Raw genomic sequence first — 57,237 nt, forward strand, 5'->3', positions numbered from 1 at the left:
GTCCGGGGCCCGCACCGTCAGAAGGACGGGCCCGGACACCGGCCGGCCGATCCTGGAAGGAGACGTGAGCACGCGATGACGGCACCCCTCTCCTCCCCCGATCCCACCGACGGCACCGACCCCACCTTCGGCACCGACCGCACCGACGGCCTCGACCACACCGGCGCCCTCGACCGCGCCGACGGCCCGAGCGGCCCGCCCGGGGCGCACCCCTCGGTCGACGAGCTGGCCGACCTCGCCGAGGGCCTGGTCGAGCCCGCGGCCGCCGCCGAGGCGCTCCACGCCCACCTGGCCGGCTGCGCCGAGTGCCGCGAGACCGCCGAGGCGCTCACCGAGGTGCAGGCCCTGCTCGGCGCCGTCGAGCCGCCGGCCATGCCCGAGGACGTCGCCGCCCGGCTGGACGCCGCGCTGGCCGCGGCCGCCGCCGAGCCGCCGCCGGTGCCCGCCGAGGGCCCCGACGCCCCGCAGGAGGCCGCCGCGCCGGCCGACCGGTCCGTCGCCCCGACCGGGCCCTCCCGGCCCGTTCCTGCCCCGTTCCCGGCGTCCACCCGCCCGCCGGGCCGCCCCACCGCCGCCTCGACGTCCACCGGGCCGGGGCGGCCCCGCACCCGCCGGCGCCGCTTCGCACTGCTGGTCGGCGCGGCCGCCGTGCTGCTCGGGGCGGGCCTCGGCGGCTCCCTGCTGTTCTCCTCGGCCGACCAGCGGGCCTCGGACACCGCGGCCGTCTCGGCCGGCACCCCCGCCGCCGGGGTCATGCCGGGCGGCACCCCCCGGAGCGCCAAGGCCGAGACCGGCGCCGGCCCCGGCAACGGCGGCAGCAGCACCGGCGGCACCGTCTACCGGGACGACCAGCTGGCGGCCCAGGTCCAGCAGCTGCTGGCCCGCACCGGCGCCACCCCCGACGGCCCCGCCAAGCCCTCCCGGCCGTCCGGCGCGGCCTCCGAGGCGCCGCCCACCGACGGGCAGCAGGGCATCGCCGGCGAGCACGGCGCCACGACCTGCCCGCCGCCCGCCGACGGACGCCTGCTCGCCACCGACACCGGCAGCTACGGCGGCGCCCCGGTCGAGGTCCTGGTGTACGCCGCGCCGGGGCAGCCCGGGCAGCTGGACGTGTACCTCCGCGCGGCCGGCTGCGGCCCGGTCCTGCTGCAGCGCACCGTCCCGGCCCGCTGACCCGTGCCCCGCGCACCGGCCCCCGCTCACCGTCCGGCGGTTCCCGTACGATCCACGACCGGGACGGTCCGACGCTCCCACACTGCGGGCACCTGGTACGGATCCGCCTGGGAATGCGAGAGACTGGTCAGTCGTTGTCCCGGGCGGCGGAGCAGGACCGCCCTCCCCGCACCCAACGCGGGTCGCGATGCGAACCAGGAGATGCAGTGAGCGACGTCCGTAACGTGATCATCATCGGTTCCGGCCCGGCCGGCTACACGGCTGCGCTCTACACCGCCCGTGCCTCCCTCAAGCCGCTGGTCTTCGAGGGCGCCGTCACCGCCGGTGGCGCGCTGATGAACACCACCGAGGTGGAGAACTTCCCCGGCTTCCGGGACGGCATCATGGGCCCCGAGCTGATGGACAACATGCGGGCCCAGGCCGAGCGGTTCGGCGCCGAGCTGATCCCGGACGACATCGTCGCGGTCGACCTCACCGGTGACATCAAGACCGTCACCGACTCCGAGGGCAACGTGCACAAGGCCCGCGCCGTGATCGTCACCACCGGCTCGCAGCACCGCAAGCTGGGCCTGCCGAACGAGGACAAGCTCTCCGGGCGCGGCGTCTCCTGGTGCGCCACCTGCGACGGCTTCTTCTTCCGCGACCAGGACATCGCGGTGGTCGGCGGCGGTGACACCGCGCTGGAGGAGGCCACCTTCCTCTCGCGCTTCGCCCGCAGCGTCACCATCGTCCACCGCCGGGACACCCTGCGCGCCTCCAAGGCGATGCAGGAACGCGCCTTCGCCGACGAGAAGATCCGCTTCGAGTGGAACAGCGCGATCGAGGCGATCCACGGCGACCCGAAGCTGAGCGGCGTCACCCTGCGCGACACCGTCACCGGCGAGACCCGCGAGCTGCCGGTCACCGGCCTCTTCATCGCCATCGGCCACGACCCGCGCACCGAGCTGTTCAAGGGCCAGCTGGAGCTCGACGCCGAGGGCTACCTGAAGGTCGAGGCCCCCTCGACCCGGACCAACATCCCGGGCGTCTTCGGCGCCGGCGACGTCGTCGACCACACCTACCGCCAGGCCATCACGGCCGCGGGCACCGGCTGCTCGGCCGCACTGGACGCCGAGCGCTACCTGGCCGCGCTGGCCGACCTGGAGGCCCAGGCCGCCACCGTCGCGGTCTGACCTCCGCGGCACCAGCTCATCCCCCGCGGGGGTGTTCCACGTGGAACACCCCCGTTCCCGCCGGGTGAGAAACAGAACGGGCCCGCCCGTTGTTCTCTCCTGGCAGCAGCCCCCCTCCGTTTGACCCCGAGGAGTCCCCGTGGCCGGCGCCACCACCACCGTCACCGACGCGACGTTCAAGGCCGATGTCCTGGAGAGCGACAAGCCCGTTCTGGTCGACTTCTGGGCCACCTGGTGCGGCCCGTGCCGCCAGGTCGCCCCGATCCTCGACGAGATCGCGGCCGAGCACGCCGACAAGCTGACCGTCGCCAAGCTCGACGTCGACGCCAACCAGCAGACCGCTGCGGCGTACAACGTGATCTCCATCCCGACCCTGATCGTCTACAAGGGTGGCGAGCCGGTGAAGTCGATCACCGGTGCCCGTCCGAAGGCCGCGCTGCTGCGCGAGCTGGCCGAGTTCATCTAGGTCCGGCCCGACCGCGACGCCACGAGGGCGGGGCTCCCCACCGGGAGCCCCGCCCTCGTCGTCCCCGGCCCGCGTCCTCCCCAGCCCTCGCTCCCCAGCCCTCGGCCTCCCCGGCCCGCGTCCTCCCCGCCCTCGTCGCCCCGCAGGCGATCAGCGGGCTCAGAACGGCCGCAGCGCCGGCTCCTTGCGCGCCCCGCCGAGCAGCCGCTCCAGCGCCCCCTCCACGTCGCCGCGCCAGGAGAGCGTGGTCCGGGCCTCCAGGCGCAACCGCGGGTAGCGGGGGTGCGGCCGGACCGTCTTGAAGCCCACCGCCAACAGGTGGTCGGCGGGCAGGACGCAGCTCGGCTGCCGGCCGACCGCGCCGAACGCCTCGATCGCCTTCACCCCGCGCCCCACCAGGTCCTTGGCAACCGTCTGCACCAGGACCCGGCCCAGCCCCTGCCGCTGGTAGCCGGGCAGCACGCGGCTGATCATCAGCTGAACGGCATCCGGGGAGACCGGACTGGTCGGGAAGGACTGCGACCGCGGGACGTAGGCGGGCGGCGCGTACAGCACGAACCCGGCCGGGTTGTCGTCCACGTAGACGATCCGGCCGCAGGAGCCCCACTCCAGCAGCACCGCCGAGATCCACCCCTCCTTCTCCGATTCCGGCTTCCCGGACTCGACCGCCGCCCGCCCGCTGACCGGGTCCAGCTCCCAGAACACGCAGGAGCGGCAGGTCGTCGGCAGATCCGCGAGGTTGTCCAGCGTCAGCGGAGCGATCCGCCGTCCCATGCCCCGCACCTCCTCGTCCTCTCCACAGCGAGCATTCCCCCAGAACGACGACGGGTGCATGTTCCACGTGAAACAGCGGTCACGTGAGACATGCACCCGTCGGGTCACATCGGCCTGATCAGCCCTGCGAGAGCCGCAGCCCGTCCTCGCCCGGAGCAAGGCTGTCCAGGATCCGGTTGAGGTCCTCCACCGAGCCGAACTCCAGCACGACCTTGCCCTTGCCCAGCTTGCCGCCGCGCTGCGAGACCTCCACCTTGACCCGGGTCTCGAAACGGTCCGAGAGCCGGTTCGCCAGGTCGTTGAAAGCCGGGGAGAGCAGCTTGCCCGCCTTCGGCGCCGGGCGCTTCGCCTTCTGCTCGGCACCCATCAGCCGGACGATCTCCTCGGTGGTGCGCACCGAGAGACCCTCCGCGATGATCCGCTTCGCCAGCTCCTCCTGGCGCTCCGCGTCCGGGACGACCACCAGCGCCTTGGCGTGGCCGGCGGTCAGCGTCCCGGCGGCCACCCGGCGCTGGACCGTCGGCGCGAGCTTCAGCAGCCGCAGGGTGTTGGTCACGTGCGGGCGCGAGCGGCCGATCCGGTCCGCCAGCTCGTCGTGCGTGCAGGAGAAGTCCCGCAGCAGCTGGTCGTAGGCGGCGGCCTCCTCCAGCGGGTTCAGCTCCGCCCGGTGCAGGTTCTCCAGGAGGGCGTCCAGCAGCAGCTTGTCGTCCTCGGTGGCCCGGACGATCGCCGGGATCTGCTCCAGCCCTGCCTCGCGGGAGGCCCGCCAGCGGCGCTCGCCCATGATGAGCTCGAAGCGCTCCGACCCGACCTGGCGCACCACGACCGGCTGGAGCAGGCCGACCTCCTTGATGGAGGCGACCAGCTCGGCCAGCTTGTCCTCGTCGAACACCTCGCGCGGCTGGCGCGGGTTGGGCGTGATCGCGTCCAGCGGCAGCTCGGCGAACCGCGCGCCGGCCACCTCGGCCAGCTCCGGCCCGGCCGCCCCGGACCGCGACCGGTCGGCCTGCTCGCGCAGGCTCTCCGCGGCCGCCTTGGCCGCCACCGTGCCGCGGCCGGTCGGCATCACCGGCACCGCGGCCGGCGAGACCGTCCCGGTCGCCATCACCGGGGCCGGTGCGGGCGAGGCCGCCGCGGGCTGCGCCGCTGCCCCGCCGGCCGCCGGCGTGGCGGCCGGGATCAGCGCCCCGAGCCCTCGTCCGAGACCCCTGCGACCACTCACCGATTGCCCTCCGTCGTACCGTGCTGTGCCACCGGGGCGACCTGCCCCGTACCGCTGCTGTCCCGCTGCTGCCCCACCAACGAGCCGTTGGGCCCGGCGGACACCGCCCGCATCGCCAGCTCCCGGGCGGCCTCCAGGTAGGAGAGCGCGCCGGTCGAGCCCGGGTCGTAGGTGAGCACGGTCTGCCCGTAGCTGGGCGCCTCCGAGATCCGGACCGAGCGCGGGATCGCGGTGCTCAGCACCTCCTGCTGGAAGTGCGTCCGGACCTCCTCGGCGACCTGGGCGGCCAGCCGGGTGCGGGCGTCGTACATGGTGAGCAGGATGGTCGAGACGTGCAGCGCGGGGTTGAGGTGCGCCCGGACCAGCTCGACGTTGCGCAGCAGCTGGCCGAGGCCCTCCAGCGCGTAGTACTCGCACTGGATCGGGATCAGCACCTCCTGGCCGGCGACCAGGGCGTTGACGGTGAGCAGGCCCAGCGAGGGCGGGCAGTCGATCAGGATGTAGTCCAGCGGCTGCTCGTACGCGGCGATGGCGCGCTGGAGCCGGCTCTCCCGGGCGACCAGCGAGACGAGCTCGATCTCCGCGCCGGCCAGGTCGATGGTGGCGGGGACGCAGAACAGTCCCTCGACCTCCACCACCGGCTGCACCACGTCGGCGAGCGGCTTGCCCTCCACCAGGACGTCGTAGATCGACGGCACCTCGGCGTGGTGATCGATGCCGAGCGCGGTGGAGGCGTTGCCCTGCGGGTCGAGGTCGACCACCAGGACGCGCAGTCCGTGCATGGCGAGCGAGGCGGCCAGGTTGACGGTGGTGGTGGTCTTGCCCACCCCGCCCTTCTGGTTGGCGACCACGATCACCCGGGTGGCGGCGGGCCGGGGCAGCCCTTCTCCCGCTCGGCCGATCGCCTGGACCGCAGCCTGGGCAGCACGCGCGATGGGCGTGTCATCGATCTGGTCGATGGTCTCCGAGTCCTGCATGGGGGTCAGTGTTTCACGTGGAACCGGAGCGGCAACAGTCGCCGCCCGGAAGAGACCCAGCCCACGGCGGAGCCGAAGATCCAAACTGTCCGAGAGGAGGGAGCGACGTTTCACGTGAAACACCATGCCCGCTATGTCGGAAATCTGACGGTGCGACACTCCGGTGAATCCGGGTCGCCCTGCCGTCCGCCCGCCCGTCACCGGAAAACGCCACGGGCGGGTGGCCCTCCGGATTCGGAGCACCACCCGCCCGTGGCGAGCGTCACCGGTGGATCAGCGGCCGCGCCGCCGCCCGCCCCGCCCGCGCTCGCCGCCGCGCACGGCGCCGGCACCGGCACCGGCGTTGCGACCGGCCCGGGCCGCCTTGGCCCGCCGGGTGGCCGCCTTCACCCCGCCGGGGCTCTCCCCCGCCTTGACCTGGACCACCCGGGTCGAGGTCTCCAGGGTGCCCTCGCCGACCGAGATCACCGTCCACTCGACGGCGCCCAGCTTCGCCAGCCCCGCCCGCGACTCCGCCAGCTCCTGCTCGGCGCTGTCCCCCTTGAGCGCCAGCATCTGGCCGTGCGGGCGGAGCAGCGGCAGGCCCCAGCCCGCCAGCCGGTCCAGCGGGGCCACCGCGCGCGCCGTCACCACGTCCACCGCGAGCTTGCCGACCATCTCCTCGGCCCGGCCGCGCAGCACCGTGACGTTCTCCAGCCCGAGCTCGCGGACGACCTCCTCCAGGAAGGTGGTCCGGCGCAGCAGCGGCTCCAGCAGCGTCACCGAGACGTCCGGGCGGGCCAGCGCGACCGGGATGCCGGGCAGGCCGGCTCCGGAGCCGACGTCGCACAGCGTGGAGCCGGGCGGCAGCAGCTCGGCCAGCACCGCGCAGTTCAGCACGTGGCGGTCCCAGAGCCGGGGCACCTCGCGGGGGCCGATCAGCCCGCGCTGGACGCCCGCGGTGGCCAGCAGCTCGGTGTAGCGGACCGCGGCGTCGAAGCGGTCGCCGAAGACCTCCCGGGCCACGGCCGGGGCTTCGGCCAGCCCCTCGGCGGCCGCACCGGCCGCACCGGCCGCGCCTTCAGCGGCCGAACCGCCGGCACCCGCCACCGGCCCGCCGGCAGCCGCGCTCTCCGTGTCCATCTCGACCTCTCCGCTCCCCGGATCCACCGACCCGCTTCTCCGCACCGTTTCACGTGGAACATCTCTCGCCGGGCCGCAACGCCCTGCGAAGGGACGACGACCCCGCCCGCACGAGGCGGACGGGGTCGAGTCCTCTGTGGCTCACCGGCCGCCGGAGCGACCGGGCATCGACTTCTGCTGGCTCAGGCCGGCAGCACGACCACGCACCGCTGGGGCTCCTCGCCCTCCGACTCGCTGCGCAGGCCGGCCGCGGCCACCGCGTCGTGGACGACCTTCCGCTCGAACGGCGTCATCGGCCGCAGCTTGACCTGCTCCCCGGTGCTCTTCGCCTGCTCGGCGGCCTTGGCGCCGAGTGCGGCCAGCTCGGAGCGCTTGCGGGCCCGGAAGCCGGCAATGTCCAGCATGAGGCGGCTGCGCTCGCCGGTCTCCCGGTGGACAGCCAACCGGGTCAGCTCCTGCAGGGCCTCCAGCACCTCGCCGTCCTGGCCGACCAGGCGCTGCAGCGCGCGGTCGTTGCCGTCGCTGACGATGGACACCAGGGCGCGGTCGCCCTCCACGTCCATGTCGATGTCACCGTCGAGGTCGGCGATGTCGAGCAGACCCTCCAGGTAGTCCGCCGCGATGTCGCCCTCCTGCTCCAGACGGGCGATGAGGCTCTCGTCGGCGCTGGCAGCGGCCTCGACCTCGACGGCGGAGGTGGTGCCTTCCGTCACTGATGGACTCCTTCGGGGATGGGCCCGGGTGGTGGGCCGGGAACGAGGTTCGGGGGGCCGCTGGGCGGGGGCCGGTCGGTCAGGACTTCTTCTTCGGCCGATGGCCGCCCTGTCCACCGCGCCGCGGCTGCTGCCTGCCGCCCTGCCGGGCCGGGCCCGACTTCGCACCGCCGGGCCGGCTCGCGGCCGGCTTGGCGCTGCCGGACTCGGCCGGGACGGCCTCGGTCTTCGCGCTCTCCCCGGCCGGGGCCGCGTCGTCCTTGGTCAGGCTGGCCGTCTGGCTGCCGCCGGCGTGCTGGCGCTGGGCCTTGGTCTGCTTGCGCGGCTGCTGGCGGCGCACCTGCACCGCGTCCTCGACCACGGCCGCCGCGGACGTGGTGGCCGCCTTCTTCGGGGGCAGGATGCCCCACAGCGCGCCCTTGATCACCGTGCCGTCCGGGTTGAGCCGGCCCGCCTTCTTGAGGCGCTCCTGGCGCTCGTCCCAGGCCTTGCTGCCCGGAGTCGGGTTGTTGCGGATGACGATCAGCTGCTGGCCCATCGACCAGACGTTGGTGGTCAGCCAGTAGACCAGCACACCGACGGGGAAGTTGATGCCCATCACGGCGAACATGATCGGGAAGACGTACATCAGCATCTTCTGCTGCTGCATGAACGGCGTCTTGACCGTGAGGTCCACGTTCTTGGTCATCAGCTGGCGCTGCGTGATGAACTGCGACAGCGACATCAGGATGATCATCACGGCGACGACGATCTTGACGCTGATCTCGGAGCTGCCCACGAAGGTCGCCGAGAGCGGGGCGCCGAAGATGTGGGCCTGCTGCGCGCTGTCCAGCGTGGCGCCGTCGATGACGCCGATGGGCTGGCCCTTGGCGACCTTGGCCAGCACGCCGTAGAGGGCGGTGAAGAACGGCGCCTGCACGAGGATGGGAAGGCAGCTGGAGAACGGGTTGGTACCCGCCTCCTTGTACAGCTTCATCATCTCTTCGGACTGGCGCTGCTTGTCGTTCTTGTAGCGCTCCTGGATGGCCTTCATCTTCGGCTGGATCGCCTGCATGGCCCGGGTCGCCTTGATCTGCTTCACGAAGAGCGGGATCAGGCAGATCCGGATCACGACCACCATGGAGGCGATGGCCAGACCCCAGGCCCAGCCACCGTTCGGGTCGAAGACGTGGCTGTACAGCGAGTGGAACTGGACGATGATCCAGGACACCGCTGTGTACAGGGGATTCAGGAAGGAGAAGGTCACCGGTCAGGCTCCTTGGACATTGAGATCGGCCCCACGGGACCAATGGTCGCCGGGCCCTCGGGGTCCGGACCGGCGGGGGGCGTGGTCACCGGCTGCCCGGCGGCGGACCGGCTGCTCAGCAGGTCACGCAGTCGGCGGTGCCACACCGGGTGCTTGCGCGGCGGGACGTGATCGACCCCGCCGGGCGTCCACGGATTGCAGCGCAGGATGCGCCACACGGTCAGGCCACCGCCCTTGACCGCCCCGTGCACCTTCACGGCCTCGAAGCCGTAGTGCGAGCAGGAGGGGTAGTAACGGCACACCGGACCGAGCAGTGGGCTGATGGTCCACTGGTACACCCTGATCAGACCCATCAGCAGGTACTTCATCGCCCTGCTCCCGTCGGCGCCGTCACGGCGGGCTCCGCCTTCAGCAGCCGCTTGAGCGCCGCGTCCAGGTCGCGTTCGAGGTCCTGGTACGAGGCGGACGCGGCCTGGGGCAGCGCACGCACCACTATCAGGCTACCGGCGGGCAGCCTGGACAGACGATCACGGACGAGGTGGCGGAGCCGGCGCTTGACCAGGTTGCGGACGACCGCAGGGCCGACGGCCTTGCTCACGACGAAACCCGCACGCGCCGAAGGAGTCCCCTCGGCGACGTGCGGGCGGGAGTCGCTGGTCCGGTCGGCCTGCCCCTTCGGGTCACCGTCTCTGCTGAGATGGACGACCAGTAGGGGCCGGCCGGCCCGGCGACCGCGTTTCACCGCGGTCGCGAAGTCCTGGCGCCGCCGCAGCCGATTCTCGGAGGGCAGCACAACAGACTCTGGCGCGGATCAGGCGGACAGGCTGGCGCGGCCCTTGCCACGGCGGGCGGCCAGGATGGCGCGGCCGGCGCGGGTACGCATACGCAGCCGGAAGCCGTGGGTCTTCGCGCGACGACGGTTGTTCGGCTGGAAGGTGCGCTTGCTCACTCGGGGGCTCCTGAGGTGAATCGTAGGATGACGGGGTGTCGCTTGGCCGTCACCGTGCGTCCGCGTGATCTCCCCTGATACGGAAATCCGGCCCATCACCCCAGTTCGGCTGGGGTTGAGGCAATCCACGGCGCCCGTGCTGCGCGCCTTATGGAGCGGGTGGACCCGCGGACATGCGGCAGCGGCCATCGACAACTCGACCTGGTTACGGTACGCGGGACGGGCCGCGAGGGTCAAACCAGCCGTTCACGCCGGGCGGGGCGCACCGGCCCGCGCACCCGCCCGCCGGGCCCGTCGCCCACAGCCTGTGGACAACGACTTGATCCGGCTCTGTTCGCTGACTACCGTTGCAGGACTTGTCTGGTTTGTTCTGCGTCCCGGACCACCGATCCACAGTCTCTTGATCCACCACCCCCTGCTGGAGCCGCGGGGAACCGAGAAAGCGTGCACCAGTGGCTGATGTCAACAGCGACCTCGTCCCGGTCTGGGCGAGGGTCGTCGAGCGGCTGGTCAGCGACCCGGACGTCGGGGAGATGGACAAGCAGTGGGTGCAGCGCACCCAGCCGATGTGGATGATGCACGACACCGCCCTGCTGGCGACCCCGAACGAGCGGGCCAAGCAGGTGCTGGAGGGCCGGCTGCTGCCCCAACTGACCGAGGCGCTCAGCCGCGAGCTCAGCCGTCCGGTCCGGATCGCCGTGATGGTCGACGCCAACGCCGTCCCCACCGCCCCCGCGCCGGCCCCGGCCGAGCCGCCCGCCGCCGAGCCGTGGACGCGCGCCGAGGGCGGCGGCGACTACGGCCGCCAGCCGCACCCGGGCCACCAGGGCCAGGGCCACCCGAACCACCAGGCGTACGAGCCGCCCTACGAGGCCGCGTACGAGCGCGACCAGTACGGCACCGGCGGGTACGAGGAGCGACCGCCCTACGGCGGTGGCCACCCGGCGCCCTACGGCGGGCCGGCCCAGCCCCCGTCCTGGGAGGACCACCAGGGCTACCCGGAGCCGTCCGCCGGCTACCCGGAGCCCGAGCAGCCGCCGCGCCCGGCCCCCCGGCCGGTCCCCGGTCCGCCGGCGACCACCCAGGGCGACCTGTTCGGCGGCGCCTACGGCCCCGGCCCGGGCGAGCACCCCCGCACCGGCACCGGCCGCCGCTCCCCCGCGGCCCGCCCGGCCGGCCGCGCCGCGGAGAAGGCGCCCGCCGAGCGCGCCACCGACCGCCCGGCCGTACCCGGCGTCCCCGCTCCGCCCGGCGCCCCCCCGGCCGGCGGCTCGCGCAAGGACGAGCCGGCCGCCCGGCTGAACCCCAAGTACCTCTTCGACACCTTCGTCATCGGTGCGAGCAACCGCTTCGCGCACGCGGCGGCGGTGGCGGTCGCCGAGGCCCCGGCCAAGGCGTACAACCCGCTCTTCATCTACGGCGAGTCCGGGCTGGGCAAGACCCACCTGCTGCACGCCATCGGCCACTACTCGCGCAGCCTCTTCCCGGGCACCCGGGTGCGCTACGTGTCCTCCGAGGAGTTCACCAACGAGTTCATCAACTCGATCCGGGACGGCAAGGCGGACGCGTTCCGCAAGCGCTACCGGGACATGGACATCCTGCTCGTGGACGACGTGCAGTTCCTCGCGAGCAAGGAGTCCACGCAGGAGGAGTTCTTCCACACCTTCAACACCCTGCACAACGCCAACAAGCAGATCGTCCTGTCGTCCGACCGGCCGCCCAAGCTGCTGACCACGCTGGAGGACCGGCTCCGCAACCGCTTCGAGTGGGGGCTGATCACCGACGTCACCCCGCCGGAGCTGGAGACCCGGATCGCGATCCTGCGCAAGAAGGCGATCCAGGAGCAACTGAACGCCCCCGCGGACGTGTTGGAGTTCATCGCCTCCCGGATCACCCGCAACATCCGGGAGTTGGAGGGCGCCCTGATCCGGGTCACCGCCTTCGCCAACCTCAACCGGGCGCCGGTGGACCTGGAGCTGGCCGGCATCGTCCTCAAGGACCTGATCCCGGGCGGGGACGAGGACGCCGGGCCGGAGATCACCGCGCAGGTCATCATGCAGCAGACCGCCGCGTACTTCGGGCTGGGTGTGGACGACCTCTGCGGATCCTCGCGCAGCCGGGTGCTGGTGACGGCCCGCCAGATCGCCATGTACCTCTGCCGGGAGCTCACCGACCTCTCGCTGCCGAAGATCGGCGCCCAGTTCGGCGGCCGCGACCACACCACGGTGATGCACGCCGACCGGAAGATCCGGTCGCTGATGGCCGAGCGGCGCTCGATCTACAACCAGGTCACCGAACTGACCAACCGCATCAAGAGCTAGGCCCGCCGGGCCCGTCCGGGCCCACGGCCGTCCGCACCCCGGGAAGGGCGTCAGGAGCGATCCTGACGCCCTTTCGGCACATCCACAGGTGTGCGCCGCCGGTTCCCTGGGCAGGGATCCGGCAGGGCCGTTGTGGACGGACGTCGCGCCAGTCCGCGGTCCGCGTCGAACATCTGACCGCGGATTCGAACCCGCCGGGCGCGCGGGCCCGTCATCCACAGCCGGGGCCCCTTCTCCGCCGTCCACAGGCCGGGGAGCTCCGAGTTATCCAGAATTCCTCCACAGGCCGCTCACCGCTACGCTCTTCCGCGCAGGTCAGGTGCCTGTGGACTTGTGCACAACGGTTATCCACAGGGTGTGGACAATTGGCGGGGCGTCAGGGGGCCGTTCGGGTTGTCCACCGGTTGTCCCCAGGGCCGTCCGGGTTATCCCCAGGTTGTCCACAGCGGCATCCACAGTTCGACAACCGTGGGGCGGCGTTCACGCCCTGGTGTGAAAGGCGTCACGTGATGTTGACCGGCTCCCGTGGATAACCGGGCCCGGATCTGGGGACGGCTCTGGGGATAACCTGTGGATACCCACCGTGCCCTGTGGGTAACGCTCCGCTGTCCACAGCGGGCCCTGTCCGTCCACAGCCCCCGTCCACACGTCCTGTGGACAAAAAACGCGGCCTGACCTGCGCAAACGGGGTTATCCACGGTTTCCACAGCCCCTACTACTACTGCTACACCTATAGACCGATCGACTTGCTCAAAAGCGGGTGGGTCCCGAATCTGTGGACAACCGGACCCCGACATCTGTTCGGCTCGCTTCCGCCCGTCTGCCCCGTCTGTCGGTGGAGTACGTCAGACTGTCCTCGGCGACTGGATGCGGAGTGGCAGAGCTCGGCGGCCAGCCGCACCGAACACCAAGATCAGAAGAACCAGACGTGCGAGCGGGAGCGCTCGATCCAGGAGGCGGTTACCGGTGAAGTTCCGGGTGGAGCGTGACGTCCTCGCGGAGGCGGTGGCCTGGGCTGCCCGCAGCCTCCCGGCACGGCCGCCGGTGCCGGTGCTGGCCGGCCTGCTGCTGACGGCACAGGACGGCAGCCTGGCGCTGTCCGGCTTCGACTACGAGGTCTCGGCCCGGGTCGAGCTGGAGGCCGACATCGAGGAGGCCGGCACCGTGCTGGTCTCCGGCCGGCTGCTGAACGACATCTCGCGGAACCTCCCCAACAGGCCTGTGGAGATCTCCACCGACGGCCAGCGGGTCAGCGTGGTCTGCGGCAGCTCCCGGTTCACCCTCCCCACCCTCCCGGTGGACGAGTACCCGGCCCTGCCCCAGATGCCGACCGCCACCGGCACCGTCCCGGGCGACGTCTTCGCCTCGGCGGTCAGCCAGGCCGCGGTGGCCGCCGGCCGCGACGACACCCTGCCGGTGCTGACCGGTGTCCGGGTCGAGATCGAGGGCGACCGGATCACCCTGGCCGCCACCGACCGCTACCGCTTCGCCGTCCGCGAGCTGCTGTGGAAGCCCGAGCAGCCGGACATCTCCGCGGTCGCCCTGGTGCCCGCCAAGACCCTGCAGGACATCGCCAAGTCCCTGGGCAGCGGCGACAACGTCTCGATCGCGCTCTCCTCGGGCGGTGCGGGCGAGGGCCTGATCGGTTTCGAGGGCGCCGGCCGCCGGACCACCACCCGGCTGCTGGAGGGCGAGTTCCCCAAGTTCCGCAGCCTGTTCCCGACCGAGTTCAGCGCGGTCGCGGCGATCCAGACCCAGCCCTTCCTGGAGGCGCTCAAGCGCGTCTCGCTGGTGGCCGAGCGCAACACCCCGGTCCGGCTCAACTTCGAGCAGGGCGTGCTGACGCTGGAGGCCGGCTCGGGCGACGACGCCCAGGCCACCGAGCGGATCGACGCCGACCTCGAGGGCGACGACATCTCGATCGCCTTCAACCCCGGCTACCTGGAGGAGGGCCTCAAGGCCATCGACTCCGCGTACGCCCAGCTGAGCTTCACCACGCCGACCAAGCCGGCCCTGCTCAGCGGCAAGGCCGCGGTCGACACCGAGGCGGACGAGGCCTACCAGTACCTGATCATGCCGGTCCGCCTCTCCGGCTGATCCCGCACGCTGTTACCCACAGGCTGTGCACACGGCCTGTGGACGGCCTCCCCCGGTCGGCCCGACCGTGGGGAGGCCGTCGCGCTGCACGGCGTAGGCTCAGGACAGCGCGGCAACGGCGCCGCCGGCAGGCACGTCACCACAGGTAAGGACTTGGTCATGGAGCTCGGCCTCATCGGTCTCGGCAAGATGGGCGGCAACATGCGCGAGCGGATCCGCCGCGCCGGCCACACCGTCATCGGCTACGACCGCAACCCTGACATCTCCGACGTCGAGAGCCTGCAGGAGCTCGTCACCAAGCTGCAGGGCCCGCGCGTGGTCTGGGTCATGGTTCCGGCCGGCGCCGCCACCCAGGCGACCGTGGACGAGCTCGCCGAGCTGCTCTCCCCCGGCGACGTGGTGGTCGACGGCGGCAACTCCCGCTGGACCGACGACGTCAAGCACGCCGAGGCGCTGGCCGCCAAGGGCATCGGCTTCGTCGACTGCGGCGTCTCCGGCGGCGTCTGGGGCCTGGAGAACGGCTACGCGCTGATGTACGGCGGCGCCGCCGAGCACGTCGCCAAGGTCCAGCCGGTCTTCGACGCGCTCAAGCCCGAGGGCGACTTCGGCTCGGTGCACGCGGGCGCGGTCGGCGCCGGCCACTTCGCCAAGATGGTCCACAACGGCATCGAGTACGCGATGATGCAGGCCTTCGCCGAGGGCTGGGAGCTGCTGGAGGCCGCGCCCGAGGTCACCGACGTCCGCGAGGTCTTCCGCAGCTGGCAGGAGGGCACCGTGATCCGCTCCTGGCTGCTCGACCTGGCCGTCCGCGCGCTCGACGACGACGAGCACCTGGCCAAGCTCAAGGGCTGGGCCGCCGACTCCGGCGAGGGCCGGTGGACCGTCGAGGCCGCGATCGACCACGCCGTGCCGCTGCCGGCGATCACCGCCTCGCTGTTCGCCCGCTTCGCCTCCCGCCAGGAGGACTCGCCGCAGATGAAGATGATCGCCGCGCTGCGCAACCAGTTCGGCGGCCACGCGGTCGAGTCGAAGTAAGTCAGTCACCGGCCGGGGTCCGCCCCGGCCGGCACGGTCACAGAAGGCGAGCGCAGTCCACAGCCATGCACGTCGCGCACCTGTCGCTCGCCGACTTCCGGTCCTACGCCCGGGTCGAGCTGCCCCTCGACCCGGGCGTGACCGCCTTCGTCGGACCGAACGGCCAGGGCAAGACCAACCTGGTCGAGGCGATCGGGTACGTCGCCACCCTGGGCAGCCACCGGGTGGCCACCGACGCGCCGCTGATCCGGCTGGGCGCCGAGCGGGCGGTGATCCGCGCCTCGGTGGCGTCCGGCACCCGCTCCACCCTGGTCGAGCTGGAGATCACCCCGGGCAAGGCCAACCGCGCCCGGATCAACCGCTCCGACAACGTCCGCCCGCGCGACGTGCTGGGCCTGCTGCGCACCGTGCTGTTCGCCCCCGAGGACCTCGCCCTGGTCAAGGGCGACCCCGGCGAGCGGCGGCGGTTCCTGGACGAGCTGCTGACCGCCCGGGCCCCCCGGCTGGCCGGGGTCCGGCAGGACTACGAGCGGGTGCTGAAGCAGCGCAACGCCCTGCTCAAGACCGCCGCGATGGCCCGCCGGGCCGGCGGCGGCAAGGGCGCCGACCTCTCCACCCTGGAGGTCTGGGACGGCCATCTGGCCCGGGCCGGGGCCGAGCTGACCGCCTTCCGGATCCAGCTGGTGACCGCCCTGCAGCCGCTGGTGGCGGCCGCGTACGGGCAGCTCGCGCCCGGTGGCGGCGAGACCGCCCTGGAGTACCGCAGCTCCTTCGAGGGCGAGCTGCCGGCCAGCCGGGAGCAGGCCGAGGAACAGCTGCTCCAGGCGCTGCAGGCGGTGCGCAAGCAGGAGATCGAGCGCGGGGTCACCCTGGTCGGCCCGCACCGCGACGAGCTGGTGCTCAAGCTCGGCCCGCTGCCCGCCAAGGGCTACGCCAGCCACGGCGAGTCCTGGTCGTACGCGCTGGCGCTGAGGCTGGCCTCGTACGAGCTGCTGCGGGCCGACGGCGGCGAGCCGGTGCTGATCCTGGACGACGTCTTCGCCGAGCTGGACGCCAGCCGCCGGGACCGGCTGGCCGAGCTGGTCGCGGGCGGCGAGCAGGTGCTGGTCACCGCGGCGGTCGCCGAGGACGTGCCGAAGGCGCTGGCCGGGGCCCGCTACGCGGTGGCCGACGGCGCGGTGCGCCGGGTCGACGCCTGATCCACGCCCGACCGCGGCGCCTGATCCACGCCCGACCGCGGCGCCTGACCCACGCCCGACCGGCGCGGCGCCCGACCGGCGCGTGACCGGCCCGGCCGACGGCCGGTTGACGGCCGACCGCGTCCCTCCGCGACTCCCCCACACTTCCCGTCCGTGCACAGCCCGTGCACGGCGCGCCCGCCGTCCGCCGGCTCCCGTACGCTGGACGGCTCACCGTTGTCCACAGCCTGGGGATAGGAGACCGCCGTGAGCGAGCCGGCCGAGGACCCCGCGCAGCCGGGCGGCGCCGCGCCGACCGGTGCCGACCTGGCCCGCTCGGCGCTGCGGGCGGCCCGGGCGCAGGCCCGCCAGCGCGGCGAGCAGGTCCGGGAGAAGCGCGAGGCGAAGCGGCACGGGCTGCGCAGCGGCGCCCGCTCGGACGGCCGTGACCCGGTGCCGCTGGGGGCCGCGCTGAACCGGCTGCTGACCGAACGGGGCTGGGAGTCCTCGGCGGCGGTCGGCGGGGTGATGGGCCGTTGGCCGCAGATCGTCGGCCCGGACATCGCCGCGCACTGCTCGCCGACCTCCTACGACGACGCGGCCGCGGTGCTCACCGTGCAGTGCGACTCCACCGCCTGGGCGACTCAACTGCGCTGGCTGGCCCGCCAGTTGGTGGCCCGTCTGAACCACGAGCTGGGCCACGGCACGGTGAAGACGATCAAGGTGCTGGGCCCGGCCGCACCGGCCCGCGGTTACGGCCGGCTGCGCGCGCCCGGGAGCAAGGGGCCGGGCGACACCTGGGGCTGACCGTGGTCGGTCGGACGGGGAGCGGACCGGGATCCTCCGGAACCCCTGACGGCCCTTCCAGGCGCTCTGAGCCCCCGGGTCGAGTATCGGGACATGTGCAGAGGGGATTCAGGGCGGCGTATCTGCCCTCAGAGGCTGCCAAACGCCCATCTCTGTCAGTCGTACCGGTAGACTGGAAGCCAAACACTGTTGCTAGTGGCAACCGAGTCGAAACGCCGTGGTCGCACGCCCGCCCACACGGGGCGGGGATGCGGCCCGTGCTGTGCCAGAGAGGGCGCTTCGTGGCCGATTCCGGCAACCCCAGCCAGACCCCAGACCAGACCGACCAGGCCTCCTACACCGGTAGCAACATCCAGGTGCTGGAAGGCCTCGACGCCGTCCGCAAGCGTCCCGGCATGTACATCGGCTCGACCGGTGAGCGCGGCCTGCACCACCTGGTGCAGGAGGTCGTGGACAACTCCGTCGACGAGGCGATGGCCGGGTACGCCGACACCATCGACGTCACCATCCTCGCCGACGGCGCGGTCCGGGTGGTCGACAACGGCCGTGGCATCCCGGTGGACATCGTCCCCGGCCAGGACAAGCCCGCCGTCGAGGTCGTGCTCACCGTGCTGCACGCGGGCGGCAAGTTCGGCGGCGGCGGCTACGCGGTCTCCGGCGGTCTGCACGGCGTCGGCGTCTCCGTGGTGAACGCGCTGTCCACCCGGCTGTCGGTGGAGATCCACAAGGACGGCCACCGCTGGACGCAGGACTACAAGATGGGCGCGCCGACCGCGCCCCTGGTCAAGGGCGAGTCCACCGACCGCACCGGCACCACCGTCACCTTCTGGGCCGACCCGGACATCTTCGAGACCACGGTCTACTCCTTCGAGACGCTCTCCCGGCGCTTCCAGGAGATGGCGTTCCTCAACAAGGGCCTGACCATCTCGCTGACCGACGAGCGCCCCGAGCACGTGGACGAGGAGGGCAAGCCGCTCTCCGTCACCTACAAGTACGACGGCGGCATCGCGGACTTCGTCACCCACCTCAACTCCCGCAAGGGCGAGGTGATCCACCCCTCGGTGATCGACTTCGAGGCGGAGGACAAGGACAAGACGATCTCGGTGGAGATCGCGATGCAGTGGAACTCCTCCTACACCGAGGGCGTCTACAGCTTCGCCAACACCATCCACACCCACGGCGGCGGTACCCACGAGGAGGGCTTCCGCGCCGCGCTGACCGGCCTGGTCAACCGCTACGCGCGGGACAAGAAGCTGCTCCGCGAGAAGGACGACAACCTCTCCGGCGAGGACATCCGCGAGGGCCTGACCGCGATCATCTCGGTCAAGCTCGGCGAGCCCCAGTTCGAGGGCCAGACCAAGGACAAGCTGGGCAACACCGAGGCGAAGACCTTCGTCCAGAAGGTGGTCCACGAGCACCTGAACGACTGGCTGGACCGCAACCCCAACGAGGCCGCGGACATCATCCGCAAGTCCATCCAGGCCGCCACCGCGCGCGTCGCCGCCCGCAAGGCCCGCGACCTGACCCGCCGCAAGGGCCTGCTGGAATCCGCCTCGCTGCCGGGCAAGCTGAGCGACTGCCAGTCCAAGGACCCGGCCGAGTGCGAGATCTTCATCGTCGAGGGTGACTCCGCCGGCGGCTCCGCCAAGCAGGGCCGCGACCCGCGCACCCAGGCCATCCTGCCGATCCGCGGCAAGATCCTGAACGTCGAGAAGGCCCGGATCGACAAGGTCCTGCAGAACACCGAGGTCCAGGCGCTGATCTCGGCCTTCGGCTGCGGCATCCAGGAGGACTACGACGAGTCCAAGCTCCGCTATCACAAGATCGTCCTGATGGCGGACGCCGACGTCGACGGGCAGCACATCCGCACCCTGCTGCTCACCCTGCTGTTCCGCTTCATGCGGCCGCTGGTCGAGGCCGGGTACGTGTACCTGGCGATGCCGCCGCTGTACAAGATCAAGTGGGGCAAGGACGACTTCGAGTACGTCTACTCCGACCGCGAGCGCGACGCCGTGATCGCGGCCGGCGTGGCCGCCGGGCGCCGGCTGCCGAAGGACGACGCGATCCAGCGGTTCAAGGGTCTCGGCGAGATGAACGCCGAGGAGCTCCGGGTCACCACCATGGACCAGGCCCACCGCCTGCTGCTCCAGGTCACCCTGGAGGACGCCGCCCGCGCCGACGACCTGTTCTCCGTCCTGATGGGCGAGGACGTCGAGGCCCGCCGCTCCTTCATCCAGCGCAACGCCAAGGACGTCCGCTTCCTGGACGTGTGACGACGCCTGCCCGCAGGCCCCGCACGTACCAGTCCGCGTGAAAGGAAACTGACCACCAGTGGTCGACGACAACCGTCCCGAAGGCGAGCAGCCCGAGAACCCCGAGGCCGCCGCCGCGGTCACCATGCGGGTCGAGCCGATCGAGCTCGAGACCGAGATGCAGCGCTCGTACCTCGACTACGCGATGAGCGTGATCGTGAGCCGCGCCCTGCCCGAGGTGCGCGACGGCCTCAAGCCGGTGCACCGCCGCGTGCTCTACGCGATGTACGACGGTGGGTACCGCCCCGAGAAGGGCTACTACAAGTGCGCCCGCGTCGTCGGCGACGTCATGGGCAACTACCACCCGCACGGTGACACCTCGATCTACGACACCGTGGTCCGCCTGGCCCAGCCGTGGTCGCTGCGGATGCCGCTGGTGGACGGCAACGGCAACTTCGGCTCCCCGGGCAACGACCCGGCCGCGGCCATGCGCTACACCGAGTGCAAGATGATGCCGCTGGCCATGGAGATGATGCGCGACATCGACGAGGAGACCGTCGACTTCGCGCCCAACTACGACGGCCGCTCGCAGGAGCCCACCGTCCTGCCGTCGCGCATCCCCAACCTGCTGATCAACGGTGCCACCGGCATCGCGGTCGGCATGGCCACCAACATCCCGCCGCACAACCTCCGCGAGGTCGCCTCCGGCGCGCTCTGGGCGCTGGAGCACCCGGACGCCTCCAACGAGGAGCTGCTGGAGGCCCTGATCGAGCGGATCAAGGGCCCGGACTTCCCGACCGGCGCCCTGATCGTCGGCCGCCGCGGGATCGAGGAGGCGTACCGCACCGGGCGCGGCTCGATCACCATGCGCGCGGTGGTCGAGGTCGAGGAGATCCAGGGCCGCCAGTGCCTGGTGATCACCGAGCTGCCGTACCAGGTCAACCCGGACAACCTCGCGCTGAAGATCGCCGACCTGGTCAAGGACGGCAAGATCGCCGGCATCGCCGACGTCCGCGACGAGTCCTCCTCGCGCACCGGCCAGCGCCTGGTCATCGTGCTCAAGCGCGACGCCGTCGCCAAGGTCGTGCTGAACAACCTCTACAAGCACACCGACCTGCAGACCAACTTCGGCGCCAACATGCTGGCCCTGGTCGACGGCGTGCCGCGCACCCTGTCGCTGGACGCCTTCATCCGGCACTGGGTCAACCACCAGGTCGAGGTCATCGTCCGCCGGACCACCTTCCGGCTGCGCAAGGCCGAGGAGCGGGCGCACATCCTGCGCGCGCTGCTCCGCGCGCTGGACGTGATCGACGAGGTCATCGCGCTGATCCGGGCCTCGGAGAGCGCCGACGCCGCCCGCACCGGCCTGATGGGCCTGCTCTCGATCGACGAGCTCCAGGCCAACGCGATCCTGGAGATGCAGCTGCGCCGCCTGGCCGCCCTGGAGCGCCAGCGGATCACCGACGAGCACGACGAGCTGCAGCGCAAGATCGACGAGTACAACGCGATCCTGGTCTCCCCGGAGCGCCAGCGCGGGATCATCGCCGAGGAGCTCACCGCGATCGTCGAGAAGTACGGCGACGAGCGGCGCTCCACCCTCATCCCCTCCGACGGCGACCTCTCCATCGAGGACCTCATCGCCGAGGAGGACATCGTCGTCACGATCACCCGTGGCGGCTACGTCAAGCGGACCCGCTCCGACCTCTACCGCTCGCAGAAGCGCGGCGGCAAGGGCGTCCGCGGCGCCCAGCTGAAGCAGGACGACATCGTCGACCACTTCTTCGTGACGACGACGCACAACTGGATCCTGTTCTTCACCAACAAGGGCCGGGTCTACCGCGCCAAGGGCTACGAACTGCCGGACGCCGGGCGCGACGCCCGCGGCCAGCACGTGGCCAACCTGCTGGCCTTCCAGCCGGAGGAGCACATCACCCAGGTGATGGCGATCCGCACCTACGAGGACAAGCCGTACCTGGTCCTCGCCACCCGGGCCGGCCTGGTGAAGAAGTCCGCGCTCAAGGACTACGACTCGCCGCGCTCCGGCGGCCTGATCGCGATCAACCTGCGGCAGGACGAGGAGGGCCGGGACGACGAGCTGATCGGCGCCGAGCTGGTCTCCGCCGAGGACGACCTGCTGCTGGTCTCCAAGAAGGCCCAGTCGATCCGGTTCACCGCGACCGACGACGCGCTGCGGCCCACCGGCCGCGCCACCTCCGGCGTCAAGGGCATGGCCTTCCGCGAGGACGACGAGCTGCTCTCGATGAACGTGGTCCGCCCGGGCACCTACGTGTTCACCGCCACCGACGGCGGCTACGCCAAGCGCACCGCGGTGGACGAGTACCGTGTCCAGGGACGCGGCGGCTACGGCACCAAGGCGGCGAAGATCGTCGAGGGCCGGGGCTCGCTGGTCGGCGCCCTGGTGGTCGACGACACCGACGAGATCATGGCGATCACCCTCTCGGGTGGGGTGATCCGCACGAGGGTTTCCGAGGTTCGTGAAACCGGACGTGACACCATGGGCGTCCAACTGATCAACCTCGGGAAGCGCGACGCGGTCGTGGGCATGGCCCGCAACGCGGAGGCCGAGGACGAGGAGTCGGCGGAGGACGAGGTGGCAGGCGCCGAGTCCACCGAGGTGGCCGAGGGTACGGAGACGGCGGCGGGCGGCGAGGAAGCCCAGGCCTGACCGCTACCGCGTCGGCCGGTACCGTCTCGTCCGTGACCACGGCGTGGCGGTACCGGTCGCCGACCAGTTCCGGGCAATCCCGCCGGGCGCTGGATGACGAAACACGACGCAGGGCGGTGCCGCCGTCCTGGTGGGAAGTGCGGGAGGACCAGTGAGTGGAGCCACGGGTGCTGCGGGAGGAGCCACCGGCGGCCGTCCGGGCGCAGCACAGGGCGGCGGGGGCTACGGGGTACCGCAGCCGCCGGCCGAGCACCCCTCCGCGTCCACCTCGCTGATGCCCCCGGTCGGCGCGGCGGGCCAGGGCGGCGGGGCGACGTACGGCGGTCAGCCGGGCACGCCCCCGCCGCCGAGCACCCCGGCGCCGGGCGCCGGCGGGTTCTCCCAGCCCACCACGTACGCCAAGGGCCAGCCGACGCCGGCCCGCGGCACCCGGGTGAGCGGCAACACCCCGCCCGGCGGGACTCCCGTCGCGGGCGGGGCGCCGCGCCGTCCGGCCGCCGCCCCGGCCGCGTCCGGTCCGGGCCTGGGCCGGACCCGCAAGGCCCGGCTGCGGGTGACCAAGGCCGACCCGTGGTCGGTGATGAAGGTCAGCTTCCTGCTGTCGGTGGCGGTCGGGATCGTCATCATCGTGGCGGCCGCCGTGCTGTGGATGACGCTGGACTCGCTCGGCGTCTTCGACTCGCTGGGCAAGACCCTCAAGGAGGTCACCGCCGGCGAGGCGCCCAACAGCGGCATCAACCTGATGGACTACGTCGGGTTCGGCAAGGTGATGACCTTCACCTCGCTGATCGCGGTGGTCGACGTGGTCCTGCTGACCGCGCTCTCCACCCTCTCGGCGTTCATCTACAACGCCGCGGCCGGCTTCACCGGCGGCATCGAGCTGACCCTCGCCGAGGAGGACTGATTCCGGCCACCGTGGCCGTGTCCTGACGTCCGGTCAGGTTTTCGTCCGCGAACGGAATGGGCGGGCCCCGCAGGCTGTTCCAGCCTGCGGGGCCCGTCGGCATTCGGGTGACAGGCGGTCCCCGCGGCGTGCCGCCCGGATCGGCGCGCGCCGCGGTGGGCTTAGCTGGGTGCGCTCGTTCCGAGTCTCCGAGTGCCGCAGGCCGCCCCCCTGGTCCGACCGGCCGGGGCTGGTACGGCTGTGCAGGTACGGCTGGACGGAGGCGCGCGATGGCTCAGCTCGCAAGGCAACTGGTCGAGGCCCTGGAAGGGCTCCTGGGAGTCCCGGTGCCCCTGCGGATCCAGGCCTGGGACGGCAGTGCCGCCGGGCCGCCGGGGGCGCCCACCCTGGTGCTGCGCAACCGCCGCGCGCTGCGCCGCCTGCTCTGGCAGCCGGGCGAGCTCGGCCTGGCCCGGGCCTACGTCTCCGGTGACCTGGAGCTCGCGCCCGGCACCGACCTCTACGAGGTGCTGACGGCCGTCGCGCACTTCGCGGAGCGCCCGGAGATCCGTCGGCTGGAGCTGGGCCCGGCCGACGTGCTCGGCCCCAGGGGCCGCCGGGTGCTCGGGGCCCTCCTGCGGGCCGGCGCGCTGGGCCCGCGGCCCGCCCCGCCGCCCGAGGAGGCCCGGGCGGCCCGGGGCCGGCTGCACAGCCGCAGCCGGGACCGCGCGGCGATCAGCCACCACTACGACGTCGGGAACGACTTCTACGGCCTCGTGCTGGGCCCGTCGATGGTGTACTCCTGCGCCTACTGGGAGCCCGCCGCGAAGAGCCTGGAGGCGGCCCAGGAGGCCAAGCTCGACCTCATCTGCCGCAAGCTCGGCCTGCGGCCCGGGATGCGCCTGCTGGACGTCGGCTGCGGCTGGGGCTCGCTGGTGCTGCACGCGGCGAGGCACTACGGCGTCACGGCGGTCGGCGTCTCCATCTCCGAGGAACAGGTCGCGCTGGCCCGCCGCCGGGTCGAGGAGGCCGGCCTGGCCGACCGGGTGGAGATCCGCCTGCAGGACTACCGGGAGATCGCCGACGGCCCCTTCGACGCGATCTCCAGCGTGGGCATGGCCGAGCACGTCGGCTCGGCTCAGTACCGGGTCTACGCCGAGGGCCTGTACCGGCTGCTGGTGCCCGGCGGCCGGCTGCTCAACCACCAGATCGCCCGCCGCCCGAACCACCCCGGCGAGCCGTACCGCCCCAGCCCCTTCATCAACCGCTACGTCTTCCCGGACGGCGAGCTCTCCCCGGTCGGTTCCACCGTGGCCCGGCTGGAGGAGGCCGGCTTCGAGGTCCGCGACGTCGAGGCGCTGCGCGAGCACTACGCGCTCACCCTGCGCGAGTGGGTGGCCAACCTGGAGGCGCACTGGACGGAGGCGGTCGGGCTGGTCGGCCGCGGCCGGGCCCGGGTCTGGCGGCTCTACATGGCGGCCTCCGCGCTCGCCTTCGAGGAGAACCGGATCGGCGTGAACCAGATCCTCGCCGTCCGCACCGGCCCCGAGGGCACCGCCGGGCTCCCCGCCACCCGCGAGGAGTGGCTGCTCCGCCCCGTCACCGCCCCCCACCAGCAGAGCCCTGCCGCAGCGCCCGCCGGTCCGGATTTTGGAGATCGGCCGTCGGTCCGCTAATCTTTCAGTGCGGCAAGGGCCTATAGCTCAGACGGTTAGAGCGCTTCCCTGATAAGGAAGAGGCCACAGGTTCAAGTCCTGTTAGGCCCACCACCGCGAAGGGCCCGGAGCGATCTCGCTCCGGGCCCTTCGGCGTTCCCGGGGCGGTTCCCCGCGGCCGTGGGGGAACCACGCGGCGGGCCCGGGAGTCGTACGGGTGGAGCAGGTGCGGGCCGGGCCGGAGCTCGTGGCGGCGGACGCCGCCGTGGCGGCCCCGTCGGCACGCGGTCAGGGGGGTGTCCCGGCAGCTTCCCGGCCGGTCCGGCCGGGCCGACCGTACGACAGGAGGTGCGGCGTCAATCCTCCGGCCGGACCGGTCGGTTGGGAGGCGGCGGCGGCTGGTCACGATTGGGACACCGGTGTGTATCATCGGCCGCAAGGGCAGTCTGGCACCCGGCCGCCCGTTCGTGCTCGTAACAACTCATGGACTCGTCGGCCCGGCCGTCCGGCCGGAGCACGGCTGTTGAGTCCGCTACGCAAGAAGGACGAGGTCCCGCGGTGAAGAAGCTTCTCCTGGTCGCCCTGGTCGCCCTCGGCGGCTTCTTTGTCTACCGTCAGGTCCAGGCGGACCGCGCCGAGCAGGACCTGTGGACCGAGGCCACCGACCCGGTTCCGGCCGGTCGCTGAGGCCACGGACGATCTGACGATCGACGATCTTCGGAGGCGCCGCACGGCGTCTCCCGGGCCGGCCGGCCCGGTCGGATGACCGGGCCGGCCGGATCCCGAGCACCTTCCGGACGGGGAGGTTCCGGGACGGGCGTGGGATTCGCGCCGGAACCCGGTACGCTAGTGCCCGGCGGCGCGCGCAGTGCCGTCGAGGGGCTTTAGCTCAGTTGGTAGAGCGCTGCCTTTGCAAGGCAGATGTCAGGAGTTCGAGTCTCCTAAGCTCCACAGTCGCAGTGCCGATCGGCCGCTGACCTGATTCCGGGTCAGCGGCCGATCGGCGTTCTCGGGAGGTGCGGGCCGGGTCAGTGCGGCTTGCGCGGGTCGTGCGGCTTGGGCCGGTCGTCGCCGGGGGCGGGCTTGCCGGGCGTCGGGCCGGGCTCCGGGGTGGCGGTACCGGCCTCGGACGGGGGCTCGGCGGCCTCGGAGCCCTCGCCGGCCGCAGGGCCCGTGGTGGAGCCGTTCAGCGGCGCGGTGGGCTGGGGGTCGGCCGCGCTGCCCGCGGCGTGGGAGCCGGTGTGCTGGTCCGTGGCGGAGGCCGGGGGCTCGACCAGCCACTCGGGGTTGCTGTGGTGCCGCCACCACTGCCAGGCCACCACACCGCTGCCGATCGCCACGGCCCCGGCCACCGCCAGACCGGTCGCCCAGGCGTTGCGGTGCTGCTTCCTGAGGTTCCGCGCGGCCAGGTCGCTGATCTCGGCGGAGGTCACGTTGCCGTGCAGGGCGGTCAGCGCGGCGGCACCACGGGTCTGGGCCTCCTGCGCGACGGGGACGACGACGGCGCGGGCCTCGCCGACCGCGTAGGCCACCTTCGGGGCGACGGTGGTGCGGGCCTGGTCGGCGGCGCGGGCTGCGGACAGCCGGGCGGCCAGTGCGGCCTCCTGGGCGCGGTGCAGGGCCTTCAGCGCGTTCTGCTGGGCCTCGGGCGGCAGACTGGCGAAGGCGTGACCGAGCTGCGGGGCGATGCGCTTGTCGTACTGGACGCGGGCGGTGTGGGCGGCGTGGGCGGCCTTCGGTCCGATGGCGTCCACGGCCGGGCCCAGCCGCTGCTTGGCGCCGTCCGCGAAGTGCACCACGGTTTCCCTGGCGGTGGCGGCGTAGGGCGCGAGGGTGTCCCGGGTCTTGCCGGCCGTCTCACGAGCTGAGTCCAAACGGGTCACGAGTCTCTCCTCCTGGGTGGCGTCCTTTATGCACATATCCACCTGAATGCTGATCATGCATCCATATTTGTCCGCTGGCACGCCGGGGTGGGCCGTACGCGGGGCGCGGGGCGCTGCGCGCGGGGGTGGCGGGCCGGGGGCTGGGGTGTGGGGTTCGCCGGTACGGCGGGGTGGGCCGTGGGGGCGGGGCGGTGGGGAGCGTCCGTCGGGGGATTGGCCGCAGTACGCTGGCGATCCCGGTGGTACCCGTTCGGCGGGCCGCCGGGGTCGCGTAGCAGGCGTGCGAGAAGGGGAAAACCGCTGATGCTCCCGGACGAGCCCAAGCCGCCGACGGACCGGACCCCGGGGCCCGGGGGCGGGGCCGGTCCGGCGCGCTGCTACCGCCACCCCGAGCAGGAGACCGGCATCGGGTGCTCCCGGTGCGGCCGGCCGATCTGCCCGCAGTGCATGGTGAGCGCCTCGGTGGGCTTCCACTGCCCGGACTGCGTCCGTGGCGGCGGCCGGGAGGTGCGGCAGGCGACCACCCGGTTCGGCGGGCAGCTGACCGCGGACGGCGCGCTGGTCACCAAGGTGCTGGTCGGGATCAACCTGGTGGTCTTCGTCCTGGCCGCCTACGTGCTGAAGCCGTGGCTGGCCGCGGACCTCGAGCTGGTCAGCTTCGGTCGGCAGCCGAGCGGCTCCCCGTTCGCGTCGGCGTTCCCGTACGGCGTCGCGGCCGGGCCGGACCAGTGGTACCGGCTGCTGACCGCGACGTTCCTGCACACGCAGATCTGGCACGTGGGCAGCAACATGCTGGTGCTCTGGATGCTCGGCCCCACGCTGGAGGCGGCGCTCGGCCGGCTCCGGTTCCTGGCCCTCTACCTGCTCTCGGGCCTGGCCGGCAGCGCGTTCGCCTTCCTGGTGGCGGGCGACGGGATGAGGTCGCTGGGGGCCTCCGGAGCCGTGTTCGGGCTGCTCGGCGCCACCGTGGTGATGTTCAAGCGGGTGAGGGCGCCGCTCGGTCCGGTGGTCGCGCTGCTGGTCTTCAACCTGATCGTCACCTTCTCGCTGAGGGACGTGATCGACTGGCGGGCGCACGTCGGCGGGCTGGTCGCCGGGGCGCTGACCGCCATCGGGCTGATGTACGCGCCGCGGCAGCACCGGGTGACCGTCCAGGCGCTGACCGTGGCCGGGATGGCGGGTCTGGTGCTGTCGGTGGTCCTGGTGGGGATGGCCCGGTACGGCGGGTGACGCGTCCGGCCGCTGTCCGGACGTTTGTCCACAGCGGGTGGGGAGTGGTGCACAGCCAGTTGGGGGAGTGGGCTGTGGACCGCGGCTCTACGCGTGTTCCGCTGGGGGTATTCCGCATTCGGGGGACACCGCGCGGGGGTGTGGAAAGAGTACCGGGCGCGAGTTATCCACAGGGCGGGGCGACTTTTCCCCAGTGTGGATAACCATGTGGATAAGCGCGATAAGCGGGATAACCGGAGCGCGGAAGGTCCCGGCGGTGCCCCGGCGTCGGCGTCCGGGCACACCGCGGCGCCGCCCCGGGGAGAACCCTCCCGGGGCGGCGGCACGCGCTCAGGGTCGGAGCCCCGGCGTCACTTCCACTGGGTGGAGACGCCGAACCCCGCGGCGATGAAGCCGAAGCCCACCAGGATGTTCCAGTTGTGCCAGCTCTCGACCGGCCAGCTGCCGCTGGTCACGTAGTACGTGACGATCCACACCAGCCCGACCAGGAACAGGGCCAGCATCAGCGGTGCGACCCAGCCGCGGCCCGAGCTGATCTTCACCGTGGCCGTGGCCGGCGGGGTGTAATCGGACTTCTTGCGGAGTCGAGACTTCGGCACGAGGAGCTCTCCTGTCGATGCGCTGTGAGACCGCGCAGGGGTGTTCAGCGGGGCGGGGCGGCCGGCAGTGGCGGTTGTGGAGAACGCTCTGGGGACCGCCCCCGCACATGCCACCGGCGTCCGTTAGCGTAGTGGCTCGGCGGGTCTTAAGGAGATAAAGGTACGGTGACTAATTTGTCGATTCCCCCTCGGCCGCCGCGCACCCGTGCCTCCGGCACCCGAATTGTCGGCCGTGCCCTGACCTGCGCGGTCTTCGCGCTCGCCGGGCTGCTCTTCTACATCAGCGCGCAGACCGCCCGCGGGACCGACCTGCGCACCGACAACTCGCTGCTCAGCCTCAGCGACGTGATACGCCAGCGCAGCTCGCAGAACCAGCAGTCCCAGGCGCAGCTCGCCGACCTCCAGGCCCGCTCGCAGGAGCTCACCGAGCAGCAGGGCGGGAACCCGGCCGACGCCGCCCGGCTGGACTCGCTCGAGCGGTCCGCCGCGCTGGAGCCGCTGCAGGGTCCCGGCCTGACCGTCACCCTGAACGACGCCCCGCCGAACGCCACCGCCCGCATCCCCGGCGTGCCCGAGCCCGGCGTCAACGACCTGGTCATCCACCAGCAGGACATCCAGGCGGTGGTCAACGCGCTGTGGCGCGGCGGTGCCGAGGGCGTCCAGGTGATGGACCAGCGGCTGGTCGCCACCAGCGCCGTCCGCTGCGTGGGCAACACCCTGCTGCTCCAGGGGCGGGTCTACTCGCCGCCTTACGTGGTCAAGGCGGTCGGGAAGACCGACGCGCTCCGGGCGGCGGTCGAGGCGGACCCGACCATCCGCAACTACCTGCAGTACGTGCAGGCGTACGGGCTGGGCTGGAAGGTCCAGGAGAGCGGCGACCTCACCGTGCCCGGCTACTCCGGCACCGTCGACCTGCGCTCGGCCGCCGGCCAGTAGCGCCGGCCGGGGCACCGGCCGAGGCAGCGCACGTCCGGTGGGGGGAAGCGCGCCCCGCGGGACTGGATCACGGGTCTACTCTTGACCCCAGTCCGTTACGTCGAGGGAGCACCATGTACGGCTGGATCTGGCGTCACCTGCCGGGGAACACCCTGGTCCGGGCCACCATCTCGCTGCTCCTCGTCCTGGGGCTGGTCTACCTCCTCTTCACCTACGTCTTCCCGTGGGCGGAACCGTTGCTCCCCTTCGGTGACGTCACAGTGGACGGCGGCGACGGCGCAGCCGGCTGACCGGCGGCCCCGTTCTTCCCTCCAGCCCCCGCATCCCACGGAGACAGCACGCGAATGACCACCCAGCCGACCCCGCCCCGCATCCTGGTCGTCGACAACTACGACAGCTTCGTCTTCAACCTGGTCCAGTACCTCTACCAGCTCGGCGCCACCTGCGAGGTGGTCCGCAACGACGAGGTGACGGTCGAGCACGCGGTGCACCGCGACGGCGACAGCGGCTTCGACGGGGTGCTGCTCTCCCCCGGGCCCGGTGCGCCGGAGGAGGCAGGGGTCTGCATCGAGATGGTGCACCACTGCGCGGGGATCGGGCTGCCGGTGTTCGGCGTCTGCCTGGGCCTGCAGTCGATCGCGGTCGCGTACGGCGCCGTGGTCGGCCGGGCGCCGGAGTTGCTGCACGGCAAGACCTCGCTGGTCGAGCACGAGGACGGCGGCGTCTTCGAGGGCCTGCCCTCGCCGCTCACCGCCACCCGGTACCACTCGCTGGCGGTCGAACCGGCCACCGTGCCGGACGAGTTGGTGGTCACCGCGCGGACCGGGAGCGGTGTGATCATGGGCCTGCGCCACCGGGAGCTGCCGGTCGAGGGTGTGCAGTTCCACCCGGAGTCGGTGCTCACCGAGGGCGGGCACCGGATGCTCGCCAACTGGCTGGCCGAGTGCGGCGATCCGCAGGCCGTCGGCCGTTCGGCCGGGCTCGCCCCGGTGATCGGCCGGGGCTGAGCGGCGTGACCGCGGTGCGTCCGGAGGGGCGTTACCAGTCGGGCGCCGACCCGCACCGAGACGGCCCGTACCGAGGCGGCCAGTACGAGGGCGGCCAGTACGAGGGCGGCCAGTACGGCGGCGGCCCGCAGCAGGGCGACCCGTACGGCGGGTTCCCGTCCGAGGGCGGCCGGTACGGCCACGCCCAGGGCCAGGGCGATCCGTACGGTTCGGCGCGGCCGGGGTTCGGCGGCCCGGGACCGGACGGATCCCACCCGGACGGCCGGTCCCTCCCGCAGGACCGGTACCAGCCCCACGAGCCGTACCCGACGCAGCAGCTCCCGGCGCAGAACGGGGCCGAGGACGGCTGGGGCGTCTACGAGCAGGTCCAGCAGCCCCAGCGGCCCCACGCGCCCGGGCAGGACGGCCCTGACGGCGCCGACGACGCCCCCGGCCCGCCCGAGTACCCCTGGCTGGCCGACCAGACCCTCCAGCTCCGCGTGCCGCCGCCGGCCGCCGGCGCGGACCAGCCGCCGACCGGCGGCCGGGCCGAGCGGCGACGGGCCGCGCAGGGCCGGATGGCGGTGCGCTCGGGCGGCGGCCGCCGCCGGGCGAGCGGCCGTGCCGCCGGGGGAGCACCGCGCCCGAAGGAGTCGGTGGCGGTGGTGGCCGCCCGCTTCGTCGGCGAGCTCTGCATCACCCTCGGTGTGGTGATGCTGCTCTTCGTCTCGTACCAGCTCTGGTGGACCAACGTGCAGGCCGACGCGGCCGCCGACGGCGCCCGCAACCAGCTGGAGCAGCAGTTCGACGCCGGGCAGCCGGCGCCCGGCGTGCCCGGACAACCGGCACCGGATCCGGCCAAACCCGAGACCTTCGAGCCGGGCAAGGGCTTCGCGATCATCCATCTGCCGAAGCTGGGCCTGAAGTTCCCGATCGCCGAGGGCACCTCCAAGTCGGCGGTGCTCGACAAGGGCCTGGTCGGCCACTACACCGGCACCGGGATGCCGGCCGACAAGGCGGGCAACTTCGCGCTGGCCGCGCACCGCAACACCCACGGCGAGCCGTTCCGGCACATCAACCAGCTCACCAAGGGCGACAAGATCGTGGTGGAGACGGCGACCGCCTACTACACCTACGAGATCACCGGCGGCATCCCGGAGACCCCGCCGTCCAACGTGAGCGTGATCAAGCCGGTGCCGAACGGCTCCGGGTACAGCCAGGCCGGCCGGTACATCACCCTGACCACCTGCACCCCGGAGTTCAGCTCGAAGGCCCGCCTGATCGTCTTTGGCAAGATGATCGAGGAACGGCCGCGCAGCCAGGGCAAGCCGGCCGGACTCACCGTCGGCTAGCAGCGGCAGCCGCCGGGGCGGGTGCGGCGGACGGCCGTCGCACCGGTGGACAGGCACGAGGGGGAGCAGAGTGACGACCCAGGACGAGACGGCGGGCCCGGTGGCCGAGGAGGCCCTCCCCGCTCCCCCGCCGCCCGCCCGCCGGGGGAGGGCGAGGGCCCGCGCGCTGGCCGCACTGGGCGTCTTCGGCGAGCTGTTGATCACGCTGGGCCTGCTGCTCGGCCTGTTCGTCGCCTACTCGCTCTGGTGGACCAACGTGCAGGCGGACGCCTCCGCCGCGCAGGCCGCCGACAAGCTGCGCAGCGCCTGGGCGGCCGGCCCGACCGCCGCTCCGCCGACCGCCGCGCCCGGGGCCCCGGCCTCCCCCGGCGCGCCCGGTACGCCCGGCGCCCCCGGGGCGCCCGGGACGACCGGCCCGGCCTACGGCGCCGGGGACGGGGTCGGCTTCCTGCACGTCCCGGCGATGGGCAAGGACTTCCAGGTGCTGATCCGGATGGGCACCGACAGCGCCACCCTGGCCGAGGGCGTCGCCGGGGTGTACGAGCAGCCGTACCGGGCGGCGATGCCCTGGGACGCGGTCGGCAACTTCGCGCTGGCCGCCCACCGGGACGGCCACGGGGCGAAGTTCCACGACCTGGACGCCGTCCGCAAGGGCGACGCGATCGTGGTCGAGACCAAGGACAAGTGGTACGTCTACAAGGTCGACAACACCCTGCCGGAGACGTCCAAGTACGACACCGGCATCGTCGCGCCCGTCCCGAAGGGCTCCGGCTACGAGGCCCCGGGCCGCTACATCACCCTGACCACCTGCACCCCGGTGTACACCTCGCGCTACCGGATGGCCGTCTGGGGCAGCCTCGTCCGGGTGGACGACGTGGACGCGAAGCGCACCCCGCCGCCCGAGCTGCGGCACTGACCGGCCCGCGCCGCCGGAGGTCCGCCCGGAACGCCCGAGGGCCCGTCGCCGTGATGGCGACGGGCCCTCGGGCTTCGGGGCAGCGGCCCTCGGTCCCCGCTGCCTCGCATCAGAAGAAGGGGAACCAAGGGGCGCTAGTTGTTCCCTTTGGTGTTGGAGGGTGAGGGGTTGGGGGTGTCCCCTTTGATCGGATCGGCCGGGCGGGTGATCAGGCCGACGGAGGTGTTCGGCTCCACCTGGGCGCCCGCGCCGGGGTTCGAGGAGACCACGACGGCGTTCGGGTCCTGCGGGCCCATCACGACGGAGTACCCGAGCCCGGCCTTCTGCAGCGCGGCGATCGCGTCCTGCAGCTTGACGTTCTGCAGCGGCGGGACGGTGGCCTTCTCCGGCGCCTTGTAGATGGTCAGGACGATCTTCGTGTTGGCCGGGACCTTGCCGTTCGCCGGCTGCTGCGAGGCGACGGTGTTGATCTTGGTCGGGTCGTTGGTCGGGGTGGTCTTCGAGGCGTCGACCTGGAAGCCGGCGCCCTCCAGCGCCGCCTGCGCGGCCTCCTTCTGCTGACCGACCACGCTGGGCACGAGGATCTTGGCCTTGCCCTGCGACACGGTGAGCTTCACCGGCGCCGACGGGTCCCCGGCCGCGCCGGCCTGCGGGTCCTGGGCGATGACCGTCTCCTGCGGGGCCGAGTCGTCGTCCTTGTACTCGGGGGCGACATTGGTGAACCCGGCGTCGGCCAGCGCCTTGGTGGCCTGGTCCTTGGTCATCCCGGTCACCTTCGGCAGGGTCGCCTTGGCCGGGCCCGAGGAGAGCTGCACCGTGATCGTGCCGGCCTCGGCGACCTGGCTGTTGGCCGCCGGGGTCTGGACGCAGACCTGGTCCTTCTTCACGTTGGCGTCCGGGCAGGCCATCTTCTCGCCCTCGGTCACCACGAGCTTGGGACCGGCCTGCTGGGCGGCGGCCTTGGCCTCGGCCAGGGTCTTGCCGACCAGGCTCGGCGCGGTGATCTTCGCGCCGTCCTTCTTGTCGTCCTTCTTGTCGCTGAACATCGCCTGGGCGACGAAGAAGGTGCCGACCAGGACCAGCACGGCGGCGACCGCCAGCACGATCCAGGAGGTGTTGCTCTTCTTCGGCGGCTCCTCGCCGCGCCGGCCGCCGCGGCCGTACCCGTCGTCGTTGCCGCCGCCCGGGCCGCCGGCGTAGGTCTGCCCGTAGCCGTCGTCCTGGTAGCCGGGCTGCTGGCCGTAGCCGGCCTGGCCACCGGCCTGCGGGAGCACCGTGGTGGGCCCGCCGCCGGGCTGCTGCGGCAGCACGTTGGTCTGGCCGTACGGGTCGTGCTGCTGCGGGTAGCCGTTCTGGTCGTAGCCGTACCCGGCCGCGCCGCCCATGCCGTAGGCGGCGGCCTGCTGGGCGGCGGCCACCGGGAGGCCGTCGAGGAAGCGCTCGATGTCGTCGCGCATCTCGTCGGCGCTCTGGTACCGGTAGTCGCGCTCCTTGGCGAGCGCCTTCAGCACGATCGCGTCGATCTCCGGGCGGACCTCGGGGTCGAAGACGGACGGCGGCTGCGCCTCCTCCCGGACGTGCTGGTACGCCACCGCGACCGGCGAGTCGCCGACGAACGGCGGGCGCACGGTCAGCAGCTCGTACAGCAGGCAGCCGGTGGAGTAGAGGTCGGAGCGGGCGTCGACCTGCTCGCCCTTGGCCTGCTCGGGGGAGAGGTACTGGGCGGTGCCGATGACGGCGGAGGTCTGCGTCATGGTCATCCCGGCGTCGCCCATCGCCCGGGCGATGCCGAAGTCCATGACCTTGACGTTGCCCTGCCGGGTCAGCATGACGTTGGCGGGCTTGATGTCGCGGTGCACGATGCCGGCCCGGTGCGAGTACTCCAGGGCCTGCAGGATGCCGATGGTCATCTCCAGCGCGCGCTCCGGAAGCAGCCGGCGCCCGGAGTGCAGCAGCTCGCGCAGGGTGGACCCCTCGACGTACTCCATCACGATGTACGGGATGGAGATGCCGTCGATGTAGTCCTCGCCGGTGTCGTACACGGCGACGATGGCGGGGTGGTTCAGCGACGCCGCGGACTGTGCCTCACGGCGGAAGCGGGCCTGGAAGGACGGATCGCGGGCCATGTCGGCCCGGAGCGTCTTCACTGCGACGGAACGGCCGAGCCGGGTGTCATGGGCGAGGTACACCTCGGCCATGCCGCCGCGTCCGAGGACGCCGCCGAGCTCGTACCTGCCGCCTAGGCGACGAGGCTCTTCCATAGTTCCGACCCTCTCCCTCACCCGCCGGTGAGGTTGTGACGTAGGTGTCCCCGCACGCTCTGAGTGACGCCGGCCCGGCCCCGGGTGGTTCTGCGATCAGGACCCTGCAGCGCCTCGCGGGCGGCAACGGGCACACCCGCTGCTTGCGGATACGCTACCGGTCGCACCGCGCCGGACCGGAGTCGGCCGTCGGCCGATATCAGACCGGTATCCGGACGGGGGTGCCGATCGTGACATTTCACTCACCCGCGACGGTGCCTCCTACTTGCCGAGGGCGGCCTGCATCACCGCCTTGGCGATCGGCGCGGCGAGCCGGCCGCCGCTGATGCCGTCGCGGTTGTTGGAGCCGTCCTCGACCACCACCGCCACCGCGACCGACTGGCCGTCGGCGGTCTTGGCGTAGGAGGTGAACCAGGCGAACGGCAGGCCGGCGTTGTCCTCGCCGTGCTGGGCGGTGCCGGTCTTGCCGCCGACCGTCAGGCCGGGGATCTTGGCGTTCTTGCCGGTGCCGTTCTCGACCACCGAGACCATCATGTCCTGCAGCTTCTGCGCGGTCGTCGGGCTGATCGGCTGCGAGAACTGCTTCTCGGTGTGCTTGGAGATCGTGGTCAGCGTGGCCGAACGCTCCTGGTCGACCAGGTAGGGCTGCATCAGCGAGCCGTTGTTGGCGATGGCCGCGGAGACCATGGCCATCTGCAGCGGGGTGGCCCGGGTGTCGTGCTGGCCGATCGCGTCCATCGCGGTGCCGTCCGGGGTGGAGCCGCTCGGGTAGACGCTCTTCTCGGACCGGATCGGCGTGTCCACCGTGCTGTTGAAGCCGAACTTCTCGGCCTGGGAGCGCAGCTTGTCCCTGCCCAGCTCGGCGCCGATCTTGCCGAAGACGGTGTTGCAGGACCAGTCCATGCCGACCTTGAGGGAGGCGTTCTCGCAGGGCTCCCGGTCGCTCTCGTTCTTCAGCTCGGTCTTGGTGCCCGGCAGCAGGTAGGGGTTCGGCGTCTGGGTCTGGTCGTCGATGCTCTGGAAGACGCCGTTCTCGAACGCGGCGGCGGCGGTGACCAGCTTGAAGGTCGAGCCCGGCGGGTACGTCTCGCGCAGCGCGCGGTTGAGCATCGGCTTGTTCGGGTCGGCGTTGAGGTCCGTCCAGGCCTTGGAGTCGGTGTTCTCGCTGCCGGCGAAGGCACCCGGGTCGTAGGACGGGGTGGAGACCAGCGCCAGGATCGCGCCGGTGCGCGGGTCGAGCGCGACCACCGCGCCCTTCTTGCCGCCGAGGCCGTCGTAGGCGGCCTTCTGGGCCTTGGCGTTGATCGTCGTGACGACGTCGCCGCCCTTCTTCTGCTCCCCGGTCAGCATGTCCAGGGTGTTGCGGAAGAACAGCCGGTCGTCGCTGCCGGAGAGGACGCCGTCCTCCAGCTGCTCCAGCTGGCTGGCGCCGAAGGACTGCGAGGAGTACCCGGTCACCGGCGCGTACATCGGGCCGTCGACCCAGGAGCGCTTGTACTTGTAGCGCAGGCCGTTGACGAAGTCGGACTGGGTGACCGGCTGCCCGCCGACGATGATGTTGCCGCGCGGGTGGGCGTAGCGGTCGTAGACCTGGCGCTTGTTGTTCTTGTTGGTGGCCCACGCTTCGGCCTGGACGCCCTGCACCCAGTTGGTGCGCACCATCAGGGCGAGGATCAGGACGAGGCAGAAGATCGAGACCCGGCGGATCGGCTTGTTCACGAGACGGGGACCCCCTGGACCTCGGGCGTGGGGGTGGGCTCCACCCCGGGACGTCGGGCGCTGTCACTGATCTTCAGCAGGATCGCGACCAGGGCCCAGTTGGCGACCACCGAGGACCCGCCCTGGGCGAGGAACGGCATGGTCATACCGGTCAGCGGGATCAGCCCGGTGACGCCGCCGGCCACCACGAAGACCTGCAGCGCCATCGCCGAGGAGAGGCCGACGGCGAACAGCTTGCCGAACGGGTCGCGGGCGGCGACGGCGGTGCGCAGGCCGCGCTGGATCAGCAGGGCGTACAGCATGAAGATCGCCATCAGGCCGGTGAGCCCGAGCTCCTCGCCGAACGAGCCGAGGATGAAGTCGCTCTTGGCGGCGAAGTCGATCAGCCAGGAGCGGCCCTGGCCGAGACCGGAGCCGGTCACCCCGCCCGATCCCAGCGCCATCAGCGACTGGCCGATCTGTTCGGTCGAGCCCGGTGGCGGCTTGGGCCCGAAGGCGGCCATCGGGTCGAGCCAGGCGTCGATGCGGACCTTGACGTGGCTGGCGGTGGAGGCCACCGCGACCGCGCCGCCGACCGACATCAGCAGGCCGAACAGGATCCAGCTGGTCCGCTCCGTGGCGACGTAGAGCATCACCACGAAGAGGCCGAAGTACAGGAAGGACGAGCCGAGGTCGTTCTCGAAGATCAGGATCAGCAGGCTGAGCAGCCAGATCACGATGATCGGCCCGAGGTCGCGGCCGCGCGGCAGGTAGAGGCCCATGAAGCGGCGGCTGGCCAGCGCCAGGGCGTCGCGCTTCACCATCAGGTAGCCGGCGAAGAAGACGGTCAGGATGATCTTGGCGAACTCACCGGGCTGGATCGAGAAGGCGCCCATCCGGATCCAGATCTTGGCGCCGAAGTCCTCCTTGCGGGCCGGGAAGAAGGCCGGCGCCGCGAGCAGCACCAGGGCCGCCGCCATCGAGATGTAGGTGTAGCGCTGGAGGACCCGGTGGTCCTTCAGGAAGATCATCACGAAGATGAAGAAGGCCACCCCGAGGCCCGACCACATCAGCTGGTTGGCGGCCGCGGGGTAGTTGTTGTGCAGCAGCTTCCCGGCCTTGTCGAGCCGCCAGATCATCACCACGCCGAGCCCGTTGAGCAGGGTGGCGATCGGCAGCATCAGCGGGTCCGCGTACGGCGCGAAGCGGCGCATCAGCAGGTGCGCGATCAGGGCGAGCGCGCCCATGCCGAGGCCGTAGCCGAGCATGCCGGCGGGCAGCGAGTCGTCCATCGCCAGGCCCACGTTGGCGTACGCCAGCACCGGCAGCGCCACCGCGAAGGCCAGCATGGCCAGCTCGGTGTTGCGCCGGTTCGGCGTGCCCTGGGGGGAGATGGTGGTGTTGCCCCGGCGCCGGGAGGAGGCGCCGGACCGGCGGTTCAGATCAAAGGTGGTCACGTCGTAGCCGCTCCCTGACGGCCGGCCGGCCCGCACCGGGCGGGCCTATGTCGGGTCACGGCCGTCACGGCTTCGGGCAGGAGTCGGCCTTCTGCCGCTCCTCGTCGGTGAAGCCGGGCAGGTCGCCCTGCGGCCCGGTGGCCGGGGCGGCGGCGCTCTGGCTGGGGGCCGCCGTGCTCGGGGTCGGGGCCGTGGTGCCCGGGGTCGCGGTCGCGCTGGGCGCGGCCGCCGCCGGGGCCCGGCCGGTCGCGGACGGGCTGGGCGAGGTGGCGGTCCGGAACCCGGCGTGCGCCACCGCGGCGGCGGTCGGCGCGCCCGACTGTCCGGCGGTCGGCTGCCCGGGCGCCGGGGCACCGGCGGGCTGGTTGGCCGAGGGGTTGGCCGCGGCGGCCCGGGCGTCGGCGACCCGGTGGCAGAACTGGGCCTGCTCGGCCAGCTTCTTCACCGTGGCGTCGGCGTCCCCGAAGCTGCTCGCCGAGATGGTGTTGGTCACGTGGGTGCGCTGGTCCTGCGGCAGGTACTTGAGCTCGACGTCCTTGTACGAGGTGTGCACCGAGGACAGGCTCAGGCCGGCCAGGCTCTGGTTGAGGCCCTGGTAGACCGCGACGTGGTCGCCGTCCACGCCGACGTAGTACTGGCCCTGGGTCCACTGGTAGCCGAAGAAGCCGGCACCGCCGAGCAGGCCCAGCGTGACCAGGGAGATCAGCGAGAGCTTGAGCGCCTTGCCCTTGCGCTTGGGCGGCTGCTCGTCGTCGAACTCCTCGGTGCCGTGGACCGTGGGCTCGCCCGCGCCGTACCCGTAGCCCTCGGCCGGGCCGAAGCCGGCCGGGGCGGCGCCGTAGCCGCCGTCGTAGCCCTCGGCGGGACCGAAGGCGCCCTGCGGGGGGCGTCCGAGGCCGGCCGCCCGGCCGGCCGGGGTGTCCGCGATCGACCGGTCGGCCGCGGCCGAGGACGGCGGGGTCTCGGCGACCGCGCCGACGACCACCGGGACGTCGTTGAACTGGCCGCTCATGGTGTCCGTGGCGCCGACGTCCAGGACGTCCGCCACGATGCAGGTGATGTTGTCCGGACCGCCGCCGCGCAGCGCGAGCTGGATGAGCTCCTGCACGGTCTGCTCGGGCGCGTAGAAGCTCCCGAGGGTGTCCTGGAGGGTCTGGTGGCTGACCGGGCCGGAGAGGCCGTCGGAGCAGATCAGGTAGCGGTCGCCGGCCCGGACCTCGCGGATCGACAGGTCGGGCTCGACCTGGCCGCGGCCGTCCAGCGCGCGCATCAGCAGCGAGCGCTGCGGGTGGGTCTCGGCCTCCTCGGGCGTGATCCGGCCCTCGTCGACCAGACGCTGCACCCAGGTGTGGTCCTGGGTGATCTGCACCAGCGCGCCGTCCCGCAGCAGGTAGGCGCGGGAGTCGCCGACGTGCACCAGGCCCATCCGCTGCCCGGTCCACAGCATCGCGGTGAGGGTGCAGCCCATGCCCTCCAGCTGCGGGTCCTCCTCGACCATCTGTCGGAGGCGGTCGTTGGCGCCCTGGACGGCGTCACCGAGCAGGGTCAGCAGGTCGGCGCCGGGCACGTCCTCGTCCAGGCGGACGATCGAGCCGAGCACCTCGGAGGACGCGACCTCACCGGCCGCGGCGCCGCCCATGCCGTCGGCCACGGCCAGCAGCCGCGGCCCGGCGTAGCCGGAGTCCTCGTTCCCCTCCCGGATAAGCCCCTTGTGGGAGCCGGCGGCGAAGCGCAGCACCAGGGTCATGCGACCTGAGCCCCCCTCTGGGTCTTGGACGGGATGCTGTCCCTCATGCGCTACTACTTCCGCAGTTCGATGACGGTCCTGCCGATACGGATCGGCGTGCCCGGCTGGAGCGGGGTCGGCGCGGTCAGGCGCTGCCGGTCCAGATAGGTGCCGTTGGTGGAGCCTAGATCCTCGACCGTCCACTGCCCAGTCTGATCCGGATAGATCCTGGCATGCCGGGAGGACGCGTAGTCGTCGTCCAGCACGATGGTGGAGTCGTGCGCCCGGCCCAGCGTGATGGTCTGGCCCTGCAGCGCGACGGTGGTGCCGGCCAGCGAACCCGCGACCACGACCAGCTGGGTCGGGGCACCGCGACGGCGGCCGCCGCCCTGGGTCTGCTGCGCGGCGGCGGGGCCGGCCTGGCCCTGCGGGCCGCGGGCGGCGGCGGGGGACGGCGCGGTGGCCGCGGTGGCGGCGGCGCCGCCGCGACGGGAGGAGCGGGGGTTCACCCTGGTCCCGAACAGGTCACTGCGGATCACCTGGACCGCGACGATCACGAACAGCCACAACACGGCGAGGAAGCCCAGCCGCATGACCGTGAGGGTCAGTTCAGACATGACCGGGCCGCCCGTGAGTGAGCGAAGCGCGCGAACAAATCGGACACTACCCTTCGACCTGTCGGTAAACGATGGTGGTGGAGCCCACGACGATTCGCGAGCCGTCGCGGAGCGTAGCGCGCTGGGTGTGCTGTCCGTCCACCACGATGCCGTTGGTGGACCCCAGGTCGAGCACCATCGAAGGGGTGCCGGGCCGGATCTCGGCGTGCTTGCGGGAGACCCCGGGGTCGTCGATCCGCACGTCGGCCTCGGTGGATCGGCCGAGCACGCAGGCGTTCCCGGTGATCTGGTGGCGGGCGCCGTTCACCTCGATCCAGCGCCGGACGGACGTGCCGTGGCCGGCGCCCGGGAACGGGCGCACGTTGCCGCCGGCGGGCGCGGGGGGCGGACCCGCGGGCATGGTGGGGGGCGCGGCCGGCGGCGGGGGCGCGCCGTACGGTGCGGCGCCCGGCTGCTGCCACGGTGCGCCGGGGGCCGGGGCGGCCGGCGGGCGGCCGTACCCGGCGGGCTGCGCCGGGGGTTGCTGCTGCTGCGGCTCCTCGGCGGCCAGCGTGCGGCTGCGGACCCGGTACAGGCCGGTGTCGAGGTCGTCGGCCTTCTCCAGGTTCACCTGGAGCGGCCCCATGAAGGTGTACCGCTGGGCCTCCGCGTACTCGCGGACCATGCCGGCCAGTTCGTTGCCCAGCTGGCCGGAGTAGGGGCTCAGGCGCTCGTAGTCGTGCGGGCTCAGCTCGACGATGAAGTCGTTGGGCACGACGGTGCGGTCGCGGTTCCAGATGCTCGCGTTGTTGTCGCACTCGCGCTGCAGCGCACCGGCGATCTCCACGGGCTGGACCTCGGACTTGAACACCTTGGCGAAGGTGCCGTTGACGAGACCCTCAAGTCGCTGCTCGAACTTCTTCAGCACTCCCATGGGGCACCCCCTTCCAGGGTTCGTTCGCCTGTCCGCCGACCGGGCCCGGGGAGCCGGTCGCGCCTACTTGCGGTACTTCCGTACTGATCGTATCCACGCCCGGGCCCTCCATACGGTTCCCGGACGGTGTGGTGCCCGGGGGTGGGCCCGGACACACAGGGTGACGCATCCCGGCGGCGGCACGCCAGGGCTACCCGCCGGAGCGGGCCCTCACCCGTCGCTCGCCTGTTCCCCGGGCATCCGTTCGGATGCGCTCGGCGTCCCCGGGAAACGGATTCGGAGGTGGCCCGCTGGTCGTGCTACTGTTTTCCACGTCGGAAGGGGCGCCCGAAAGGGAGCCGGATCGAAGAACCGCGAAGGCCACATGGTACCGAGCGGGTCGGCTGATCGGCTGGCAACCACGACAAACACCCATGCGCGGGTGGCGGAATAGGCAGACGCGCTGGATTCAGGTTCCAGTGCCCGAAAGGGCGTGGGGGTTCAACTCCCCCCTCGCGCACAGCGAAGCCCCGCAGATCTTCGGATCTGCGGGGCTTTCTCGTTGTCCGGGATCGCGGCGTCGCCGGGCGTTCCCGCACCGGGCCTCGCGTACCGGGGACCGGCCACGGGATTCCCCTCCCCGGGTTTCCGACCGCCCCGAGGCCGGCCCGCGCCGGTCAGCCCCGGCCGGCGGGGAGATCGGCGCGGACCTCGAAGCCGCCGTCGGCGGTCGGGCCGGCCCAGAGGCTGCCGCCGAGCAGCTGGGCGCGCTCGCGCAGGCCGACCAGGCCGTGGCCGCCGCCCGGCAGGGTCTCGGCGGGCCGGACCGGCGGGGCGTCGTTGCGCACCTCGACCCGCAGCCGGCGGCCTCGTGCCCGGACCCTCACGTGCACGGCGGCGTCCGGGGCGTACTTGGTGATGTTGGTGAGCGCCTCCTGCACGGTGCGGTAGGCGGCCCGCTCGACCGCCTCGGGCCAGGGGCGGTCCCCGGCGGCGAGCTCGGTCTCCGCGGCCAGGCCGCTCTCCTCGATCAGCCGGGGCAGGTCGGCCAGCCGGGGCTGCGGGGCGAGCGGCGCGTCCGGGCGGGAGCCGGCCGCGCGCAGCACCCCGACCATCTGCCGCAGCTCCTGGAGGGTGCGGACGGCGAGCTCCCGGATGGTCCGGGCGGTGGCCGCGGCGGCGGGATCGGCGGTGCTGACCTGGAGCGCGCCGGCCTGGATGGAGATCAGGCTGACCTGGTGCGAGACCACGTCGTGCATCTCCCGGGCCAGCCGGCCGCGTTCGCTGAGCAGCACCCGCTCGGCGAGCAGCCGGCTCTCCCGCTCCTGGCCGCGGGTCAGCTCGTCCAGCCGGGCCGCCAGCTCCCGGCGGGTCCGGGAGAGCATCCCGGTGGCGGCCGGGCCGGCGGCCAGCATCACGGACTGGATGGCGTACAGAGCGGTGTCCCGGCTCAGCGCGAAGGTCTGCTCGGAGAGCGGCCAGTGGAAGAACTCGACCAGGGCGAAGAGGGTCGCGCAGGGCACCACCACCCGGGGGCTGGAGCGCTCGGCGGCCACCGTGTAGACGGCGGTTATCGGGGCGAGCCAGATGTCGTTGACGTAGCTGCCGGGCATGGTCAGCAGCAGCACGGTGACCGGGAAGCGCCGGCGCCAGAGCAGCACCACGGCGGCCAGCACGGAGAGCAGGATCTGCCACCAGCGGGCGTCCCCCCGGGCCACCAGCGCGGCGTCCACCAGGGAGTAGAGGGCCGGCAGCAGCAGCATCAGCCAGGAGGCGGTGAGCCGGGCCGGCCAGCGTCTGGCGGGGGATGGTTCGGTGGTCATGCCCCGTCGCCGGGCTTCGGCCGGACCAGACCGGCCCGGTGGGCGATGACGGCGGCCTGGACGCGGTTGGCGGCGCCGAGCTTGCCGAGGATCGCGCTGATGTGGTCCTTCACGGTGCCGGTGCCGAGGAAGAGCCGGTCGGCGATCTCGGCGTTGGACAGGCCCTCGCCGAGCAGCGCCAGCACGTCGAGCTCGCGGCCGGTGAGGGTGCGGGCCAGGGTGGCGGCCTCGGCGTCCGGGCCGCCGCCGTCGACGTAGCCGCCGATCACGGTGCGGGTGACGGTCGGCGAGAGGATGTTGCCGCCGGCCGCGAGCACCCGGACGGCGTGCACCAGCTGGTCGGGGGCGGTGTCCTTGAGCAGGAAGCCGGAGGCGCCGGCCCGCAGCGCGGTGCCGATGTACTCGTCGGTGTCGAAGGTGGTGAGCATCGCCACGGCGGGCGGGTCGGGCAGGGCGCGCAGCCGGCGCAGCACCGAGATGCCGTCCAGGTCGGGCATCCGGATGTCGAGCAGCACCACGTGCGGGCGCAGGCGCTGGACGTACTGCTCGGCCTGGCCGCCGGAGCAGTCCCCGACCACCTCCAGATCGGGGGCGGATCCGACGATGAGGCCGAGCCCGGAACGGACCAGGATCTCGTCGTCCACGATCAGGACGCGGGTGGTGGTGATGGTCCCTCCTCGGTTCGGGCGGCCGGGGCCGCCGGTCCGCTCGGCGCAGGCTGCTCGGTGCAGTCTGTTCCAACCGTCTTGAGACTAGGGCCAGCGGGGGCGGGGCGCCGAACGGGTGGGCGGGCGACACCCCCGCCGTTCGGCGGGGGTCGGAATCGGCTACCGGGTTCACGAAATTCTCATCCGGGGTGGGGAACCATGGAATTGGCTGCCCCTTCGCCGGTTTCCCGGCCGCGGCGTCCGGGCCGCTGGTCAGTCCGTCGGGCCCGTGCGGGCGCCCGGCGCCGGGCCGTGTGCGGATGCGCCCCACCATCTGATCGTTTGGAATTGAGCTGTGTCGTCCACTGTGAAGTCGGAGCCGTCCGCCGCGCCCTGGCCCGTTGTCATGCGTGAGCGCTGGCGGCCGCGGGCCGCCGTGGCCACCGTCTGGTACCTGCGGCTGCTGGCCCTGCTGAACCTGGTGACGGTGCTGCTGGCGCCGTTCCGGGACCAGGTGGAGACGCACAACGAGGGCGAGTACTTCACCCCGTACCTGCTGACCTCCGGCCTCGCCAGCGTGGTGCTGTCGGTCTTCCTGGCGATCGCGATGCGGCGGCGCAAGCGGGCCGCCTGGATCTTCAACCTCGCGCTGTCCGGGCTCTTCGCGGTGCTCTACCTGATCGCCATGGCGCTGCCGGACGGCGGCTTCAACCAGCACCCGCTGAACTACGTCTCCACCGTGCTGACCTGTCTGTTCGTGCTGGCGCTGCTGGTCGGCCGGAAGGAGTTCACCTCCAAGGGCGACGAGTCCAACCCGAAGACGGCGGCGGCCACCTTCGTCGGCGGCCTGGCCTTCGGCGGTGTGGTCGGGGCCTTCCTGGTCTGGCTGACCAACGACCTCACGGGCGCCGGCTTCTGGGACCTCTTCCGCTACTCGGTCGGCCGGATGATCACCATCACGCCGTCCGAGCACCTGCGCTCGGTGATCGCCGCGCCGACCTGGGTGAACGCCATCATCAACGCGATGGGCGCGGTGCTGTTCCTGCTGGTGCTCTACGTGGCGTTCCGCAGCCCCAGGAACAAGGAGCTGCTGACCCCGGAGGACGAGGAGAAGCTGCGCGGCCTGCTGGACAAGCAGGGCGAGCGGGACTCGCTGGGCTACTTCGCGCTGCGCCGGGACAAGGCGGTGGTCTTCTCCCCCAGCGGCAAGGCGGCCGTCACCTACCGGGTGGTCGGCGGCGTCTCGCTGGCCTCGGGCGACCCGATCGGGGACCCGGAGGCCTGGCCGGGCGCCATCGACGCCTGGCTGGCCGAGGCCCGCGAGCACGCCTGGGCGCCGGCCGTGATGGGCGCCTCCGAGGAGGCCGGGGTGATCTACGCCCGGCACGGCCTGGACGCGCTGGAGCTGGGTGACGAGGCGATCGTCGAGCTGGACGAGTTCTCGCTGGACGGCCGCGCGATGCGAGTGGTCCGGCAGGCGTACAACCGGGTCAAGCGGGCCGGGTACACCGTGCGGATCCGGCGGCACGAGGCCATTCCCGAGTGCGAGATGGCCGAGCTGGTGGCCAAGGCCGACCAGTGGCGCGACGGGGCGACCGAGCGCGGCTTCTCGATGGCGCTGGGCCGGCTCGGCGACCCGGGTGACGGGCGCTGCGTGATGCTGGAGTGCCACGACGGGGACGGCGAGCTGAAGGCGCTGCTGAGCTTCGTGCCGTGGGGCGCGGACGGCCTCTCGCTGGACCTGATGCGCCGGGCCCGGGACACCGAGAACGGGCTGATGGAGTTCATGGTGATCGAACTCCTGCAGCGGGCCGAGGAGGTCGGGCTGGCCCGGGTGTCGCTGAACTTCGCGATGTTCCGTTCCGTTTTCGAGCGCGGTTCGCGACTCGGCGCCGGGCCGGTGCTCCGGCTGTGGCGCTCGGTGCTGGGCTTCTTCTCGCGGTGGTGGCAGATCGAATCGCTGTACCGGGCGAACGCCAAGTACCGGCCGATCTGGGAGCCGCGCTATCTGCTGTTCGAGAAGAGCAGCGAGATTCCGCGGATCGGTATCGCCAGTGCGCGGGCCGAGGGCTTCATCACCGCGCCGAGCCTGCCCGCCCTGTTCCGTCGTCGACACGCGGGGGCCGCGGCCGCCCGGGTGCCGGTGGCGGCGCGGGAGGGGAAGGGGTAGTCCCTCCGCCGGGGGGCGGAGGGGGCCGGTCGTCCGGATGGGGGTGTTTCGGGGTTTTATCTCCCCCCAGAGGATGATGCCGATCCACATTCATGCCGATGTGGATTCATTAACCGGCTTCTAATGTTGGAGTGGTCGGTAAGGCGTTCCGACTTCGGGGATGGCTTCGGGGATTTGGAGAGACGGCTGTGATTCAGAGGACCCACGCGGGGGGCGTGCGAAAGGGGCCGCTGGCTATTGCCGGTGCGGCCGCTGTCGCCGAGTGGGGAACGCTGTTCGGCACGCTCCGGGAGCGGTTGGCGGCGAAGAAGTTCGCCGCCGTTCCGCTCGCCACCGGGGCGACCGCACTGATCCTGCTGTTCAGCATCGTGCAGCACCTGCCGGGCGGGGAGCGCTTCGTCACCCACATCGGGGTGGTGAAGGCGGCGCTGCCGCTGGAGGTCTCGCTGCTGCGGACACCGCTGTCGCTCTACGTGCCGGCGCTGGACCTCCCGGTCTGGGGGGCGCTGGCCCAGGTGTTCCTGGTCTTCGGCATCGCCGAGATCGTGCTCGGGCGGCGGCTGACCCTGGTGGTGGCCTACGCCTGCACCCTGGCCGGGACGCTGTTCGCCCGGGTGGGCGTGGCGATCGGCCCGGAGCACGTGTTCGGCTTCCCGAAGTGGGTGGCGCACGTCCGTGACACCGGCCCCTCGGCGGCGGTGGTGGCGCTGGCGATCTGCATCGCGTTCCGCTGCCGGGCCTGGTTCACGGCCGGGCTGGTGGTGGCGCTGATGGTCGGCGAGGCCGTCGTGCTGCCGAACCTGGCGGGCCTGGAGCACGTCGTCGCGGTGCTCATGGCGCTGCTGATCGCCGTCTCGGTGGAGGTGTTCGGGGACTTCTGGCCGCGGGTGCTGGCCGGGGTCGGCGCGGCGGGCTCGGTGGCCGCGGCGGCCTCGATCGAGGTGGCGACGGAGGCCCGGCGCCGGGCGGCGGCGGGTGCCGCGATCCCCTGAAGGGAGTGCTTCCGGTGGTGCTCCGGCCGCCGGGTGCGGGCCGGAGCCCGCACCCGGTCGTAGGGCCCTAGCCGGGCGGTAGCGGGAGTTCGAACCAGACCACCTTGCCGACCGCCTTGCGGGCGGTGCCCCAGCGCTCGGCGAGCTTGGTGACCAGGGTCAGCCCGCGCCCGGTCTCGCCGAGCTGCTCGGCCGGCTCCAGGGACGGCAGGTTGTGGTTGTCGTCGCTGACCTCGACCAGCAGCTTGTCCACCCGGATCAGCTGCAGCTGCACCTTGTCCCGGGCGACCCGGACGGCGTTCGTCACCAGCTCGCTGACGAGCAGTTCGGTGGTGTCGGAGAGCCCCTCCAGGTGCCAGGCGGCCAGCTGCTCGCGGACCAGGGCGCGGGCGCGGCGGACCTCGCGCTGGTCCACGGTGAGGTTCCAGGTGGCCACCTCGGTCGGCGCGACGCCGTCGAAGCGGGCCACCAGCAGGGCGACGTCGTCCTTGCGGTCGTCCGAGTGGAGCCGCTCCAGCACCACGTCGCAGGCCTGCTCGGGGCTCTGCCGCGGGTCGATCAGGTTGCCGCAGAGCGCGGCCAGCCCGGCTCCTATGTCACCGCCCCGGACCTCGACCAGGCCGTCGGTGCAGAGCACCAGCATCGAGCCGTCGGAGACGTCGATGGTCTTGGCGACGAACGGCACGCCGCCGACGCCGATCGGCGCGCCGGCCGGGATCTCCAGCAGCTCGCCGCTGCCGTCCGGGTGCACCAGCACCGGCGGGACGTGGCCCGCGCTGGCCAGCTCGCAGGTCCGGTTGATCGGGTCGTAGACCGCGTACAGGCAGGTGGCGAGGTGGTCGTCGCCGAGCTTGTGGGCCAGGTTGTCCAGGTGGCGCAGCAGCTGGCCGGGCGGCAGGTCGAGCGCGGCGAGGGTCTGCATCGCGGTGCGGAAGCGACCCATCGCGGCCGCCGAGTGCAGGCCGTGTCCCATCACGTCGCCGACCACCAGGGCGACCCGGCTGCCGGGGAGCTGGATCGCGTCGAACCAGTCGCCGCCGACCTCGGCCTTGGAGTCGCCCGGCAGGTAGCGGTGGGCGATCTGGACGCCGGGGATCTGCGGCGGGCGGGTCGGGATCATCGAGCGCTGCAGGGTGGTGGCGACCCGGGACTCGGCGCGGTGCAGCCGGGCGTTGTCCAGCGAGAGCGCGGCGCGGGCGGCCAGCTCCTTGAGCGTGGCCGCGTCGCCCTCGTCGAAGGAGGCCCGGTCGGGCAGGCGGAGCAGCTTGAGGATGCCGAGCACGGTGCCGCGGGCGGAGAGCGGCACCACCAGCATCGAGCGGCCGGAGACCACGGAGGCGAGCCGGGGGCCGCCGAGCGCGGCGGCGTAGTCGACCGCGACGTCCGCGCTGACCACCGGGACCAGGACCGGCTGGTTCTGCTGGAGCGCCATGCCGGGCGGGGTGCGGCGGGGCATGGCGACCAGGGAGCCCTCGGCGAGGACGTGGTCCCACTGGCCGGCGGACTCGTTGTAGACCAGGGCGACCCGGCGGAGCATGGTGTCGTCGTCCGGCCGGGCCTCGGGCAGCTCGGAGTCGGAGATCAGTCCGTCCACCAGGTCCACGCAGGCGAAGTCGGCGACCCTCGGGACGAGCACCTGGCACAGCTCGTGCGCGGTGAAGCCGAGGTCCAGCGTGGTGCCGACCTTGCCCCCGACCTCGCCCAGCAGGGCCAGCTGCTCGCCGGCCTGGCCGTTGGTGAGGAACGGGCCGAACCGGCCGGCCGGCGGGGTGCCGCCGTCCGCTCCGGCCGGCGCGGGGATGCCCGCGGGTGGGGCGGGGACGGTCGTGGGTGGGGCCTCGTCGCTCCGGCGGACCTGGTGGCGGTCGGCGGACGACTCGACGGCGGCCTGCTCGATGGTGGCGCCTCCTCTGGGCGGGGCCGGAACGGCCGGGGCGCCCGTCGGCGCGCCGCCCACCGCGCCGGCGGGGTGGGCGGCGGCCTCGCGCTGGGCGGGCAGCGGCCCGGTGGGCTGGCCGGCCGGGCGCCGCCCGGGGGCGGGCTGTTCGGGCTGCGGCGGCGGGCCGAGCCGGGCGGCGCGCTGCTGGGCGGTCGGATAGCGGCGGCCGATGCCGGCGGCCGCGTGCGCGGTGGCGGTCGGCGGATCGGCCGGCAGGACGGGCAGCACGGTGGAGCGGTCCAGCCGCAGGGCGGGCAGGCCCGCGAGGACCAGCCGCGCCAGCTGCTGCTCCCGGCGCTCGGCGGAGCCGGCCGGCAGCAGCCGGGCGAACGGTTCGGGCACCGGCCGGCCGGGCGGGGCGAGGGTGGCGGAGAGCCGGTGGAAGCCGCCGTGGGCGGCGGACACCGGGGCGAACGGCAGCAGCCGCTCGCCGAGGGCCAGCCGGGGGCCGGCCGAACGCAGCGGGCGGGCGTCGGCGGCCAGGGCCAGCAAACCGCCGCCGGCCGAGGGGTAGGCCCACCAGAGGACGTCGCGCGGGTGGTCCTCGCGGTCGGTCACCGGCAGCTGACCGGCCCAGGGGCGGCCGTCGGCGGTCAGCTCGGCCAGCGACTCCAGCGCGTCGCGGCGGTGGCCGGCGGCGGGACCGGGGACGCCGCGCGGACCGGCGACGGGGAGCAGCCCGGCGGCGGGGCGGTCGCAGGTGACCTCGGCACGGTGCCCGAACAGCTCCTCGGCGGCCCGGCTCCACTGCGCGATCCGGCCGGCCCGGTCGACCAGCACGAGGGCGAGCCTGACCAGGGCGACCACGCCTGACGGCAGGTCACCCGACGCGGCGTCGGGCCCGGCGGTGGTGGCCGCCGGTCGCGGTGTGGAGTTGGGCTCGTCCACCATGGATTCGGTCTGCTCCCGCCTGGCCGCCACGCCTGGAGGCGGCCGTTTCTCTGGAGGAAGGCACGCTGTGCGGATACCAGCGAAGCACGGACAGGGCCGGGCTCGATAGCGAAACGGGGAGATTCATCAGTATCAGTTGCGTGTCACTCGGCGTGCGCTGCGCCGCACTCCCCGTTCACCCCGACGGGTGCGGTCCGCGCGAGGGTAGGGTGGCAGGCCGGACCGAGCGAGCAGGACCAGACGGAGGCGAGAAGTGACCGCGCAGAGCCCCGTCCGCTGGACGGACCCGGAGCAGCGGGAGTGGGAGGAGCGGGTCGCCGCGGCCGAACTCGCCTGGCTCACCATGGACGTCGACATGCAGACGCTGCGGGTCGAGATCGACAACTTCGCCCTGATCCACCACCAGCTGCTCGGCCCGCTCTACGCCCGGCTGGACGAGCTGGACGCGCTGATCGCCGAGACGGTGGCCGCCCGCACCGGGCACCCGGAGGACCTCCGGCGGGCCGCCGAGGCCCGGCAGCGGGTGGACGAACTCCCCGACCTGGAGGCGCTGTTCGACAGCGTCCAGGAGCAGCGGGACGCCCCGCCGCCGCCGGCCGCGCCGGCCCGGGTGCGGCCCGGCCGGGACGCCCAGCGGATCTACCGGGACCTCGTCCGCCGCGCCCACCCCGACCTCACCACCGACCCGGCCGAGCAGGAGCGCCGGGCCGCCTTCCTGGCCCGGGTCAACGAGGCCTACGCGTACGGCGACACCACCGCGCTCGCGGGTCTGGCCGCCGAGTGGTCCACCGCCCCCGAGGCGGCGCCCGCGGTGGACTCCCCCGACCGGCTCGGCTGGCTGCGCCGCCGGCTGGAGTGGCTCAACGCCAAGATCGCGGAGACCGCCGCCGAGCACGTCCGGCTGGAGAACACCGCGATGGGCCAGCTGCTCGCGCTGGCCCCGCAGGACCCGGACGGGCTGCTGGAGGAGCTGGCCGAGCAGCTGCTGGCCAAGGCCGCGGCCCAGCAGGCCGAGCTGGAGCGGCTGCTCGGCGGGCAGCAGCCGGTGGGGGACAATGGGGGAGCCGAGACCGAGCCCCAGGAGAGCCAGACGATGTTCGCCCAGATCCCCACCACCGACGCCGCCTCCGTGCCCGCCGACGCCGTCCTGCTGGACGTCCGGGAGCAGGACGAGTGGGACGCCGGGCACGTGGACGGCGCGCTGCACATCCCGATGGGCCAGCTGCTCGCGCGGATCGGCGAGCTGCCGGACGAGAAGCTGTACGTGCTCTGCCGGGTCGGCGGGCGCTCGGCGCAGGTCGTCCAGTACCTGGTGCAGAACGGCCGGGACGCGGTGAACGTGGACGGCGGCATGTACGCCTGGGAGGCCGCGAGCCGTCCGATGGTGTCCAGCGGCGGCCAGGACGCCTACGTCCTGTAGTCCCCGGCCCGGTTAGGGCAGGATGGGCGCGCGACCGAGCCGGGACCGGACCGGCGGCGCGCCGTCCGGGCGGAGGCACCTCCCGGCCGAGGCTGGGGGAGAGTTCATGCCCGAGAGCGCCGGGAGCGCCGGGAGCACCGACCGCGCCGACTGCGCCGACCGCGCCGTGGAGGACGCCGGGCCCGCCGACGCGCCGTCCGGCGGACGGCGGTGGTCGGCGCCGGCGCTGACCGTGCTCGGCGCGGCCGGCGTGCTGCTGGTCGCGGCCACCGGGCTCTTCCTGGCCGCGGTGTTCCTGCACGTGGCCCCGCCCAACTCGGTCTCCCGGCAGTACCGGGAGCAGGTCGACGGCGTCGTGTACCCGGAGTTCGAGCAGAACTGGAAGCTGTTCGCGCCCAACCCGCTGCAGCAGAACGTCAGCCTGGACGCCCGGGTGCGCACGGTCGTCGACGGCGGCGCCACCCGGACCCACGACTGGTTCGGGCTGACCGCCCGGGACATCGCCGCGATCCGCGGCAACCCGGCGCCCAGCCACGCCGACCAGAACCTGCTGCGCCGGGCCTGGGACTTCTACGAGGGCTCGCACAACGCGCAGGACGACTCGCCGACCAACCCGCGCGGCAAGCTCGCCGAGCAGTACCTCAAGCGGATCGCGCTGCAGCGGACCGGCCGCAGCGTCGAGGGCGAGCGGATCCTGGAGATCGAGTTCCGGGTGACGGCCGTCACCGTGCCGCCGCCGGGCTGGAGCGGAGAGGCCGCCCCGCCCGCGCCGAAGGTCCGCGAGCTGCCGTGGTGGCCGGTGAACGACGAGGACTACCGGGGGCTCGGGTGAACGAGGTGACGCCGTCGGCCGGACCGCAGCGGCTGCTGGAGGAGATCCCCCGGCAGCCCGCGCCGCTCCCCGCCCCCGCCCCGGCCCCGCGCCGGGCCGGCCCCGGCCCCGTCGAGCTGTGCGCGCGGGCCCTCGCCGCGTTCACCGGGCGGGCGCTCGGACCGCACCAGGCGGCCGCGGTGCGGATCGGCTTCGGCCTGGTCTGGCTGGCCCACCTGCTCCGGGAGTGGCCCAACCGGCGGCTGCTGTACGGCGACACCTCGCCCTGGTCGCTCGACCTGGCCGAGCGGCTGCTCGCCGACAACCGCGCGCTGACCGTGTTGCCGTGGTTCGGCGGTCGGCTCTGGTTCGAGCTGGTCTACCACCTGGCCGTGCTGGCCGCCGTCGCGGTGGTGCTCGGCTGGCGGACCAGGGCGAGCGGCGTGCTGTTCCTGGTCACCGTGCTGTCCCTGCAGAACCGCAACGTCTTCCTCGGGGACGGCGGCGACAACGTCGTCCACCTGATGGCGGTCTACCTGGTCTTCACCCGCTGCGCCGAGGTCTGGTCGCTGGACGGCCGGCGGACCGCCCCCGGCCGGACCGGGGTCGTGCTCTGGGCGGTGCTCGGCGTGCTGCTGCTGGTCTGCGGGCTCGGCGCGTTCTCGGGGGAGAGCCTGACCTGGACGGCCGCGGCCTTCCCGTACGTCGGCTGGGCGCCGGTGTTCTGGGGGCTCTGGGCGGTGGCCGGCCTCTGGTGGGTGCTCGGCCGGCTGCGGCCGGACGGCGAGCCGCGCGCGGTGCTGGACGCGCTGGCGAACATGGTGCACAACTGCGCGATGCTGGTGATCGCCGCCGAGGTGGTGCTGATCTACGCCACGGCCGGCTGGTACAAGGTGCAGGGCTCGCGCTGGCAGGACGGCACCGCGCTCTGGTACCCGCTGCACCTGGACTACTTCACCCCCTGGCCGTCGCTGTCCGGGCTGGTCGGCTCGGCGCTGCTGCCGGTCTTCCTGGTCTCGTACGGGACGGTGATCCTGCAGGTCGCCTTCCCGTTCACGCTGGTCAGCCGGCGGGTGAAGAACGCGCTGCTGGTGGTGATGATGACCGAGCACCTGGGCATCGCGGTGCTGCTCGGGCTGCCGGTGTTCTCGCTGGCGATGGTCGCGGCGGACGCCGTCTTCCTGCCGACGGCGGCGCTGCTCTGGGTGGCGGCGCGGGCGGGCCGGACCGGCGCGTGGCTGCGCGGCTTCCTCGGCCTGCGCCGGGCCGGGGCACCGGGGCTCGGTGCGGGGCGTGCGGAACCGGGGCTCGGTGCGGGGCGTGCGGAACCGGACGGGGGCTCTCCCCTCAGCTGACCGGCGCCACCGGCCGGCCGGAACGGGTCTGGCAGAGTGAGCCGCATGAACGACGAGCTGGTGCGGGCCTGGCGGGCGGACGCCCGGGTGCCCGGGACGGTGCTGCTGGACGGGTTCCACGCGCTGAAGCACGCGCTGCGCTTCGGCGGGGCCGTCCGGCAGGTGCTGACCGCCGACCGCGCCGCGCTGCTGGCGCTCGCCGACGAGCTGGCCGCGGACGTGCGGCCCGCGCTGGACGGGCTGGCGGTCGAGCTGCCGGAGGCGGAGCTGCGGACGCTGGTGCCGCGGCTGCACCCGACCGGCGTGGTCGCACTGGCCGCCCGGCCCACCGCCGAGGCCAACCTGGCCGCGCTCGCCCGGCGGCCCCGGACGGCGCCGGTCGTCCTGCTGGAGAACCCGCGCAACCTCGGGAACGTCGGCGCGGTGATCCGGCTGGCGGCCGGCTTCGGCGCCACCGGCGTGGTGACCACCGGCGACCTGGACCCCTGGCACCCCACCGTGGTCCGGGGCAGCGCCGGCCTGCACTTCGCCACCGCCGTGGAAAGGCTGGCCCTGCCGGAGCTGCCGGCCGGCCCGCTCTACGTCCTGGACCCGGAGGGCGCGGACATCCGGACGCTGGCCTTCCCGGACGACGCGCTGCTCGCCTTCGGCACCGAGCGGCACGGCGTCTCGGCGGAGCTCAAGGCGCGCGCCGACCACCTGGTCGCGGTGCCGATGGAGCCCGGGGTCTCCAGCTTCAACCTGGCGACCAGCGTGGCGATGGGCCTGTTCCACTGGATGTCCGGGCGCCCGCCCGGCGGGCACAGGCCCTAGGAGAACAGCAGCTTCCAGGTGTCCGGTCCGGGGTAGCCGTCGGCCTCGGTGCCGCGCCAGCCCTGGGACTCCTGGAAGGCCTGGACGGCCCGCCGGTCGCTCTCCGTCCAGCGCGGGCCCGGGCCCTCGGTGTAGAAGCGGCCGAAGCCCTTGCGGACCAGCTGTTCGCCGAGCTGCCGGACGAAGTCGTTGTCCGCGCCGGGGGCGAACTCGGCGGCGCCGGGGAAGGCGGGCGCGCCGGAGCCGGCCGGGGGCGGCGGCGGGCTCGGGGTGGCGGCGTCGATGTCGCGGCCCTTGTGGTTGACCAGGTAGTCCCAGGTGTCCTTGCCCGGGATGCCGTCCGCCTCGCTGCCGCGCCAGCCCTGGGCGAGCTGGAACGCCTCGGTGGCCCGGCGGTCGCTCTCGCTCCAGCGCGGCCCGGGGCCGTCGCCGTAGAACCGGCCGCCGCCGCGCTGCACCAGCAGCTGGCCGAGCCTGGTGACGTGGTCGTTGTTCGCGCCGGGGCCGAAGCTGTCGGTGCCGGGGAAGGCGGTCGGGGCGGTGGCGTCGCTGCTGCCGCCGCCGCTCAGGGCCGTGAAGCGGTACGGGACGTAGGAGGCGGAGTCGGACCAGTAGGCGTACGGGGTGTCCCGTTTGGTGGTGCCGGGGGAGGTCTGCTCGTAGGCCAGGTAGCGGGTGTGCGCGGCGTCCGTCCAGCCGCCGAAGAGCGTGACGTGCGAGCCGCCCTGCGGGCTGGCCGGGTCGTTGTGGACGAGGATGTCGCCGGGCTGGAGCTCCGCCTTGGTGATCCGCTCGGCGAAGTCGGGCAGCGTCCAGGTGGTCTGGCTGCTGTCCAGGCCCCAGGCCATCGAGACGAAGCCCGAGCAGTCCTGGCGGTAGCCGTCCGTCCAGTACCGGCTCATGCTGTACGGGACCTTCTGGTCGACCCAGTCCTGTGCCCGCGCGAGGATCCGCGCCCGGGTGACCGGCAACGCGACGGCGCGCGGGGCTGCGGATTCGCGCTCCTCGTCGCCGTAGAGGCCGCTGACCTCTCCCTGCGGGCTGGTCGGCGGCCGGGCGGCGGTGCTGCCGCCCGGGGTCGGGGCGGGGGAGGCCGTGGCGGCGGCGGCCCCGGCCGCGCCGCCGCCGAGGGCGGTGCCGACCGCGGCCATCAGCACGGCGGCGCGGCGGCGGATGCTGCGGGCCGCGGCGTGGCCGCCCTCGTGCACCGGGGCGGCGTGCAGCCGGGCCCGGCGGCGGGCGCCGCAGCCCGCGCATATGCAGTCGTCGTCCGGTTCGACGTCCTCGAACTCGGGCAACGCGGTCAGTGGGTCGGTTCGGGTCATCTCCGCCTCTTTCCCGGTCGGCCCTGACGGCTCGACAGGACCGGCCTTCCCGGGCCGGTAGCGCGGGTCATCGGGACCAAACTCGCAAAGCGGACGGGTGTTCGGCGCGGCGGATTGCGCCGCGCGGGTGACGTCCGTTCAGCGGCCCGGGCGTGGCGCGGGCGGCGGGAGGGCGGTGGCCGACCTTGCGGGTGGTCAGGCTCCGGCCCGGTGGCCGACGGGCGGACGCCGGGTCAGGCGGCGGCGGGCGGGTTGGCGGGCGAGTACTCGGGATCGGTCCAGGTCAGCGGGGTGGCGTCGGCCAGTTCGAGGACGCCGGTGACGGTGAGGTCGACCACCCGCTCGGCGCCCGGCAGGCCGGCCGCCGCCTGCTCGGACCAGTCGGTCCGGGCCTCGCCGGTGACCAGCAGTGCGCCGCCGGTCCCGAAGTCCGGGAGCAGCAGCCCGGCGCGCGGGTCGAGCTCCAGGTTGCCGAGGGTCATGAACATGCTGTTGCCGGCGTACTCGGGCCACTGCAGCCGGTCCGGTCCGAGCACCCGGAGGAAGCCGGGGTTGCCGCCCCGGTGCGAGGCGTCCACCCGGCCGTCCGGGCCGGCGGTGGCGATGAAGAAGGTGTCGGCGGTCGTGACGGCGAGCTGCTGGGCGGTGGAGAGCACCGACCCGGCGGCCACCGCGTGCGGGGAGCCGGCGGCCGGGCGGGCCTGCGGCCGGCGGCGCTGGATGTACTTCGGGCAGTTGGCGTAGACCTGCTCGGCGGCGATCACCAGGCCGCCCCGGCCGTCCGGCGCGGAGCGGCCGTTGAGCCGCATCCGGCGCCGGCCGGCCGGATCCAGGGCGATGGTGCCGACCTCGGCCGGGCCGCCCAGCACCTCGGCCAGCGGGTCGTCGGCGGCCGGGCGGGCCGCCACGGTGAGGGTCCGCTCGTCGGCGGCCCGGAGGAAGCCGGGCTCGCCGGTGAGCTGGGTGGCCCAGAGCCGGCCCTCGGCGTCGGCGGCGCCGACCACGAGGACCTGCCGCTCGGTCAGGAAGCGGGCGGCCACGGCCGGGATGGTGCTGCCGATCGACCGGCCCGAGTGGTCGGCCCGGTCGCGGCGGCCGGCCCTGGCCTGCACCGCGCGCTCGCCCGGGTGGTAGGGCGTCGTGCCGTTCACGGCGTGCCTCCTGTCACCTGGTCGGGGCCGTGGTTAGAAGAACCCGCAGGTCGGGGCGGCCTTGGTGGGGGCGGCGGCCTCGGTCTCGTCCACGCCGTGCGGGGTGTAGACCTCCAGCCGGATGCCGTCCGGGTCGGTGAAGAAGATCCCGCCGGAGGCCGAGCCCTCACGGTGCGGGACGACGCCCTCGTACGCGAACTCGGCGCCCAGCTCGCGCAGCACCCGCTCGGCGGCGCGGACCTCGTCCAGCGAGTCGACCTGGAAGGAGAGGTGGTGCAGACCGGGGGCGGCGGTGGCGAAGTCGCCGGTGCTCTGCTGCCAGAGCGTGATCACCAGCTTGCCGTCGCGGCCCAGGAAGGCGAAGCGGCGGTCCGGGTCGGTGCCCTCGTTCACCAGCTCCAGGCCGAGGGCGCGGCGGTAGAAGGCGACCGAACGATCCAGATCGGTGACGTTCAGGCCCACGTGGCCGGTCTGCAGGGTGCTGCTGGTGGTGCTGGACATGCCTGCTCACTCCCCGGGCTGGGCGTCCGGAGGGACGCCATAGTTCTAACCTGTGAAGTGAACAGTAACGGTTAGGTGATGGCGCGTCAACCAATGTAGGTGTCTGTAGGGGTTAGAT

Annotated in this window: 50 protein-coding genes and 3 tRNA genes (2 of these 53 running past the window's edge); 29 read left to right on the top strand and 24 right to left on the bottom strand. The window is 72.9% G+C overall.

The features are described from left to right. The 4 genes from sigM to trxA form a co-directional block, all read left to right on the top strand. Nucleotides 1-79, top strand: the 3' end of a protein-coding gene (gene sigM / locus ACFVHB_RS13820) for an RNA polymerase sigma factor SigM (protein ID WP_380320085.1). The gene continues 665 nt to the left of window position 1, outside the view; 79 of the gene's 744 nt are visible here — the last part of the coding sequence; its start codon lies off the left edge, out of view; it ends in the stop codon at nucleotides 77-79. After that, nucleotides 76-1,173, top strand: a complete 1,098-nt coding sequence (locus ACFVHB_RS13825) for a hypothetical protein (RefSeq protein WP_380320088.1) — start codon at nucleotides 76-78, stop codon at nucleotides 1,171-1,173. The genes sigM and ACFVHB_RS13825 overlap by 4 nt, the downstream gene beginning before the upstream one ends. 206 nt (nucleotides 1,174-1,379) lie before the next feature. Next, nucleotides 1,380-2,345, top strand: coding sequence for a thioredoxin-disulfide reductase (gene trxB / locus ACFVHB_RS13830; protein ID WP_380320091.1), 966 nt, complete (start codon nucleotides 1,380-1,382; stop codon nucleotides 2,343-2,345). 139 nt (nucleotides 2,346-2,484) lie between these two features. Then, nucleotides 2,485-2,811 (top strand): thioredoxin, encoded by a 327-nt coding sequence (gene trxA / locus ACFVHB_RS13835; RefSeq protein ID WP_380320094.1) that lies wholly within the window; start codon nucleotides 2,485-2,487, stop codon nucleotides 2,809-2,811. Nucleotides 2,812-2,970: 159 nt separating this feature from the next. Here the strand turns inward: trxA and ACFVHB_RS13840 are convergent, their stop codons facing one another. The 9 genes from ACFVHB_RS13840 to rpmH all read right to left on the bottom strand — a co-directional run bounded on the left by ACFVHB_RS13840 (nucleotide 2,971) and on the right by rpmH (nucleotide 9,814). Then, nucleotides 2,971-3,585, bottom strand: coding sequence for a GNAT family N-acetyltransferase (locus ACFVHB_RS13840; RefSeq protein ID WP_380320097.1), 615 nt, complete (start codon nucleotides 3,583-3,585; stop codon nucleotides 2,971-2,973). Between the two features lie 118 nt (nucleotides 3,586-3,703). After that, entirely contained in the window at nucleotides 3,704-4,807 is a 1,104-nt protein-coding gene (locus tag ACFVHB_RS13845; protein WP_380320100.1) for a ParB/RepB/Spo0J family partition protein, read from the bottom strand. Next, nucleotides 4,804-5,910, bottom strand: a complete 1,107-nt coding sequence (locus tag ACFVHB_RS13850; protein ID WP_380320103.1) for a ParA family protein — start codon at nucleotides 5,908-5,910, stop codon at nucleotides 4,804-4,806. The genes ACFVHB_RS13845 and ACFVHB_RS13850 overlap by 4 nt, the downstream gene beginning before the upstream one ends. 147 nt (nucleotides 5,911-6,057) lie before the next feature. Beyond that, entirely contained in the window at nucleotides 6,058-6,906 is an 849-nt protein-coding gene (gene rsmG / locus ACFVHB_RS13855) for a 16S rRNA (guanine(527)-N(7))-methyltransferase RsmG (RefSeq protein ID WP_380320106.1), read from the bottom strand. Between the two features lie 182 nt (nucleotides 6,907-7,088). Continuing rightward, the gene (locus tag ACFVHB_RS13860; protein WP_380320109.1) at nucleotides 7,089-7,619 is read right to left on the bottom strand and encodes a protein jag; all 531 of its coding nucleotides are present in this window, start codon (nucleotides 7,617-7,619) and stop codon (nucleotides 7,089-7,091) included. Between the two features lie 79 nt (nucleotides 7,620-7,698). Next, entirely contained in the window at nucleotides 7,699-8,865 is a 1,167-nt protein-coding gene (yidC, locus tag ACFVHB_RS13865; protein ID WP_380320112.1) for a membrane protein insertase YidC, read from the bottom strand. Beyond that, nucleotides 8,862-9,233, bottom strand: coding sequence for a membrane protein insertion efficiency factor YidD (gene yidD, locus ACFVHB_RS13870; protein WP_380320115.1), 372 nt, complete (start codon nucleotides 9,231-9,233; stop codon nucleotides 8,862-8,864). Before yidD ends, yidC begins: the two co-directional genes overlap by 4 nt. Then, a complete protein-coding gene (gene rnpA, locus ACFVHB_RS13875) occupies nucleotides 9,230-9,658 on the bottom strand; it encodes a ribonuclease P protein component (protein WP_360182724.1) in 429 nt (142 codons plus the stop codon). The genes yidD and rnpA overlap by 4 nt, the downstream gene beginning before the upstream one ends. Nucleotides 9,659-9,676: 18 nt before the next feature. Next, nucleotides 9,677-9,814 (bottom strand): 50S ribosomal protein L34, encoded by a 138-nt coding sequence (gene rpmH, locus ACFVHB_RS13880; protein WP_030059672.1) that lies wholly within the window; start codon nucleotides 9,812-9,814, stop codon nucleotides 9,677-9,679. A 452-nt stretch (nucleotides 9,815-10,266) separates the two neighbouring features. On the opposite strand from rpmH, the gene dnaA reads away from it, so the two are divergent. From dnaA to ACFVHB_RS13940, 12 genes are all read left to right on the top strand, one after another. Continuing rightward, complete coding sequence (dnaA, locus tag ACFVHB_RS13885; RefSeq protein WP_380320119.1) at nucleotides 10,267-12,135, top strand: chromosomal replication initiator protein DnaA; 1,869 nt, start codon at nucleotides 10,267-10,269, stop codon at nucleotides 12,133-12,135. A gap of 966 nt (nucleotides 12,136-13,101) precedes the next feature. After that, the gene (dnaN, locus tag ACFVHB_RS13890; RefSeq protein ID WP_380320122.1) at nucleotides 13,102-14,232 is read left to right on the top strand and encodes a DNA polymerase III subunit beta; all 1,131 of its coding nucleotides are present in this window, start codon (nucleotides 13,102-13,104) and stop codon (nucleotides 14,230-14,232) included. 159 nt (nucleotides 14,233-14,391) lie between these two features. Continuing rightward, nucleotides 14,392-15,267, top strand: a complete 876-nt coding sequence (gnd, locus tag ACFVHB_RS13895) for a phosphogluconate dehydrogenase (NAD(+)-dependent, decarboxylating) (RefSeq protein ID WP_380320125.1) — start codon at nucleotides 14,392-14,394, stop codon at nucleotides 15,265-15,267. A gap of 65 nt (nucleotides 15,268-15,332) precedes the next feature. Beyond that, nucleotides 15,333-16,466, top strand: a complete 1,134-nt coding sequence (recF, locus tag ACFVHB_RS13900) for a DNA replication/repair protein RecF (protein ID WP_380320128.1) — start codon at nucleotides 15,333-15,335, stop codon at nucleotides 16,464-16,466. A gap of 246 nt (nucleotides 16,467-16,712) precedes the next feature. Further along, on the top strand, nucleotides 16,713-17,252 hold the full coding sequence (locus tag ACFVHB_RS13905) for a DUF721 domain-containing protein (protein ID WP_380320131.1): 540 nt from the start codon (nucleotides 16,713-16,715) through the stop codon (nucleotides 17,250-17,252). Between the two features lie 257 nt (nucleotides 17,253-17,509). After that, nucleotides 17,510-19,525, top strand: a complete 2,016-nt coding sequence (gyrB, locus tag ACFVHB_RS13910) for a DNA topoisomerase (ATP-hydrolyzing) subunit B (RefSeq protein WP_380320134.1) — start codon at nucleotides 17,510-17,512, stop codon at nucleotides 19,523-19,525. Between the two features lie 58 nt (nucleotides 19,526-19,583). Further along, nucleotides 19,584-22,190, top strand: coding sequence for a DNA gyrase subunit A (gene gyrA, locus ACFVHB_RS13915; protein WP_380320137.1), 2,607 nt, complete (start codon nucleotides 19,584-19,586; stop codon nucleotides 22,188-22,190). A gap of 151 nt (nucleotides 22,191-22,341) precedes the next feature. Continuing rightward, on the top strand, nucleotides 22,342-23,094 hold the full coding sequence (locus ACFVHB_RS13920; protein WP_380320140.1) for a DUF3566 domain-containing protein: 753 nt from the start codon (nucleotides 22,342-22,344) through the stop codon (nucleotides 23,092-23,094). Nucleotides 23,095-23,363: 269 nt separating this feature from the next. After that, nucleotides 23,364-24,749, top strand: a complete 1,386-nt coding sequence (locus tag ACFVHB_RS13925) for a class I SAM-dependent methyltransferase (RefSeq protein ID WP_380320142.1) — start codon at nucleotides 23,364-23,366, stop codon at nucleotides 24,747-24,749. A gap of 16 nt (nucleotides 24,750-24,765) precedes the next feature. Next, nucleotides 24,766-24,842: transfer RNA gene (locus ACFVHB_RS13930), tRNA-Ile, on the top strand. 444 nt (nucleotides 24,843-25,286) lie between these two features. Further along, on the top strand, nucleotides 25,287-25,415 hold the full coding sequence (locus ACFVHB_RS13935; RefSeq protein WP_014137031.1) for a DLW-39 family protein: 129 nt from the start codon (nucleotides 25,287-25,289) through the stop codon (nucleotides 25,413-25,415). A 191-nt stretch (nucleotides 25,416-25,606) separates the two neighbouring features. Next, a tRNA-Ala gene (locus ACFVHB_RS13940) sits at nucleotides 25,607-25,679 on the top strand. A 77-nt stretch (nucleotides 25,680-25,756) separates the two neighbouring features. On the opposite strand, the gene ACFVHB_RS13945 is transcribed toward ACFVHB_RS13940, so the two are convergent. Next, a complete protein-coding gene (locus tag ACFVHB_RS13945) occupies nucleotides 25,757-26,611 on the bottom strand; it encodes a DUF5324 family protein (RefSeq protein WP_380320145.1) in 855 nt (284 codons plus the stop codon). A gap of 303 nt (nucleotides 26,612-26,914) precedes the next feature. On the opposite strand from ACFVHB_RS13945, the gene ACFVHB_RS13950 reads away from it, so the two are divergent. Next, a complete protein-coding gene (locus tag ACFVHB_RS13950; protein WP_380320148.1) occupies nucleotides 26,915-27,841 on the top strand; it encodes a rhomboid family intramembrane serine protease in 927 nt (308 codons plus the stop codon). Nucleotides 27,842-28,191: 350 nt separating this feature from the next. On the opposite strand, the gene crgA is transcribed toward ACFVHB_RS13950, so the two are convergent. After that, on the bottom strand, nucleotides 28,192-28,440 hold the full coding sequence (gene crgA, locus ACFVHB_RS13955; RefSeq protein ID WP_380320151.1) for a cell division protein CrgA: 249 nt from the start codon (nucleotides 28,438-28,440) through the stop codon (nucleotides 28,192-28,194). 180 nt (nucleotides 28,441-28,620) lie between these two features. On the opposite strand from crgA, the gene ACFVHB_RS13960 reads away from it, so the two are divergent. From ACFVHB_RS13960 to ACFVHB_RS13980, 5 genes are all read left to right on the top strand, one after another. Then, nucleotides 28,621-29,376 carry a DUF881 domain-containing protein gene (locus ACFVHB_RS13960; protein WP_380320247.1) on the top strand — a complete coding sequence of 252 codons (756 nt, stop codon included), beginning with the start codon at nucleotides 28,621-28,623 and terminating at the stop codon, nucleotides 29,374-29,376. Between the two features lie 113 nt (nucleotides 29,377-29,489). Next, nucleotides 29,490-29,666 (top strand): hypothetical protein, encoded by a 177-nt coding sequence (locus tag ACFVHB_RS13965; RefSeq protein ID WP_380320154.1) that lies wholly within the window; start codon nucleotides 29,490-29,492, stop codon nucleotides 29,664-29,666. Nucleotides 29,667-29,720: 54 nt separating this feature from the next. Next, complete coding sequence (locus ACFVHB_RS13970; RefSeq protein WP_380320157.1) at nucleotides 29,721-30,383, top strand: aminodeoxychorismate/anthranilate synthase component II; 663 nt, start codon at nucleotides 29,721-29,723, stop codon at nucleotides 30,381-30,383. A 5-nt stretch (nucleotides 30,384-30,388) separates the two neighbouring features. Then, nucleotides 30,389-31,714 carry a class E sortase gene (locus ACFVHB_RS13975; RefSeq protein WP_380320160.1) on the top strand — a complete coding sequence of 442 codons (1,326 nt, stop codon included), beginning with the start codon at nucleotides 30,389-30,391 and terminating at the stop codon, nucleotides 31,712-31,714. A 70-nt stretch (nucleotides 31,715-31,784) separates the two neighbouring features. After that, nucleotides 31,785-32,630, top strand: a complete 846-nt coding sequence (locus tag ACFVHB_RS13980; RefSeq protein WP_380320163.1) for a class E sortase — start codon at nucleotides 31,785-31,787, stop codon at nucleotides 32,628-32,630. A gap of 134 nt (nucleotides 32,631-32,764) precedes the next feature. Here ACFVHB_RS13980 and pknB read toward each other — a convergent pair whose 3' ends face one another. From pknB to ACFVHB_RS14010, 6 genes are all read right to left on the bottom strand, one after another. Next, complete coding sequence (gene pknB / locus ACFVHB_RS13985) at nucleotides 32,765-34,891, bottom strand: Stk1 family PASTA domain-containing Ser/Thr kinase (protein ID WP_380320166.1); 2,127 nt, start codon at nucleotides 34,889-34,891, stop codon at nucleotides 32,765-32,767. Nucleotides 34,892-35,152: 261 nt separating this feature from the next. After that, complete coding sequence (locus ACFVHB_RS13990; RefSeq protein WP_380320169.1) at nucleotides 35,153-36,610, bottom strand: peptidoglycan D,D-transpeptidase FtsI family protein; 1,458 nt, start codon at nucleotides 36,608-36,610, stop codon at nucleotides 35,153-35,155. After that, a complete protein-coding gene (locus tag ACFVHB_RS13995; RefSeq protein WP_380320172.1) occupies nucleotides 36,607-38,046 on the bottom strand; it encodes an FtsW/RodA/SpoVE family cell cycle protein in 1,440 nt (479 codons plus the stop codon). Before ACFVHB_RS13995 ends, ACFVHB_RS13990 begins: the two co-directional genes overlap by 4 nt. A 64-nt stretch (nucleotides 38,047-38,110) precedes the next feature. Further along, a complete protein-coding gene (locus ACFVHB_RS14000) occupies nucleotides 38,111-39,793 on the bottom strand; it encodes a PP2C family protein-serine/threonine phosphatase (RefSeq protein ID WP_380320175.1) in 1,683 nt (560 codons plus the stop codon). 53 nt (nucleotides 39,794-39,846) lie between these two features. After that, on the bottom strand, nucleotides 39,847-40,389 hold the full coding sequence (locus tag ACFVHB_RS14005; RefSeq protein WP_380320178.1) for an FHA domain-containing protein: 543 nt from the start codon (nucleotides 40,387-40,389) through the stop codon (nucleotides 39,847-39,849). Between the two features lie 46 nt (nucleotides 40,390-40,435). After that, nucleotides 40,436-41,302 carry an FhaA domain-containing protein gene (locus ACFVHB_RS14010; RefSeq protein ID WP_380320181.1) on the bottom strand — a complete coding sequence of 289 codons (867 nt, stop codon included), beginning with the start codon at nucleotides 41,300-41,302 and terminating at the stop codon, nucleotides 40,436-40,438. A gap of 415 nt (nucleotides 41,303-41,717) precedes the next feature. Between ACFVHB_RS14010 and ACFVHB_RS14015 the strand changes: the two genes are divergently transcribed. After that, nucleotides 41,718-41,801: transfer RNA gene (locus ACFVHB_RS14015), tRNA-Leu, on the top strand. Between the two features lie 157 nt (nucleotides 41,802-41,958). Here the strand turns inward: ACFVHB_RS14015 and ACFVHB_RS14020 are convergent. Both ACFVHB_RS14020 and ACFVHB_RS14025 read right to left on the bottom strand, forming a co-directional pair. Then, nucleotides 41,959-43,104: a sensor histidine kinase gene (locus ACFVHB_RS14020; RefSeq protein ID WP_380320184.1), complete on the bottom strand. Its 1,146-nt coding sequence runs from the start codon at nucleotides 43,102-43,104 to the stop codon at nucleotides 41,959-41,961. Continuing rightward, the gene (locus ACFVHB_RS14025; protein WP_380320250.1) at nucleotides 43,101-43,751 is read right to left on the bottom strand and encodes a response regulator; all 651 of its coding nucleotides are present in this window, start codon (nucleotides 43,749-43,751) and stop codon (nucleotides 43,101-43,103) included. The genes ACFVHB_RS14020 and ACFVHB_RS14025 overlap by 4 nt, the downstream gene beginning before the upstream one ends. A gap of 406 nt (nucleotides 43,752-44,157) precedes the next feature. Between ACFVHB_RS14025 and ACFVHB_RS14030 the strand changes: the two genes are divergently transcribed. Together ACFVHB_RS14030 and ACFVHB_RS14035 are read left to right on the top strand one after the other, a co-directional pair. Then, complete coding sequence (locus ACFVHB_RS14030) at nucleotides 44,158-45,921, top strand: phosphatidylglycerol lysyltransferase domain-containing protein (protein WP_380320253.1); 1,764 nt, start codon at nucleotides 44,158-44,160, stop codon at nucleotides 45,919-45,921. Nucleotides 45,922-46,136: 215 nt separating this feature from the next. Further along, entirely contained in the window at nucleotides 46,137-46,913 is a 777-nt protein-coding gene (locus ACFVHB_RS14035; RefSeq protein WP_380320187.1) for a hypothetical protein, read from the top strand. A 67-nt stretch (nucleotides 46,914-46,980) separates the two neighbouring features. Here ACFVHB_RS14035 and ACFVHB_RS14040 read toward each other — a convergent pair whose 3' ends face one another. After that, nucleotides 46,981-49,743 (bottom strand): SpoIIE family protein phosphatase, encoded by a 2,763-nt coding sequence (locus ACFVHB_RS14040; RefSeq protein WP_380320190.1) that lies wholly within the window; start codon nucleotides 49,741-49,743, stop codon nucleotides 46,981-46,983. A gap of 253 nt (nucleotides 49,744-49,996) precedes the next feature. Here ACFVHB_RS14040 and ACFVHB_RS14045 point away from each other — a divergent pair, with 253 nt between their 5' ends. The 4 genes from ACFVHB_RS14045 (at nucleotide 49,997) to ACFVHB_RS14060 (ending at nucleotide 54,142) form a co-directional block, all read left to right on the top strand. Beyond that, a complete protein-coding gene (locus ACFVHB_RS14045) occupies nucleotides 49,997-51,163 on the top strand; it encodes a rhodanese-like domain-containing protein (protein WP_380320193.1) in 1,167 nt (388 codons plus the stop codon). A gap of 106 nt (nucleotides 51,164-51,269) precedes the next feature. Further along, the gene (locus tag ACFVHB_RS14050; RefSeq protein WP_380320196.1) at nucleotides 51,270-51,995 is read left to right on the top strand and encodes a DUF5819 family protein; all 726 of its coding nucleotides are present in this window, start codon (nucleotides 51,270-51,272) and stop codon (nucleotides 51,993-51,995) included. Further along, nucleotides 51,992-53,329: an HTTM domain-containing protein gene (locus tag ACFVHB_RS14055; protein WP_380320199.1), complete on the top strand. Its 1,338-nt coding sequence runs from the start codon at nucleotides 51,992-51,994 to the stop codon at nucleotides 53,327-53,329. The genes ACFVHB_RS14050 and ACFVHB_RS14055 overlap by 4 nt, the downstream gene beginning before the upstream one ends. A gap of 45 nt (nucleotides 53,330-53,374) precedes the next feature. After that, on the top strand, nucleotides 53,375-54,142 hold the full coding sequence (locus ACFVHB_RS14060; protein WP_380320202.1) for a TrmH family RNA methyltransferase: 768 nt from the start codon (nucleotides 53,375-53,377) through the stop codon (nucleotides 54,140-54,142). Here ACFVHB_RS14060 and ACFVHB_RS14065 read toward each other — a convergent pair. The 4 genes from ACFVHB_RS14065 to ACFVHB_RS14080 form a co-directional block, all read right to left on the bottom strand. After that, complete coding sequence (locus ACFVHB_RS14065) at nucleotides 54,139-55,467, bottom strand: peptidoglycan-binding protein (protein WP_380320205.1); 1,329 nt, start codon at nucleotides 55,465-55,467, stop codon at nucleotides 54,139-54,141. The genes ACFVHB_RS14060 and ACFVHB_RS14065 overlap by 4 nt on opposite strands. Before the next feature lie 233 nt (nucleotides 55,468-55,700). Next, complete coding sequence (locus tag ACFVHB_RS14070) at nucleotides 55,701-56,618, bottom strand: pyridoxamine 5'-phosphate oxidase family protein (RefSeq protein ID WP_380320208.1); 918 nt, start codon at nucleotides 56,616-56,618, stop codon at nucleotides 55,701-55,703. Nucleotides 56,619-56,651: 33 nt separating this feature from the next. After that, the gene (locus ACFVHB_RS14075) at nucleotides 56,652-57,119 is read right to left on the bottom strand and encodes a VOC family protein (protein ID WP_380320211.1); all 468 of its coding nucleotides are present in this window, start codon (nucleotides 57,117-57,119) and stop codon (nucleotides 56,652-56,654) included. An 86-nt stretch (nucleotides 57,120-57,205) separates the two neighbouring features. Beyond that, on the bottom strand, nucleotides 57,206-57,237 hold the 3' end of the coding sequence (locus tag ACFVHB_RS14080) for a PfkB family carbohydrate kinase (RefSeq protein WP_380320213.1). Its footprint extends 922 nt past the window's final position; only the last 32 of its 954 coding nucleotides appear in the window; its start codon lies off the right edge, out of view; it ends in the stop codon at nucleotides 57,206-57,208.

Origin of the sequence: Kitasatospora sp. NPDC127111 (assembly GCF_042677465.1) — a bacterium.
In the GTDB taxonomy this organism is placed as follows: Bacteria; Actinomycetota; Actinomycetes; order Streptomycetales; family Streptomycetaceae; genus Kitasatospora.

Coding starts and splice junctions, on each gene's coding strand:
- ACFVHB_RS13825 (WP_380320088.1), top strand. CDS start 76: ATGACGGCACCCCTCTCCTCCCCCGATCCCACCGACGGCACCGACCCC.
- ACFVHB_RS13840 (WP_380320097.1), bottom strand. CDS start 3,585: ATGGGACGGCGGATCGCTCCGCTGACGCTGGACAACCTCGCGGATCTG.
- ACFVHB_RS13850 (WP_380320103.1), bottom strand. CDS start 5,910: ATGGTGTTTCACGTGAAACGTCGCTCCCTCCTCTCGGACAGTTTGGAT.
- rsmG (WP_380320106.1), bottom strand. CDS start 6,906: ATGGACACGGAGAGCGCGGCTGCCGGCGGGCCGGTGGCGGGTGCCGGC.
- yidD (WP_380320115.1), bottom strand. CDS start 9,233: ATGAAGTACCTGCTGATGGGTCTGATCAGGGTGTACCAGTGGACCATC.
- gnd (WP_380320125.1), top strand. CDS start 14,392: ATGGAGCTCGGCCTCATCGGTCTCGGCAAGATGGGCGGCAACATGCGC.
- recF (WP_380320128.1), top strand. CDS start 15,333: ATGCACGTCGCGCACCTGTCGCTCGCCGACTTCCGGTCCTACGCCCGG.
- ACFVHB_RS13925 (WP_380320142.1), top strand. CDS start 23,364: ATGGCTCAGCTCGCAAGGCAACTGGTCGAGGCCCTGGAAGGGCTCCTG.
- ACFVHB_RS13950 (WP_380320148.1), top strand. CDS start 26,915: ATGCTCCCGGACGAGCCCAAGCCGCCGACGGACCGGACCCCGGGGCCC.
- ACFVHB_RS13965 (WP_380320154.1), top strand. CDS start 29,490: ATGTACGGCTGGATCTGGCGTCACCTGCCGGGGAACACCCTGGTCCGG.
- ACFVHB_RS13970 (WP_380320157.1), top strand. CDS start 29,721: ATGACCACCCAGCCGACCCCGCCCCGCATCCTGGTCGTCGACAACTAC.
- pknB (WP_380320166.1), bottom strand. CDS start 34,891: ATGGAAGAGCCTCGTCGCCTAGGCGGCAGGTACGAGCTCGGCGGCGTC.
- ACFVHB_RS14000 (WP_380320175.1), bottom strand. CDS start 39,793: ATGACCCTGGTGCTGCGCTTCGCCGCCGGCTCCCACAAGGGGCTTATC.
- ACFVHB_RS14005 (WP_380320178.1), bottom strand. CDS start 40,389: ATGTCTGAACTGACCCTCACGGTCATGCGGCTGGGCTTCCTCGCCGTG.
- ACFVHB_RS14010 (WP_380320181.1), bottom strand. CDS start 41,302: ATGGGAGTGCTGAAGAAGTTCGAGCAGCGACTTGAGGGTCTCGTCAAC.
- ACFVHB_RS14020 (WP_380320184.1), bottom strand. CDS start 43,104: ATGACCACCGAACCATCCCCCGCCAGACGCTGGCCGGCCCGGCTCACC.
- ACFVHB_RS14030 (WP_380320253.1), top strand. CDS start 44,158: ATGCGTGAGCGCTGGCGGCCGCGGGCCGCCGTGGCCACCGTCTGGTAC.
- ACFVHB_RS14040 (WP_380320190.1), bottom strand. CDS start 49,743: ATGGTGGACGAGCCCAACTCCACACCGCGACCGGCGGCCACCACCGCC.
- ACFVHB_RS14050 (WP_380320196.1), top strand. CDS start 51,270: ATGCCCGAGAGCGCCGGGAGCGCCGGGAGCACCGACCGCGCCGACTGC.
- ACFVHB_RS14060 (WP_380320202.1), top strand. CDS start 53,375: ATGAACGACGAGCTGGTGCGGGCCTGGCGGGCGGACGCCCGGGTGCCC.
- ACFVHB_RS14065 (WP_380320205.1), bottom strand. CDS start 55,467: ATGACCCGAACCGACCCACTGACCGCGTTGCCCGAGTTCGAGGACGTC.
- ACFVHB_RS14075 (WP_380320211.1), bottom strand. CDS start 57,119: ATGTCCAGCACCACCAGCAGCACCCTGCAGACCGGCCACGTGGGCCTG.